47 protein-coding genes and 2 tRNA genes (1 of these 49 cut by a window edge) are annotated in these 53,370 nt (G+C 55.9%); 18 read left to right on the forward strand and 31 right to left on the reverse strand.

Annotation, left to right across the window (positions count from 1 at the left end):
* Positions 1-234, forward strand: the final stretch of a protein-coding gene (locus ACT3UM_RS15460; protein ID WP_022520436.1) for an FKBP-type peptidyl-prolyl cis-trans isomerase. It extends 249 nt beyond the left edge of the window; only the last 234 of its 483 coding nucleotides appear in the window; its start codon lies off the left edge, out of view; it ends in the stop codon at positions 232-234.
* 74 nt (positions 235-308) lie between these two features.
* Here the strand turns inward: ACT3UM_RS15460 and nikR are convergent, their stop codons facing one another.
* A complete protein-coding gene (nikR, locus tag ACT3UM_RS15465; RefSeq protein WP_498900217.1) occupies positions 309-710 on the reverse strand; it encodes a nickel-responsive transcriptional regulator NikR in 402 nt (133 codons plus the stop codon).
* A gap of 98 nt (positions 711-808) precedes the next feature.
* On the opposite strand from nikR, the gene ACT3UM_RS15470 reads away from it, so the two are divergent.
* Genes ACT3UM_RS15470 through ACT3UM_RS15490 form a run of 5 tightly spaced genes read left to right on the forward strand, consistent with a single transcriptional unit; the run spans position 809 to position 5,676 of the window.
* The gene (locus ACT3UM_RS15470; RefSeq protein WP_498900220.1) at positions 809-2,398 is read left to right on the forward strand and encodes an ABC transporter substrate-binding protein; all 1,590 of its coding nucleotides are present in this window, start codon (positions 809-811) and stop codon (positions 2,396-2,398) included.
* Entirely contained in the window at positions 2,389-3,369 is a 981-nt protein-coding gene (locus tag ACT3UM_RS15475) for an ABC transporter permease (RefSeq protein ID WP_498900222.1), read from the forward strand. The genes ACT3UM_RS15470 and ACT3UM_RS15475 overlap by 10 nt, the downstream gene beginning before the upstream one ends.
* Positions 3,366-4,184 (forward strand): ABC transporter permease, encoded by an 819-nt coding sequence (locus tag ACT3UM_RS15480; RefSeq protein WP_498900224.1) that lies wholly within the window; start codon positions 3,366-3,368, stop codon positions 4,182-4,184. Before ACT3UM_RS15475 ends, ACT3UM_RS15480 begins: the two co-directional genes overlap by 4 nt.
* A gap of 15 nt (positions 4,185-4,199) precedes the next feature.
* Positions 4,200-5,045, forward strand: a complete 846-nt coding sequence (locus ACT3UM_RS15485; RefSeq protein ID WP_498900226.1) for an ATP-binding cassette domain-containing protein — start codon at positions 4,200-4,202, stop codon at positions 5,043-5,045.
* Positions 5,038-5,676 carry an ABC transporter ATP-binding protein gene (locus tag ACT3UM_RS15490; protein WP_498900228.1) on the forward strand — a complete coding sequence of 213 codons (639 nt, stop codon included), beginning with the start codon at positions 5,038-5,040 and terminating at the stop codon, positions 5,674-5,676. Before ACT3UM_RS15485 ends, ACT3UM_RS15490 begins: the two co-directional genes overlap by 8 nt.
* A 2-nt stretch (positions 5,677-5,678) precedes the next feature.
* Here ACT3UM_RS15490 and ACT3UM_RS15495 read toward each other — a convergent pair whose 3' ends face one another.
* The 4 genes from ACT3UM_RS15495 to ACT3UM_RS15510 all read right to left on the reverse strand — a co-directional run bounded on the left by ACT3UM_RS15495 (position 5,679) and on the right by ACT3UM_RS15510 (position 10,497).
* Complete coding sequence (locus ACT3UM_RS15495) at positions 5,679-6,869, reverse strand: MFS transporter (protein ID WP_498900230.1); 1,191 nt, start codon at positions 6,867-6,869, stop codon at positions 5,679-5,681.
* A 22-nt stretch (positions 6,870-6,891) separates the two neighbouring features.
* On the reverse strand, positions 6,892-7,419 hold the full coding sequence (locus tag ACT3UM_RS15500; protein WP_498900232.1) for a C40 family peptidase: 528 nt from the start codon (positions 7,417-7,419) through the stop codon (positions 6,892-6,894).
* 202 nt (positions 7,420-7,621) lie between these two features.
* Entirely contained in the window at positions 7,622-10,087 is a 2,466-nt protein-coding gene (locus ACT3UM_RS15505; protein ID WP_498900234.1) for a DUF1266 domain-containing protein, read from the reverse strand.
* Positions 10,088-10,251: 164 nt separating this feature from the next.
* Complete coding sequence (locus ACT3UM_RS15510) at positions 10,252-10,497, reverse strand: GlsB/YeaQ/YmgE family stress response membrane protein (protein ID WP_498900236.1); 246 nt, start codon at positions 10,495-10,497, stop codon at positions 10,252-10,254.
* Between the two features lie 136 nt (positions 10,498-10,633).
* Between ACT3UM_RS15510 and ACT3UM_RS15515 the strand changes: the two genes are divergently transcribed.
* The 5 genes from ACT3UM_RS15515 to ACT3UM_RS15535 all read left to right on the forward strand — a co-directional run bounded on the left by ACT3UM_RS15515 (position 10,634) and on the right by ACT3UM_RS15535 (position 15,981).
* Complete coding sequence (locus ACT3UM_RS15515) at positions 10,634-11,503, forward strand: D-hexose-6-phosphate mutarotase (protein ID WP_498900238.1); 870 nt, start codon at positions 10,634-10,636, stop codon at positions 11,501-11,503.
* 61 nt (positions 11,504-11,564) lie between these two features.
* Positions 11,565-11,756, forward strand: coding sequence for a hypothetical protein (locus ACT3UM_RS15520; RefSeq protein WP_498900240.1), 192 nt, complete (start codon positions 11,565-11,567; stop codon positions 11,754-11,756).
* Between the two features lie 33 nt (positions 11,757-11,789).
* Positions 11,790-13,193, forward strand: coding sequence for a YcjX family GTP-binding protein (locus ACT3UM_RS15525; RefSeq protein ID WP_498900242.1), 1,404 nt, complete (start codon positions 11,790-11,792; stop codon positions 13,191-13,193).
* Positions 13,190-14,227 carry a YcjF family protein gene (locus ACT3UM_RS15530; protein WP_498900244.1) on the forward strand — a complete coding sequence of 346 codons (1,038 nt, stop codon included), beginning with the start codon at positions 13,190-13,192 and terminating at the stop codon, positions 14,225-14,227. The genes ACT3UM_RS15525 and ACT3UM_RS15530 overlap by 4 nt, the downstream gene beginning before the upstream one ends.
* Positions 14,228-14,340: 113 nt before the next feature.
* A complete protein-coding gene (locus ACT3UM_RS15535; protein ID WP_498900246.1) occupies positions 14,341-15,981 on the forward strand; it encodes a BCCT family transporter in 1,641 nt (546 codons plus the stop codon).
* An 84-nt stretch (positions 15,982-16,065) separates the two neighbouring features.
* On the opposite strand, the gene ACT3UM_RS15540 is transcribed toward ACT3UM_RS15535, so the two are convergent.
* The 7 genes from ACT3UM_RS15540 to ACT3UM_RS15570 all read right to left on the reverse strand — a co-directional run bounded on the left by ACT3UM_RS15540 (position 16,066) and on the right by ACT3UM_RS15570 (position 23,787).
* Positions 16,066-17,187: an ABC transporter ATP-binding protein gene (locus tag ACT3UM_RS15540; protein ID WP_498900248.1), complete on the reverse strand. Its 1,122-nt coding sequence runs from the start codon at positions 17,185-17,187 to the stop codon at positions 16,066-16,068.
* Between the two features lie 181 nt (positions 17,188-17,368).
* A complete protein-coding gene (locus tag ACT3UM_RS15545; RefSeq protein WP_498900250.1) occupies positions 17,369-18,247 on the reverse strand; it encodes a carbohydrate ABC transporter permease in 879 nt (292 codons plus the stop codon).
* Complete coding sequence (locus tag ACT3UM_RS15550; protein WP_498900252.1) at positions 18,240-19,166, reverse strand: carbohydrate ABC transporter permease; 927 nt, start codon at positions 19,164-19,166, stop codon at positions 18,240-18,242. The genes ACT3UM_RS15545 and ACT3UM_RS15550 overlap by 8 nt, the downstream gene beginning before the upstream one ends.
* 114 nt (positions 19,167-19,280) lie before the next feature.
* The gene (locus ACT3UM_RS15555; protein WP_498900254.1) at positions 19,281-20,540 is read right to left on the reverse strand and encodes an ABC transporter substrate-binding protein; all 1,260 of its coding nucleotides are present in this window, start codon (positions 20,538-20,540) and stop codon (positions 19,281-19,283) included.
* 111 nt (positions 20,541-20,651) lie between these two features.
* Positions 20,652-22,151 (reverse strand): ATP-binding protein, encoded by a 1,500-nt coding sequence (locus ACT3UM_RS15560; protein ID WP_498900256.1) that lies wholly within the window; start codon positions 22,149-22,151, stop codon positions 20,652-20,654.
* Complete coding sequence (locus tag ACT3UM_RS15565) at positions 22,148-22,873, reverse strand: response regulator (RefSeq protein WP_342411076.1); 726 nt, start codon at positions 22,871-22,873, stop codon at positions 22,148-22,150. Before ACT3UM_RS15565 ends, ACT3UM_RS15560 begins: the two co-directional genes overlap by 4 nt.
* A 116-nt stretch (positions 22,874-22,989) precedes the next feature.
* Positions 22,990-23,787, reverse strand: coding sequence for an HAD family hydrolase (locus ACT3UM_RS15570; RefSeq protein ID WP_498900258.1), 798 nt, complete (start codon positions 23,785-23,787; stop codon positions 22,990-22,992).
* Between the two features lie 161 nt (positions 23,788-23,948).
* Here ACT3UM_RS15570 and ACT3UM_RS15575 point away from each other — a divergent pair, with 161 nt between their 5' ends.
* Positions 23,949-25,889: an exoribonuclease II gene (locus ACT3UM_RS15575; protein WP_498900260.1), complete on the forward strand. Its 1,941-nt coding sequence runs from the start codon at positions 23,949-23,951 to the stop codon at positions 25,887-25,889.
* A 114-nt stretch (positions 25,890-26,003) separates the two neighbouring features.
* Here the strand turns inward: ACT3UM_RS15575 and ACT3UM_RS15580 are convergent, their stop codons facing one another.
* The 3 genes from ACT3UM_RS15580 to ACT3UM_RS15590 form a co-directional block, all read right to left on the reverse strand.
* Positions 26,004-27,629, reverse strand: a complete 1,626-nt coding sequence (locus ACT3UM_RS15580) for a methyl-accepting chemotaxis protein (protein ID WP_498900262.1) — start codon at positions 27,627-27,629, stop codon at positions 26,004-26,006.
* A 183-nt stretch (positions 27,630-27,812) separates the two neighbouring features.
* Positions 27,813-29,024, reverse strand: a complete 1,212-nt coding sequence (locus tag ACT3UM_RS15585; RefSeq protein ID WP_498900264.1) for an extracellular catalytic domain type 1 short-chain-length polyhydroxyalkanoate depolymerase — start codon at positions 29,022-29,024, stop codon at positions 27,813-27,815.
* 53 nt (positions 29,025-29,077) lie between these two features.
* Positions 29,078-29,494: a CopG family transcriptional regulator gene (locus ACT3UM_RS15590; protein ID WP_498900266.1), complete on the reverse strand. Its 417-nt coding sequence runs from the start codon at positions 29,492-29,494 to the stop codon at positions 29,078-29,080.
* Between the two features lie 201 nt (positions 29,495-29,695).
* Between ACT3UM_RS15590 and gpgS the strand changes: the two genes are divergently transcribed.
* Both gpgS and gpgF read left to right on the forward strand, forming a co-directional pair.
* A complete protein-coding gene (gpgS, locus tag ACT3UM_RS15595) occupies positions 29,696-30,814 on the forward strand; it encodes an N-acetylglucosaminyl phosphatidylglycerol synthase (RefSeq protein WP_498900268.1) in 1,119 nt (372 codons plus the stop codon).
* Positions 30,792-31,826 carry a glucosaminyl phosphatidylglycerol flippase gene (gene gpgF / locus ACT3UM_RS15600; RefSeq protein ID WP_498900270.1) on the forward strand — a complete coding sequence of 345 codons (1,035 nt, stop codon included), beginning with the start codon at positions 30,792-30,794 and terminating at the stop codon, positions 31,824-31,826. Before gpgS ends, gpgF begins: the two co-directional genes overlap by 23 nt.
* Positions 31,827-31,878: 52 nt before the next feature.
* On the opposite strand, the gene sucD is transcribed toward gpgF, so the two are convergent.
* From sucD to sdhC, 9 genes are all read right to left on the reverse strand, one after another.
* Positions 31,879-32,751 (reverse strand): succinate--CoA ligase subunit alpha, encoded by an 873-nt coding sequence (gene sucD, locus ACT3UM_RS15605; protein ID WP_009287300.1) that lies wholly within the window; start codon positions 32,749-32,751, stop codon positions 31,879-31,881.
* Complete coding sequence (gene sucC, locus ACT3UM_RS15610; RefSeq protein WP_035577585.1) at positions 32,751-33,917, reverse strand: ADP-forming succinate--CoA ligase subunit beta; 1,167 nt, start codon at positions 33,915-33,917, stop codon at positions 32,751-32,753. Before sucC ends, sucD begins: the two co-directional genes overlap by 1 nt.
* A 175-nt stretch (positions 33,918-34,092) precedes the next feature.
* The gene (gene lpdA / locus ACT3UM_RS15615) at positions 34,093-35,532 is read right to left on the reverse strand and encodes a dihydrolipoyl dehydrogenase (protein ID WP_240716123.1); all 1,440 of its coding nucleotides are present in this window, start codon (positions 35,530-35,532) and stop codon (positions 34,093-34,095) included.
* Between the two features lie 135 nt (positions 35,533-35,667).
* Entirely contained in the window at positions 35,668-37,281 is a 1,614-nt protein-coding gene (gene odhB / locus ACT3UM_RS15620) for a 2-oxoglutarate dehydrogenase complex dihydrolipoyllysine-residue succinyltransferase (protein ID WP_498900273.1), read from the reverse strand.
* 38 nt (positions 37,282-37,319) lie between these two features.
* Complete coding sequence (locus ACT3UM_RS15625; protein WP_498900305.1) at positions 37,320-40,154, reverse strand: 2-oxoglutarate dehydrogenase E1 component; 2,835 nt, start codon at positions 40,152-40,154, stop codon at positions 37,320-37,322.
* A gap of 349 nt (positions 40,155-40,503) precedes the next feature.
* On the reverse strand, positions 40,504-41,214 hold the full coding sequence (locus ACT3UM_RS15630) for a succinate dehydrogenase iron-sulfur subunit (RefSeq protein WP_240716121.1): 711 nt from the start codon (positions 41,212-41,214) through the stop codon (positions 40,504-40,506).
* Between the two features lie 27 nt (positions 41,215-41,241).
* Positions 41,242-43,014, reverse strand: coding sequence for a succinate dehydrogenase flavoprotein subunit (gene sdhA, locus ACT3UM_RS15635; RefSeq protein ID WP_498900276.1), 1,773 nt, complete (start codon positions 43,012-43,014; stop codon positions 41,242-41,244).
* A 3-nt stretch (positions 43,015-43,017) separates the two neighbouring features.
* Positions 43,018-43,365: a succinate dehydrogenase, hydrophobic membrane anchor protein gene (gene sdhD / locus ACT3UM_RS15640; protein WP_071695724.1), complete on the reverse strand. Its 348-nt coding sequence runs from the start codon at positions 43,363-43,365 to the stop codon at positions 43,018-43,020.
* Positions 43,359-43,736, reverse strand: coding sequence for a succinate dehydrogenase, cytochrome b556 subunit (gene sdhC / locus ACT3UM_RS15645; protein ID WP_196518187.1), 378 nt, complete (start codon positions 43,734-43,736; stop codon positions 43,359-43,361). Before sdhC ends, sdhD begins: the two co-directional genes overlap by 7 nt.
* Before the next feature lie 503 nt (positions 43,737-44,239).
* Here sdhC and gltA point away from each other — a divergent pair.
* The gene (gltA, locus tag ACT3UM_RS15650) at positions 44,240-45,526 is read left to right on the forward strand and encodes a citrate synthase (protein WP_035577576.1); all 1,287 of its coding nucleotides are present in this window, start codon (positions 44,240-44,242) and stop codon (positions 45,524-45,526) included.
* A gap of 727 nt (positions 45,527-46,253) precedes the next feature.
* Here gltA and ACT3UM_RS15655 read toward each other — a convergent pair.
* From ACT3UM_RS15655 to gltX, 3 genes are all read right to left on the reverse strand, one after another.
* Positions 46,254-46,329: transfer RNA gene (locus ACT3UM_RS15655), tRNA-Glu, on the reverse strand.
* Positions 46,330-46,391: 62 nt separating this feature from the next.
* A tRNA-Ala gene (locus tag ACT3UM_RS15660) sits at positions 46,392-46,467 on the reverse strand.
* 155 nt (positions 46,468-46,622) lie between these two features.
* Entirely contained in the window at positions 46,623-48,104 is a 1,482-nt protein-coding gene (gene gltX / locus ACT3UM_RS15665; protein ID WP_498900280.1) for a glutamate--tRNA ligase, read from the reverse strand.
* A 307-nt stretch (positions 48,105-48,411) separates the two neighbouring features.
* Between gltX and ACT3UM_RS15670 the strand changes: the two genes are divergently transcribed.
* Positions 48,412-48,936: a helix-turn-helix domain-containing protein gene (locus ACT3UM_RS15670; protein ID WP_035577572.1), complete on the forward strand. Its 525-nt coding sequence runs from the start codon at positions 48,412-48,414 to the stop codon at positions 48,934-48,936.
* A 5-nt stretch (positions 48,937-48,941) separates the two neighbouring features.
* Here the strand turns inward: ACT3UM_RS15670 and ACT3UM_RS15675 are convergent, their stop codons facing one another.
* Positions 48,942-49,532 carry a hypothetical protein gene (locus tag ACT3UM_RS15675; protein ID WP_498900282.1) on the reverse strand — a complete coding sequence of 197 codons (591 nt, stop codon included), beginning with the start codon at positions 49,530-49,532 and terminating at the stop codon, positions 48,942-48,944.
* Between the two features lie 146 nt (positions 49,533-49,678).
* On the opposite strand from ACT3UM_RS15675, the gene ACT3UM_RS15680 reads away from it, so the two are divergent.
* Positions 49,679-50,485 carry a sulfite exporter TauE/SafE family protein gene (locus ACT3UM_RS15680; RefSeq protein ID WP_498900284.1) on the forward strand — a complete coding sequence of 269 codons (807 nt, stop codon included), beginning with the start codon at positions 49,679-49,681 and terminating at the stop codon, positions 50,483-50,485.
* Between the two features lie 118 nt (positions 50,486-50,603).
* Here the strand turns inward: ACT3UM_RS15680 and ACT3UM_RS15685 are convergent, their stop codons facing one another.
* Positions 50,604-50,927, reverse strand: a complete 324-nt coding sequence (locus ACT3UM_RS15685) for a helix-turn-helix domain-containing transcriptional regulator (RefSeq protein ID WP_498900286.1) — start codon at positions 50,925-50,927, stop codon at positions 50,604-50,606.
* Between the two features lies 1 nt (position 50,928).
* Complete coding sequence (locus ACT3UM_RS15690; protein ID WP_498900288.1) at positions 50,929-51,324, reverse strand: type II toxin-antitoxin system RelE/ParE family toxin; 396 nt, start codon at positions 51,322-51,324, stop codon at positions 50,929-50,931.
* A gap of 197 nt (positions 51,325-51,521) precedes the next feature.
* On the opposite strand from ACT3UM_RS15690, the gene ACT3UM_RS15695 reads away from it, so the two are divergent.
* A complete protein-coding gene (locus ACT3UM_RS15695; RefSeq protein WP_498900290.1) occupies positions 51,522-52,886 on the forward strand; it encodes a hypothetical protein in 1,365 nt (454 codons plus the stop codon).
* Between the two features lie 262 nt (positions 52,887-53,148).
* On the opposite strand, the gene ACT3UM_RS15700 is transcribed toward ACT3UM_RS15695, so the two are convergent.
* On the reverse strand, positions 53,149-53,370 hold a 222-nt coding region (locus ACT3UM_RS15700; RefSeq protein WP_498900292.1), incomplete at its 5' end, for a helix-turn-helix domain-containing protein.

Genomic DNA, 53,370 nt, shown 5'->3' on the forward strand with positions numbered 1-53,370 from the left:
TTCCAAGGCGTTGAAAGCATTGAGCCGGGCATGCAGTTCCAAGCCCAGACCCAAGGCGGCCCGCTGATGGTTACCGTCAAGAAAGTCGAAGGCGATACGGTTGTTGTCGATGGCAACCACCCGCTGGCAGGCCAGCAGCTCAACTTTGATGTTGAGATCGCTGAAGTACGCGAAGCCAGCGCTGAAGAAGTTGAGCACGGCCACGTGCACGGCGAAGGCGGCGTTGAGCACTAATTGCTCTCGCGCTTTTGTTCTAAAAGGGTGACCCCGCCGGGTCACCCTTTTTTTATGTCTGACGACAAAACTGCCTATTCATCGGGTATCAGCACTAGCTGACCATGGCGCACGCTTCGTGACGATGTGACTTCGGCGGCAAACTGTTTGAGCGCCCGCCCCTGGCCTTTGAGCAGCGCCACTTCCAGGCAACTGTCGTGGTTAATATGCACATGCAGGGTCGACAGCGTCAGGTCATGATGGTCGTGGGAGTGGCGCGTTAAGCGCTTGGACAGCTCACGGGCGGCATGATCATAGACATAGACCAGTGCGCCCATGCAGGGCGAGTCCGGTGCGGCCTCCTCCCTCACCTGCTTTAAACCACTGCGGGTCAGGTCGCGAATCGCCTCGGAGCGATTCTGATAGCCGCGCTCACGCATTAGCGCATCCACCTCTGCCAGCAGCTCCTCATCAAGCGTAACCGTTACACGCTGCATTCACGTCCCCTCAATTGATTCACTTTTCATGTGTCGCCCATGCCGCTAGTATGATGTTATTGATAAAAGATCATACTAATATCAGCAAGGATAAAGCGATGCCTGGAGTACCTCGGCCTATCTTACTGGGTATTACGCTCGGTTGTTTAGTGGCCGCAAGCGCCGTGCAGGCGAAAGAGCAGTTGGTGCTAGCCGTTGGAGGCGAACCCGAGCAGGGCTTCGACCCGCTACTGGGCTGGGGCCAGTACGGCAATCCGCTGTTTCAGTCGACGCTACTCTCTCGGGGCAGAGACCTTACGCCACAGCCTGAACTGGCTACCCAGTGGTCACTTTCTGAAGATCGTCTAACGTGGACACTCACCCTGCGTGACGATGCCCGCTTTGCCGACGGCACGCCGCTGACCGCTGAAGATGTGGCCTATACCTTCAACGCAGCGGCCAAGGCGGGCGGGCGTGCCGACCTAAGCGCCCTTGATCAAGCCCAAGCCGTGGATGCGCATACCGTCACGCTTCACCTACGCGCCCCACACATCACCTTTGTTGACCAGCTCATGACGCTGGGTATAGTGCCAAACGCCGAGCGTGACAACGGCTATAGCGAACATTACGGTCGCCAACCTCTGGGTTCCGGCCCCTATCAACTGGTCGAGTGGCAGGAAGGCGAACAGTTGATTGTGAAACGTAATCCCTACTTCTACGGCCCTACACCCGTCTTTGAACGGCTGGTGTTTCTGTTTACCGGTGAAGACGCCACCCTCAGCGCCGCCCATGCAGGCCAGTTGGATATCGCCTCGGTTCCGCCAGCGCTGGCGGCCAATGTGCCGGCACACATGCAGCGGGTCATCATGGAGAGCGTCGATAACCGCGGCATACTGTTCCCCATGCAGCCTGCCAATGGCGAGCATGCCGCCTCTGGCGCACCGATTGGCAACGATGTGGCTGCAGATATTGCCATCCGCCAAGCCATCAATCTTGCGGTCGACCGTGAAACCTTGGTGGAGGTAGCGCTGCACGGTTTTGGCCGCCCAGCGTTTGGCCCAGCCGACGGCCTGCCCTGGAGCGACCCAGAAGAGAACGTCGTTGCACCCGACTTAACTCAGGCAAAAGAACTACTTGAAAGCGCTGGTTGGGAACTTGGTGAAGATGGCCTGCGCTACAAAGATGGCCTGCCCGCGCGCTTTAGACTCACCTACCCTGCCAGCGATACCACCCGACAGTTGCTCGCGGAGGTAAGTGCCGAGATGGTACGCCCACTGGGTATTGAAATGCAGCCCACAGGCCGCCACTGGGACGAAATCCAGCGCGAGGCGCTGCACCAGGACGCCATTATGTTCGGGTTTGGCAGCCACAGCCCGCAAGAGGTTTACTACCTCTTCCACAGTCAGTATGCGGGCAACGGTTTCTATAATAGCGGCTTTTATGCCAACCCAGAGGTGGACGCCCACCTTGACGACGCCCAGGCGGCTCACAGCATCGAACAAGCCAACCAGTACTGGCAAGCAGCGCAGTGGGATGGCACGACTGGCTATGGTCTGCGCGGCGACAGTAGCTGGGCCTGGCTGGTCAACCTGGAGCACGTCTATTTTGCCACCACTTGCTTAGACGTTGGCGAGCTGGGCGTGGCGCCCCACGGCCACGGCTGGCCGATTACCGCTAACCTGCTTGAGTGGCGCTGGACGTGCGAGTAATAGCGCGTATCGCGACGCGGCTGTCACGCCTAATCCTGGTGCTGCTGTGTGTGGCAGTGGTTTCGTTTGGGCTGATGATGGCCTCGCCTATCGACCCAACCGATGCCTACCTAGGCCCGCAGATGGCCCAGGTTAGCCCTGAGCAACGCGAATTAATTGCCCAGCGCTGGGGGTTTGATGAGTCGCCTGCTGTCCAGTTTGGCCACTGGCTACGCCAATTAGCGAGCGGTGATTTGGGCTGGAGCCATGTGTATAACCAGCCGGTTAGCGAGGTCATTGGCCAGCGCTTTCAGCGCTCCATTGTGCTGCTGAGCGGCGCTTGGCTACTCTCGGCGCTACTGGGATTTAGCCTTGGCGTTATAGCCGGAGCCAAAGAGGGCTCAACGCTGGATAAAATCATTAGCACCTACGCCTACATTACCGCCTCCACGCCCGCCTTCTGGCTAGCGATACTTGCCGTGCTGCTATTTTCAGTAACGCTAGGCTGGACACCCACTTGCTGCGCTGGCCCAACGGGCACCTTAAACCAAGATGTCACTCTCGCTACGCGCCTTCACCATCTGATACTGCCGATCGCTACCCTGGCACTGCTGGGCATTGCCAATGTCACTCTTCACACCCGCGCTCGCATGCTTGAGCTAATGCGCTCAGAGGTGGCCACTCATGCTTTCGCCCAGGGTGCCAGCCGAATTGATGTGGCCTGGCGACACGGCCTGCGTCATGCCAGCCTACCGGCGATGACGCTGGCGTTTGCTTCACTGGGCGAGCTATTCGGCGGCTCTATCCTGATTGAGCAGGTATTTGCCTACCCGGGTTTAGGTCAGGCCACGGTGGCAGCGGGACTGCGCAGTGACGTTCCCCTGCTGCTAGGCATTGCCCTCTTTACCGCGCTGTTTGTCAGCGTCGGCAATATGATCGCCGATACGCTCTATGGCGTTATCGACCCTCGCATTAAGCAGGCCGGCATATGAGACTCGCTCTAACAAGCCGCGATGCTCAACCGCGCCTGCGTGCCGCTTTCAGTCTGGGCGTCACCGTTCTGCTGGTGACGGGACTGGTCGCCAGCCAGTGGCTGCTGGGAGATTCAGCTCAGCAGATGCAGTTTGACGCCCGCTTGGCGCCGCCCAGCCTTGACCACTGGTTAGGTACCGACGCGCTAGGCCGGGAACTTTGGGCAAGAACCCTGGCCGGGCTAGCACTCAGCTTTTGGGTGGGCTGTCTGGCGGCACTACTGAGCACGCTGATGGCACTGAGCCTGGCGGCACTGGCCACGCTATCAGCGCGGCTGGATGCGCTAATTAGCCTGCTGATTGATACGCTACTCAGTGTGCCCCACCTGATTTTATTGATGTTGATCGCCTTTGCCCTGGGCGGCGGCACCCAGGCGGTGATTATTGCCGTGGCCGTCACCCACTGGCCGAGTTTGGCCCGGGTGCTGCGCGCCGAGCTGTTGCAACTGCGCCAGGCACCCTATGTGCGCATCTCTCGTGCGCTGGGCAAGTCGCGCTGGTTTGTGCTCCATGGCCACTTGCTCCCCCATTTGCTCCCTCACTGTTTGGTCGGCGCGCTGCTGCTGTTCCCTCACGCGATTCTTCACGAAGCCGCGTTAACCTTTCTGGGCTTTGGCCTAAGCCCCAGCCAACCGGCCATTGGCGTACTGCTGGCGGATGCCATGCGTTACCTAAGCGTTGGCTATTGGTGGCTAGGGGTATTTCCAGGCTTGGGGTTGTTAGTGATGGTGCTGGGCTTCGAGCGCCTTGCCACTCACCTGCGTCGAGCGCTATAGCGAGGAACCATAGATATGTTAACCATTGAGCGTTTAACGCTACAGCTGCCTTATTATGCCCATGGGCATGCCTCATGGTGGAAACGTCGCTGGGCCACCTGCCTGGATGAACTCTCGTTGCAGTTCTCGGCAGGCGAAGTACATGCGGTGGTGGGCGCATCCGGTGCTGGCAAAAGCCTGTTGGCCTACGCAGTGATGGGGTTACTGCCAACCCCTGCGCGTTTGAACGGGCAGCTTTGCTATCAAGGAAAGCCGCTTGATGAACAACGCCAACGCCAGCTTCGCGGCCGTGAACTAGCACTGATCCCCCAGTCGCTGAGCGCCCTGGACCCGCTGGTGCGCACCCAGCGCCAAGTGGCCTGGGCGGCCCAGCGCGCAGGTCATGCCCCGGCGAATGCTTGGCACTCTGCTCAGCAAGCCCTAAATCATTACCAGCTAGACGCCCACGCACAGCAGGCCTACGCCCACGAGCTTTCCGGTGGTATGGCCCGACGCGTGTTGACGGCCATGGCCCACGTGAGTCAGGCCCAGCTGGTGATTGCCGATGAGCCTACCGTGGGCCTTGACCCGCACCAGCGCCAGCGAGTGTTGGCGGCGCTGCGGGAGCTGGCCGACCAGGGCAAAAGCGTGATGTTAATTACCCACGACCTACGCCACGCCCTACCGATTGCTGACCGCGTGACCATTATGCGTGACGGCAAGCGGGTTGAAACCGCGCCCGCCCATGCTTTTCAAGGTACCGGCGACTCGCTGGCCCATGACTATTCACAGGCACTATGGTTGGCGCTGCCGGACAATCACTTTTCGACCAGCGCGACAAGCCAGGCACCACCGCTGCAACAGGAGGCAGACGTTGCTTGAAGCGCGCCAACTTGGCTTTCAGTTTGCCAACAGCGCCCCACTGCTGCGGGACGTTTCACTCACGCTGAAAGCTGGTCAGTGGCTAGGGCTAAGCGGCGACTCTGGGGCAGGTAAATCAACGCTGGGTAAACTGCTGGCCGGCTATTTAGCGCCCCAGTCGGGTGCGATCACACTGGATGGCGCGGCGCTACCTAACAGCGGCGTGCAGCCCGTGCAGTGGCTGCCACAATCGCCAGAGCTGGCGGTTAACCCCCGCTGGCGGGTAGGCAACATATTACGTGAAGCCTGGGCACCTTCTGACGCCCAGTGCCAAGCGTTTGGTGTGCAGACAAAATGGCTATCGCGCTTTCCGCAGTCGTTATCGGGGGGAGAGTTACAGCGCATATGCGTGCTGCGAGCGCTCGCGCCAGAAGTACGTTTCCTGGTCGCCGATGAGATCTCCACCATGCTCGACCCGATCACCCAGGTAGAGCTTTGGCAGGCGTTAAAACAGGAGGCCGAGAAACGCCAGCTTGGCGTCCTCGTGATTAGCCACGACAGCGCGCTGCTGGAACGCCTCTGCCCGCAGCGCTTAAACTTAAGCGCGGGTCAATTAATAGACAAAACGATAACTGATGCCAGGGAAGGTTGAAATTAGCTAACTGACTGGCGACGCTCAAAGCGCCATAGACCGAAAGCAATGATCAGCGTGATACTCAGCAGTAGCCACGAGCCAATACTCACCCCTGCCCACCCGGCCCATTGCCAGAACGGCTCCAGCCAGAAGCCACCCAAACTGGCGCCCACATAGTAAAACACCAGATAGAGCGCCGAGGCGCTGCCCCGAGCCCCCTGGGCATAACGCCCTACCCAGCTAGACGCCAACGAATGGGCCAGGAAAAAGCCGAAGGCATTGACGGTTAAGCCGATGATAATCAGCACCAGCGAATCCGCCAAGGTGATCGCCGTGCCCAGCATTAAAATGACGACCCCCAGCATCATGCAGGCCGCAGGCGAAAAGCGCCCAGCCAATCGCCCAGAGATCATCGAACCGAAGGTACCGCCGAGATAGGTCAAAAAAATCAGCCCCAAGCCGCTAGCGGCCAGCAGGTAAGGCGCGGCGGCCAACCGAAAGGTGATATAGCTGTACTGGTTAATAAAAATCAGGAAGTTGATGCCCCCCAAACAGTAGGCGGCGAGCAACACCGGGTTGCGCAAATGACTGACTAAATCGCTTACTGCTTTGCGCAGCTCGAAGCGCTGGGGAGTAAAAGCACGGCTATTGGGCAACAGGCGCCAAAACACCGCACAGCCGACAAGCGTCATAAGGCCTACCGCTAGGAATGCCGCAGTGGGGCCACCTATTTCAGCAGCGCCGCCGCCGACAATACGCCCGCTAATACCACCGAGGGAGTTGGCACCAATATAGAGCCCTACAGCACTTAATAGCGCAGGCTTCTCAAACTCATCGCCCATCCAGGCGATCGCCACTGCTGGCAGTCCTCCCAGCAGAAAGCCCTGCACCAGGCGTAGCAGCAGCAAGCTTTCAAACGTGGGGGCAAATGCCAAGGCAATGGAGCAGCCGCCCGCTAACAGCAGGGTGATGCGCATAATGCCTTCACGACCAATCGCATCAGAGAGTGGACCGAAGACCAGCAGCGCAATGGCTAAGGAGAGGGTCGACACCGACATCAGCAGGCTGACACCTAAGGTTGAGACCTGATAAGTCTCCTTTAACCCTGGCAGCAGCGGCTGCGGTGCATAGAGATTAATAAAAACAAGAAATGAGCCGAGGCAAAGCGCCAAGGTGGCGCGCCACCAGGCGCGCGATTTGGCTTCAATCATGCCATTCCTAGATTAATGAAGGCTACTGGAAAACACTGCCGCCCAATTGGGCTAGATGCGTTGGATCCAGCGCCCGCCGAGACTGCCAGTAGTAACGCTGCCAGTAACTGTTATCCAAGCTGGAAATAATCACCCCTTTCGAGGTCGAAGCGTGGAGAAAATAGCCATTGCCCACGTAGATGCCCACATGGTTATAGCGACCCGGCGGCTGGAAGAACACCAGATCGCCCGCCTGCAGCTCTTGGCGGTCGATCGGGCGTCCCTCGTGTACTTGACCACGGGTGGAGCGCGGAAGCTCTAAATTGAAGGTGTCACGATAAATATTGCGCACCAGGGCCGAACAGTCAATGCCTCTCTCTGAGGTGCCGCCAATCCGGTATGGCGTTCCTGCCCAGCGCTGATGTTGTGCCAACAGCGCCTTGCGAATCACTGTTGGCGGCGGTACTTGCAAACTGCGCAGATGCGCATCGATAGGATCAACCGGGGACATTTGCGGATTCGCCCCCATTCCAGGCAACGCCATCGAGAAATAATTCTCTGGTGCCTGCATATTGCTCTGTCGCGCCGAACCTGCGCAACCAGCGACCAATGCAACTAAACAACAAACACTTACAACACGGACAGCGGTCACAGCGGGGCGTGGCAACGCAACCATGCGATTAACCTCGTGACATCGATAAGAAGGCGGTATGACAAAACTAATTTTTCTAATAAGCATGACTATAAGCTAGTTCTCATAGGTTTGGCGAGTATCAATGTAACGTGCGTTGATCACCCGGCAGTGTATCAATATGCAGTGGCGCGAAATGGCGCGGTTTATTGCCCGGAAAATCCAAGCTTACCCAGGGGCCAGCCAAAATCGGCGCACCACATACCCAAGCTACCAGCGCCTGACGAAAACCGGCTAAAAAGCTCTCCCGCTCAGGGGTTTCGCCCATAAAAAACGAGAACCCTGCATACATCCCCATGGCATACTCCTGCCACCCGGCATAGTGATCCGCCGCCAATTGATAAGCGCGGTCCAACACCTTGGCAAAGGCCGTGCTGTCCAGCCAGCCTAGCTGCCGGGCCGCAATGGCCAAATCGACCAGTTGGGCAATATCCCAGGCCGCCATATCCACCTCATTACAGCCATCTTCGTTGTCGCGCACACGGCGCAAGCGCAGCAGATGGTGGCGCTCATCCTCAGCACATTCGCCGGACTCAAGGATGGCGATCTCTGCACTTAAGCGCTCAGTATTAAGGGTATAGGGCGCATAGTTAATCTGATACTCCTGGCGATCCCCCGCTTCAAGCATGTAGGTCAAAAACTCCTGCATATCTTCGCCGTTGCTCAAATGGTAGTGGCTCTCCACCCATTCGCGGATCTCGGCGCACTCACGGGCACTCTCGGGCTGGGGTTCACTCCACACGGCACTGTTCAGCGGGCCCACCAACGACATAGCGGTAAAGTGGCTCAAAGTGGGGCGATTACCCGGCTCGCGCCAAGCGTCGTGGTGCCAATCCAGCCAATGAAACAGGCTGCCTGGATCTTCAATGTGCCAAATAATTTCGTTCACCAGCGAGGCATGCTCCGGCTCTGGCAGGCAGCTCTCCCAGGCAAACCATGCATCTAACAGACGTTTAGCATTGGGATAAAAACGACACAGGCAGCTACGCAGTGCGCTGGCATACTCCATTAATGGGGCACGATCCAATAAGCCGCTGTCGAGGGACATATGCAGATAGAAGGCGAATTTTTCGGCCATATGGATAGTCGCCGCATGGCGGCTCACGCCCTTAATCGCGTTGCGCTGCTTCAGCTCTTCCGGCGTCGGCTGACCGAACCAGCTTTGCGACGGCGGCAAAACGCCGTGCACCGCGTCGGCCGCCAACTGATTAAGGTGGTGCGCCTGGGCGGGTAGCCAGTAGCGGGCGAGCGCATGAGCGCCTTCATCGGCATGCAGGCCCAGAGACTCCTGCAAATACAGCGCTGCATCGGCACGCTGCTCTTCCGGCAGCGCCGCGGAGGGGTCTATCTGGCGCAGCATGGCATCCGGCTCGCGAACGCTGGCCAGCGCCAACAGCCAGTGATGGGGCGTATTGCGCCATTGCCGAATGCGCGCCTGAGACGCGCTGAGCGTGGGCTCGTCCAACAGCTCCCGCGGAGGACGCTTCCAGGGGCTATGGCTACTATGCAGCAGTAACCGATGCCGCTCGCTGGGTGTTTTACCCCGCCGGTCGATGCCGTCAAACAGGCTCTGCCCGCGCCCGTAGGCGTTAAGGACGGCGTACCAATCGTGATAGCGGCGACTGATCAAATCAGCGGCGTGTCCCGCTAAATCATCGGCCTCTTCCTGGCTAAGCCAACCACAGCAAGCACCGGCCCAGGCGAGTTCCACAATCCGCAGCCAATCCCAGGCTGCCCACTCCAGGGGCTCGCCCTGGGTGACGAACTTATTTAGCACCGGCGCATAGGGCGACTCTTCTACCACACTCCGCTGCCACTCCATACGCTGGGCGTTATCCATACTCAATAGCTCACGGGCTTCGATATCCCAGCGCTGACGCTCGCCTTGCGCGCCTAACCACAGCATCACCCCGATTAGCCCATCTCGATCACGGACATCCCATGCGTGAGCCAGCCACTCGGTGGCTTCAGGCCAGTCAGTTTGGCTGGCAGGATAGGCAATAATCGGCCGGAATAGCGCGCATAGTCGCCAGCTCTGCGCTTCAGGCTGTTGAGGCCATAGCGGGGCGGGAGCCGGTAGTTCAGCCAGGACGTTTTCAAGTGCATCCCAGGTAATGCCCTCACCATCGGTTTCAAGATCGGCCAGCGCCTGACAGGCGTCAATAAAACGATCATCGGCACCGACTTCCCAACCCCGGGCGCCTAACGCACGGCGTAGATCCGCCAGCCAGGCGCGCAGATCGCTATAATCACGGGTGATGCGACGGGTTAGATGGTGCGCCCAATGGCGGGCTTGATCAGCGTCTAACCAGCCCGCGGCCCCCGCCAGTGCGGCCCATTCTAGGGCGCCTAGCAAACGGTCAGCACTGCCTGCAGGCGCCCCCAGCCCATGGAACAGCTGCTCGGCAAGCTCCCCTCGGCTGGTAATGCCCAGTTGTAGCAGGCGCTGTTCCGCCGCCCCTGCATCGACCGCCAACGGATGAGGAGTAAACGCCCAATCACACAGCACTAGCTGTTGGGCCCACCAGGCATTTAACGCGTCGATCAAGAAGCACCTCGAAAAAGCACAATGTCACCAGCAAAAAGCCAGCGTAAAGCTGCCTAGTGTAACGGAAAGTGGCGCTAACACCGATAGCCCAGGGCAACGGTAGGCACAAAACGACACCGCCCGGCACAAGGCCGGGCGGTGTTATACAGGTAGCAACGCAACAACTACGATTGTTTGACTTTGCTAATCACCCAAAGGAGCACCACGGCACCCACGGTTGCAGTGACTAGCGAACCAATGATATTACCTGAAGCAAGGCCCAAAAGGCCAAACAACATACGACCAATGAAAGCACCGACGATACCAACACCGATATTACCCAGGATGCCAAAACCGCCGCCGCGCATGATATTGCCAGCAATCCAACCAGCTAAACCACCAATGATCAATGCCCCAATAAGAGATCCCATATAGTCTCCTTACTATTTAATGACGGGTTTCACTTACGTATTTTACCTTCGAGTCACGCTTGTTCTACCATAGCACATGGCGTTACTTTTCGGTGCTTCTAGGTATCGATGTTTGGTTACTCTTCAAGGAAAATTCATGATCCCCAGCTCGCTCAATCAACTGATTAAAAGCACTCAAGGCCAGCAAACGGCTCAGTGGGAAGGCCGCGACGTAGTGCTATTCAATATGCCTTGGGGCGAGTTGGTGATTAGCCTCCAGGGCGCGCAAGTGCTGCACTTCTGCCCTGAGGGGGATACCGATTGGTTATGGCTGACGCCTACGCCCCAGTCGCTGCCAGGCGCTATTCGTGGGGGTATTCCACTCTGCTGGCCATGGTTTGCCGACGAGCGCTATGCCGACGAGAGCCCCAATCGCGATGGCCCCTTTCATGGCTTAGCCCGCCACGCTGAGTGGCGTCTAGACGCTGTTGATGAGCACGCCGAGGGAATTGAACTTCACCTCTCCCCCGCGCAGCCCCTGCATACACTGCTCACCGCGCGCTTGGTGGTGCAAGCCAACGCCCAGCGCTTAAACGTTGAGCTGATTAGCGAAAACATCGGCGAAACGCCGATCAAAACCAGCGGCGCACTGCACACCTACTTAGCCGTTGCTGACACCCATCAGTGCCGCCTGGAAGGCCTCTCCGGCGCACGTTACCTCGACAAACTGCGTAACTTTGCCGAGAGTGAACAGCAGGGTACGCTAGCCGTTCAGGGTGCCGTTGACCGCATTTACCACACCAATGAAGCCGTACTACTCAGCGATGGCGAGCGCATCCTGCGCATCGGCAAGCAGTCCAGCGACTCAACGGTAGTCTGGCATCCCAATAACGACCTGCCCAGCGACACCCCCGCCGACGTAGCACGACATTTTATCTGCGTTGAAGCCGCCAATACGCGCCTAGACCCAGTCTGGCTAGTGCCTGGCGCCCAGCACCTGTTAGGCACCACCCTCAGCCGTAGTTAATCTTCGGTTCATTAATGCTTTGCTATCATGTGCTCAATGGCATTAGAGCTAGGGAGATCCAATGGATCCGCAACAATGGCTAGAGGCAGCCACGCTCGCCTTTAACTTAATCGGTATGGTGGTGTGCTTAGTGGGCCTAACCTTGGCGCAGAAGATGACCCGGCGCTGGCCAGGCTACACCCTGGCGGGGGTTGGCTTTTTGATTGCCACCCTGCCGATGCTTTCGCAGCTACTATTAGTGTTTAGCCAATAAAGACTAGGCAAGAGCCACAAAGGGATCGAAAGGATGCGTCAGCCGTTAAGTCGCGAACTAAGCAATTTGTTGGAGCGCGGAAGGGATCGCCAGCTGCGCTTAGCGGTAACGGGCCTCTCCCAAGCAGGCAAAACCGCGTTTTTGACCTCACTGGTCAACCAGCTGCGCCATGCTGGCGTAGAGGCGCAGCTCGATTTACTGCCCGCCGCCCGGGAAGGCCGCCTGCTCGGCGCCCAGCGGCTTAACCAGCCCGACCTGGGCGTGCCGCGGTTCCCCTACGACCCCGGCATGGCCGCCCTGCGTGATACCCCGCCGCGCTGGCCCGAACCCACCCGCGGCATCAGCGAGCTACGCTTACAGTTACGCTACCGCCCTGCCCGCAGCGGATGGCTGACACCGGAAATAGCCCACCTCACTCTCGACCTGTTCGATTATCCCGGCGAGTGGCTGCTCGACCTGCCGCTACTGCAGCACGACTTCTACAGCTGGAGCCAAGCGCAGGCGCTGTACGCAGGCGAACAGCGCCGTGGCCTGTTTAGCGAGTGGCTAGCGGCGGTGGAGAAGCTCGACCCGGCAGGCGAAGCCGATGAGGCTCAACTGGCTGCCCTGGCAGAAGAGTATGCACAAGGCCTACGTCGCGCCAAGCAGGCGGGTTTTTCCGACCTGCAGCCTGGGCGCTTTTTGCTGCCGGGCGAGCTGGAAGGCGCCCCGGTACTACAGTTTTTCCCACTGCCACAGCTTAATGCGTCTCAACCCAATACTTCTAGGGAGGCGTTGGAAGCACTGCCCGCCAACAGCCTTTACGCTACCCTGGCAGCACGCTTTCGCTACTATCAGCAGCAGGTGGTCAAGCCCTTTTATCGCGATCACTTCCGTCGCTTTGACCGCCAGATTGTACTGGTGGATGTACTGGGCGCGCTCAATGCCGGGCCCGAGCGCTTTGAAGATCTTTCCCGTGCGCTGCGCCAATTAATGCACAGCTTCGACTATGGCCAACGCAGCCTGCTCACGCGCTTGTTTGCACCTAAAATTGACCGCCTGGCGATTGCCGCCACCAAAGCCGATCACGTCACCCCCGATCAACACGGCCACTTGGTGCAGCTGTTAGAGGCCCTGCTGGCAGAGCCTCTCAAAGACCTACGCTTTGCCAACGTGCCGGTTAAAGCGCTCTCGCTGGCAGCGATTCGGGCCACGGAAGCCCGTGAGGTAACCCATGAGGGTAAGCGCTCACCTGCTCTGCGAGGCACCACATTGGAAGGGGAAGAGGTGCTGGTTTACCCCGGCGATGTTCCCGCCCGGCTGCCCGCTGCCGATTTCTGGCAGCAGCAGGGCTTCGACTTCCCCGGCTTTCGCCCGATGCCAACCAGCTCAGAAGCGCTGGATCATATTCGTATGGACGCCGCCATCGACTGGCTGATTGGAGATAAACTGACATGACAACCCCACAGCCACGCCGTCACTTTACCCTGGACGACAAGCCCGCAGAGGTCGCTGCTGCTGAAACACCGCTTCGCCAGCGCGAAGCCTTTGCAGGCGCCAGCGAGCACCATCCGCTAGCGCCTCTTCCAGAAGACAAAGCCCTGCCCGCCGCCAGTTTGGGTGCGCCGCGCAAACGCCGCTGGGGACTAATATTCGCCCTGGTAGGCGGCGCCGGTTTGGGTACCGCGGAGCTGGTCACCGGCATACCCGATGCGTTGGCCCAATCCCAGTGGTTGACCATGGCCTGGCAGGCCTTCGGGATCAGTTTGATCGGGCTAGGGGGGATCTCCCTGCTCAAAGAGTTGGGCCGTTTGCGCCGTCTAAAGCGCCACGACAAACTGCGCGGCGATCTGGCCGAGCTGCCGCTACGCTCGCCCAAGCAGGCCCGGGCCATGGCCGAGCAGTTGAGGCGCCAACTTAAGCTCGCCGACGATGATCCGCACTGGCTAGCTTTTCAACGCGCTAGCCAGCCTCACCATAGCGGCGAGGAGATTCAGACGCTGCTGCGTTATCACTTGCTAGCACCGCGTGACTGCGAAGCCCAGCGCCTGATTACCCGCATGTCCGGCGAAACCGCGATTATGGTCGCGATCAGCCCGCTAACCCTGGTGGATATGGCGCTGGTGGCCTGGCGCAGCTTGGCGATGGTCGATCGGCTCTGCCGCCTTTACGGGCTGGAGCTGGGCTACGCCAGCCGCCTGCGGCTATTTCGCAATGTGCTGCACAATATGGCGTTTGCCGGGGCCAGCGAACTGGCCACCGACGCCAGCATGGATATGCTCTCGCTGGATTTAGCCGGGCGACTCTCTGCACGCGCAGGCCAGGGCCTGGCCACCGGTCTGCTTAGCGCACGCCTGGGGCTCCGCGCCCAGCGCCTATGCCGCCCGGTGCCTTTCACTGCCGATGAACAGCCCAAGATCGCCGACCTGCGCCAAGACCTATGGCGGCAAATCAAGCGTCTCGACAAGGATAAGGCTCCACAGAGCCGCTAATGAAGTAGACGCGACGCCGCCAAGTCTGTTTTCGGTCACAATTTGCGATTCAACGCTGTTTGTCCTCATGATGGGAGTTTGGCATAACATCCTCCAGTGCGGAGAAACTGTTTATGAACACCCCCAATGATTCTGACTCGCCCCCGATAGCCAGCGATATGCAGACCGACTATGTCGTCGGCCAGGATAATATTAAGGGGCAGCTTGGCCCCTTCGGTTTTGATATCCACAACCGCGTCTTCGTGGTCTCTGCGGTTGCCTCGGCAATTTTTATCGTCCTCACCCTGGTGTTTCCTGAACGCGCGAGCAGCGTTTTCCAGTCTATCGTTGCCTTCTCTACAGGAACGCTGGATTGGTATTTCATGATCCTGGTGGATTTCTTCATTTTGTTCTGCTTAGCCCTGGTGGTACTTCCTCACGGCTCGGTCAGATTGGGCGGCCCCGACGCTAGGCCAGAGCACAGCTACCTCTCCTGGTTTGCGCTGCTGTTCACTGCAGGCATTGGCATTGGCCTACTGTTCTTCGGCGTGCTAGAACCGGTTTATCACGCCAATGTTTCGCTACCGCTGGGCGTTGAATCTCCCTTCGGTGCCGATGGCGAGCTGAATCCTGATGCTATTGCTGACGCCAGTGCACTAGGCCTTGCGGGCACCTATCTCCACTGGGGTATCCATGGCTGGGCGGTTTATGTCGTCATGGCGCTAGGACTGGGTATTTTTACCTATAACAAAGGCCTGCCCTTCTCGATCCGCTCGGCATTTTTTCCTATTCTCGGTGACCGTGTCTGGGGCTGGTGGGGACATGCGATCGACATCCTTGCCGTATTTTCGACTCTATTTGGACTGGCGACATCGCTAGGGCTTGGGGCGCAGCAGGCCAATGCGGGGATGAACTTTGTTTTCGGTCTGGAGGTAAGCACCACCACCCAGGTCATCGTAATCGTACTGGTCACGGCGGTGGCGCTCATATCGGTGTGGCGCGGGCTCGAGGGGGGCGTTAAGAAGCTCTCCGAGATTAATATGGTGTTGGCCGTACTGTTCTTCTTTTTCGTGCTGTTCGCTGGCCCCACGCTGCTGGCGTTAAGCGGATTCTGGGCGGGTCTAACAACCTATGTGACAGACTTTCTACCGTTATCGGCGCCCTTTGGCCGTGACGATGACTCCTTTCGTCAAGCCTGGACCATTTTCTACTGGGCTTGGTGGATCAGTTGGGCACCTTTCGTCGGCATGTTCATCGCTCGGGTGTCGAAGGGCCGTACCGTGCGTGAGTTCGTCCTCTGCGTACTGCTGGTTCCCAGCCTGTTTATCTTTATCTGGATGGGCGTCTTTGGTTCAACCGCGCTTGAACAGCTCTACGCCAACCCTGCTGGCAGCCTGGTTAAAGAGTATGTGATCGACAACTACAGACCCGAGCTTTCGCTATTTGGCATGCTGAATGAACTGCCGTTGACAGGATTGATGTCGACGCTGGGAATCGTTCTGGCGCTGATTTTCTTTGTCACCTCCTCTGATTCCGGCTCACTAGTGATCGACACCATCACCGCCGGTGGCAAAATCGACGCTCCGCGGCCTCAGCGGATGTTCTGGGCAATTGTGGAGGGCCTGATCGCCATTGTGCTGCTAATCGGCGGTGGCCTAACAGCGCTTCAAGCGGGGGTCACCGCCACGGCGATACCCTTCTCTATTGTGCTACTGGTGATGTGCTACTCGATCATCAAGGCGCTCAATGGCGAGCTGCGGCTTCTACGTAAATAACACCAACATATAAGCCATGGTAAAAAGAGGCCCCTGCTAAATCAGCAGGGGGCCTCTTATTTCAACAAGCTCATACGCGGGCGCTTAAGCAATACGCTGCTCGGTCTCTGCATCAAATAGAATCGCTCTGCCCATATCAACACGTAGCGATAAGCGCTCCCCTGCAACCACTGCGCATTTAGGCCCAACACGGGCGGTAACTTCCTGTTCGCCCAGGGGTAAACGCAGCAAGATATCCGCCCCGGTAGGTTCTACCACCGCCACACTGGCGCTCAGCAGCGTTCCTTCGGCTTGGGACGTTAACCGCTCATCCTCTTCGCTGAAGTGCTCCGGACGCAGGCCAAGAATCACCGGCTGATTCAACCGCTCGGCCATATCTGGTGCGATACGCGCTTCCGGCCAGGGCAGCACCAGCTCATCCTCACCTGGCGTGACAATACGCAGTTGATACCCACCGTTATCGTCCTCCAGCGTGGCGCGAATGAAGTTCATCGACGGTGAGCCCATAAAGCCAGCCACAAACATATCCACTGGGTTGTTGTAGACCTCATCCGGCGAGCCCAGCTGTAAAATATGGCCATCGCGCATCACTGCAATGCAGTCTGCCAGGGTCATCGCCTCGACCTGATCATGGGTGACGTAAACGATGGTGGTGCCCAGGCGCTGGTGGAGCTTTTTGATCTCGGTGCGCATATCCACGCGCAGCTTGGCATCCAGGTTGGAGAGCGGCTCGTCAAACAGATAGACTTTGGGCTCTCGAGCTAACGCTCGCCCCATCGCCACCCGCTGGCGCTGCCCGCCGGAGAGCTGGGCGGGCTTGCGCTCCAGCAGGTGAGTAATCTGCAGCAGATCCGCTACCCGCTCCACAGCGGCCTCTCGCTCGGGTTTGGGCACTTTGCGCATCTCCAGCCCGAAGCTGATGTTCTGGCGCACGGTCATACTGGGGTAAAGCGCGTAGGACTGAAATACCATGGCGATGTCGCGATCTGCGGGGGTGCGCCAGGTCACGTCTTCACCATCGATATAAATATTGCCGGAGGTCACCGGCTCTAGCCCGGCAATGGCATTCATCAGCGTGGACTTGCCGCAGCCCGAGGGGCCAACCAGAATCAGGAACTCGCCGGAATCGATCGAGATGCTGACGTCTTTGAGCACCCGCTCGCTGCCAAACTCTTTGCGCACGTTGTGGATTTCTAACGCTGCCATAATGAAAATCCTATTCTAAAGCGACTGACAAAATCCATTCATCTGGGTTGGTCAGAAGCAGCCCTCCGCGGGGGCGCTGTGAACCCATCCCTGGGCGCTACTTTCGCCATCCCTGGCGAAAGACCCCCGCTACGGGCTGCTTCTGACCTTCTAGAAATGGTTGCCACTCACCTAGTTGTTATTAGCCTTTAACGGAACCGGCTGTCAGCCCGCGCACGAAGTATTTTCCCGCCAGCACATACACCAACAGGGTAGGCAGCGCGGCAATCATCGCCGCCGCCATATCCACGTTGTACTCGCGAACGCCGGTGGAGGTATTCACCAGGTTGTTTAGCGCCACGGTAACGGGCTGGGTGTTGTGGGCTGAAAACGCCACGCCAAACAGGAAGTCATTCCAGATTTGGGTGAACTGCCAGATCACCGAAACCACGATAATCGGTGCCGAAACCGGCAGCAGAATGCGCCAGAAAATGCGGAAAAAGCCTGCGCCATCCAACTTCGCCGCCGATACCAACTCGTTAGGGATACCCACGTAGAAGTTGCGGAAAAACAGCGTGGTAAAGGCGATACCAAACACCACATGCACCAGAATCAGCCCGGCGCGGGAACTGGAGATACCCAGCCAGCCGAGGGTTTGCGCCATGGGGAGCAGCACCACCTGGAAGGGAATAAAGCAGCCAAACAGCATTAGCGCGAAAACTAATTCAGAGCCTTTGAAGCGCCATTTGGTCAGCGCGTAGCCGTTAAGGGCACCGATCGTGGTTGAGATCAGCACCGCTGGAATCACAATCGCAAAGGAGTTCCAGAAGTAGCCGCCAACGCCATCGCAGCGCATGCCGGTACAGGCTTCACCCCAGGCTTTTGTCCACGGTGCCAAGGTGGGATTTTGCGGAAATGAGAGCAGCGACCCGGCGCTGATTTCACTCAGCGGCTTCACCGAAGTCATCAGCATGACTACCAGCGGTAGAATATAGAACAGCGCGGCGAGTATCAGCACGCCATAGAGCAGGCCACGGCCCAGCCGCGCAGCGGGCGTCTGACGACGAATCACATTAGCCATGCTTGCGGCTCCTTAATTCGGAGTAGAGGTAAGGAATCAAAATCGCCAGCACGCCGCCCAGCATCAACATGGCACTGGCAGAACCCAAGCCAATCTGCGCACGGGTGAAGGCGTGAGCGTACATAAAGGTGGCGGGTAAATCGGTAGCATAGCCAGGCCCGCCCCCGGTGAGCGCGACGACCAGGTCAAAGCTCTTAATGGCAATATGGGCCAAAATCATTACGGCGCTGAACATCACCGGGCGTAGGCAGGGCATCACCACGCGCAGATAAATCCGCGGCAGGCTGGCGCCATCCAGCTGTGCGGCTTTAATAATGCTGTCGTCGATGCCTCGCAGTCCGGCTAAAAATAGCGCCATCACAAACCCGGACGCCTGCCATACGGCGGCAATCACCAGGGTGTAAATGGCCATATCCGGGTCGACAATCCAGTCAAAGCGAAACGACTCAAAGCCCCAGCCTTGAACCATCGCTTGAATGCCCAGTTGCGGATTAAGCAGCCACTTCCACACCACCCCAGTGACGATAAACGACAGCGCCATGGGGTAGAGGTAGATGGTGCGCAGCGCGCCCTCCTGGCGAATTTTCTGATCGAGCAGAATCGCCAGCAGCGCGCCAATCACTAGGCAAATCGCCACGAACAGCACGCCAAAAATCATCAGGTTGGTGGAGGCAACCCACCAGCGCTCATTGGCCATTAAGCGTGCATATTGGCCAAAGCCGACAAAGTCATAGCTGGGCAGCATGCGTGAACTGGTGAGCGATAATACGAATGTCCATAGCATAAAGCCGTAAACAAAGAACAGCGAAATCGCCACTGACGGCGCCAGCACTAGGCGCGGCAGCCACGCCTGCAAACCGCCGGATGGCGTCGACTGCTTAGCGCCAGTCCCTAAGCGTGTCGCAGAGGTGTTTTTCATGGGGAGGGAAGCTCTCATGCAGAAGTGTCCTTGCCAAGCAGCACAGTGTTCTTGCTAAGCAGAATAGACGCCGCCGTTGCGACGGCGCCTGGAGAACGCAAGGTCTAGAAAACCTTAGAAAGAGGCCGCTTGGGCAGCGCTCACCATGCGTTCTGCCGCTTCTTCAGCAGGCATATCGGCATCGTTGAAGTAGTTAGTCACCACGTCAAAAATGGCGCCCTGAATATCCGCACGCACGGCCATACCGTGGGCCATACTGGGCACTAGGCCACCCTCTTCAGCGGTGCGCTGGAAATCGGCCAGGGACTGCTGGGCACAACTATCGAATTTGCTCATATCCAGGTCAGGCCGCGCCGGAATAGAGCCTTTTGCAAGGTTAAACGCTTCTTGGAAAGTAGGCTCAAGCACCAGGCGGGCTAACGCTTGCTGCGCTTCGCGCTCCTCGTCGTCGCTGACCCGGAACATGGCCAGACTATCGATATTGAAGGTGAACGCATCTTCGGTGCCCGGTGCTGCGGCACACAGGTAATCTTCCCCGGCGGTCAGTCCGGCCGCGGTGAACTCCCCTTTCGCCCAATCGCCCATGAGCTGAAACCCGGCCACTCCCTCAATCACCATGGCGGTAGCGACATTCCAGTCGCGCCCGGGCATACCTTCATCCATCAGCTCGCGGGTACGCTTGAAGTCTTCAAGTGCGTCGATCATTTGTTCGCCGCCCAGCGCTTCAGGGTCTAGCTCTACCAATGCCTGCTGATAAAACTCGCTGCCCTGGCCGCCTAATAGCACGCTTTCAAATACCGTCGCGTCCTGCCAGGATTGGCCGCCGTGAGCCAGCGGTACGAATCCCGCTTCGCGGATGGCCTCACCGGCTTCAAATAGCTCATCCAGCGTAGTTGGCATTTCAACCCCTGCCGCTTCCAGTACGTCCGGATTGGCCCACAACCAGTTTACCCGATGCACATTGACGGGAACTGCCACGTATTGGCCGTCGTGGCGCATGATTTCGGCCACGACTTCAGGGAGGAGTTCGTCCCAACCTTCCGCATCAGCCACGTCATTCAGGTCACCGAGCAACCCCAGATCACCCCACTCCTGAATCTCGGGGCCTTTGATTTGCGCCGCGGAGGGTGGGTTGCCCGACATGGCACGGGATTTAAGCACCGTCATGGCGGTTTCACCACCGCCACCTGCCACGGCAAAGTCCTGCCAGCCGTAGCCTTCAGCTTCCATTAACTCTTTAAGCACGTTGGCAGCGCGAGCTTCACCACCGGAAGTCCACCAGTGCAGTACTTCAACTTCATTAGCTTGAGCGGTGGTCGCTAGCGTGGCACCTGCCAGAGCAAGCGCGAGGGTCGTCTTCTTTAACGTCGACATGGAGTAACTCCTTATATTGTTATTGTCCTCTCGGACGTTCGACATCCAAGAGGTTACGCCAAGGTGAGCGTCAACGGGAGTTACCGAGTACTGCATAGTATTGGGGTTTTATTACAAACCTGTAATAGTTTCCTGGCGGGATAGCGAGAGAGTCACCACCAGCCCTCCATCAACATGGTTGGCGAGCGTGATATCGCCGCCATGGGCACGGGCAATATGCCGGGCAATGCCCAACCCGAGGCCACTACCACCCGTGTGTCGACTGCGTGAGGGCTCCAGGCGCACAAAGGGCGAAAACACCCGCCCCAATTGCTCTTCGGGTATACCTGGGCCGTGGTCACGAATACGCATGGTGACCACGTTACCGTGATCTATTAGCTGCACATCGGCCTGCTTGCCATAGAACACCGCGTTCTCAAGCAGGTTTGCCAGGCAGCGTTTAAGCGCCAGCGGTTTGGCAATCAGTGTTGCGATGGGGTGAGTGCTTTTAATCTCGATAGTGACCTTACCGCCTTGAAGGCTAAGCTCTTCGGCCAACTCTTCGATCAAGTGCGTTAGATCAACGGACGTCGGCTCTTCGTGCAGATCCAGGCCTTTCACCGAGGCCAAGGCACCTTTAACCAAACTATCCAACTCATCCAGTGAGGCGCAAAAACGCTCGCGCTGATAGTCGTCATCAAGCATCTCGGCGCGCAGGCGCATCCGGGTTAACGGCGTTTTTAAGTCATGGGAAATCGCCGAAAATAGCCGCTCGCGCTCCTCAATCTGCTCGCGGATGCGGCGCTGCATACGATTAAACGCCGCGGCGGTGGCGGCGACCTCTTTGGGGCCGCTCTCTTTGAGTGGCGGCATATCCAAGTCATCGCCCAACTGATTCGCTGCCCGTGAAAGCCGCGCCAATGGCCGGGTCACGCTGGTAATACCCAATAGCGAGAGCGCCAGCACGCTCAACAGCACCAGCAGCCCGACCAGTAAACGCTCTTCAGAGAGCCAGCGATAGCCGCTGAAAATATCCGGTACGCCCAGCAGCGTGGCCACATACAGCCAGGTGCCTGGAGCAAGCTCCAGTTGAACCACTAGAATCGGTGGGGAGAGTGGCTCCATCAGCAGGCTGTGCTGCCCCCAGCGGGGCGGTAGATCGTAAAGCAGTACTTCGTTATTGAGCACTCTCAGGTTTTCTGGGCGGGAGAACTCGACAATCACGTCGTCAATATTGAGCTGCTGGGTGAGCACCGAGCGCACATTGTTCACCACCACCTGCTTTTCCGGCCCCGAGCCGATATCGTCGATGGCCAGCCTGCGTTCGTTGACGCTAACAAAAAAGCGCGTGCCGCCCATATTTCGCAGCTGATCGAGCACGATGTGGCGGTAGTCGACGGGCAGTGAGCGAAAAAACTTCATGGTGGAGGCGATGCTAAACGCCATATTGGTGGACAGCTCATCAAGCTGTGCCAAGTGGCTGGAGCGCACCTGGGAAGTCCAGATGGCGTAGCTGGCCCCTTGGGCGACCAGCACTCCGGCGATCATAATGATCACAAAGCGCCCGCGCAGAGACGCTGGCAGCCAGCGAGATAAGCGTCGCCGGATATGCGCCCACCCCGCCCGGCTCACGTTAATGCATCGACCTGGGCGGTTAACACATAGCCTGCCCCGCGCACCGTGCGAATCAGCTGCGAGTGCTGGGCATCTTCACCCAGCCGTTGGCGCAGGCGGCAAACATGGACATCAATTGAGCGGTCAAGCGGCGGCGCGTCCCGCCCCCGGGTAAGCGCGTATAGATCATCCCGAGTGAGTACCTTCGCCGGATGCTCTAAAAACACCTGCAATAGCTGAAAATCAGCGCCTGAAAGCGCGGCGCGTTCGCCCTGCAGGTCAATCAGCTCGCGGGTCATCCGGTCGAGTTGCCAATTACCAAAACTGACCCAGCGCGCCTGCCCGGCGGGTAACTCTGGCGGAGCACAGCGGGTGCGCCGCAGTACCGCTTTGATGCGCGCCAGCAATTCGCGGGGATTAAACGGCTTGCCCAAGTAGTCATCAGCACCCAGCTCCAGACCCAGAATGCGGTCGGTCTCATCGGCGCTGGCGGTAAGCATTATGATCGGCACATCGCTGTGCTTTCGAACATCGCGGCAGATGGTAAAGCCGTCGTCACCGGGGAGCATTAAATCGACAATCAGCAAGTCAGGGGCGTGTTCAGCACGCAGCGAATGCAGCGCTTGGGCGCCGTCCGCTGTGAATACCCGATAGCCGTGGCGGCCCAGGTAGTCAGCGAGCAGTTCACAAATTTCCGGGTCATCGTCGACCACAATCAAAGTAGCAGGGGTTGTCGTCATCGCAGCGGGTTCAGCCCTACACTGTTGTCGTTATTGGGTCTTGATGATGGTCGAGGGGCTAGGCAGTAGCAATAGCGCTACGACCAAGGTTGCATTAGCCGTTAGTGCATTGGCGCTTAAAGCCTAAAGCGCTTTTTCAGCCATACGGCAACGGCAGCCTCACCATGGTGGCCAATGCGCTCGGCCCCGGTGACACGATCAAATAACGCAGGGTGAGCATTGGCCATTACCTGGGCTTCCCCTGCTAAATCGAGCATTTCGGTATCGTTAAGATTATCGCCAAATGCTAGGCAATCTGCAGGCGTTAAGCCCAACCGTTCCAGCAGTGATGACAGCGCAACGCCTTTATTAACTCCACCGGCCATGATTTCCAACGAATCAATCGTGGAGTAGGTAATATGCAGCGCTTCACCGTGAGCCTCATGAGCCTGGGCCTCCAGCTGTTTTAGCGCCTCGGGATCACCTAGATAGAGCACTTTGCCCACGCCGTTAGTATCCATTTGCGCGGGCGGCACGACTTCGTAACCAAACCCTGTGGAGGCGTGAAGGGATAATAAGTGCGGGGCCTCTGAGTCAATATGCCAGCCGCTTTCGCGATAAAGGTTAAGCCGTACCTGGGGCGGACGCGGCAAGTCGATCAGCGTCTTAGCATGTTCAGGATCAAGGTGATTAGCCTTCAACAAGGCATCATTGGGATCATGTACATAAGCACCGTTGGTGCTGATAAGGTGCGCAGGAATAGCCAACTGATCACGAAACACCTTCATATCGTGATAATGCCGCCCGGATGCGAGCGCGACATGATGCCCCTGCTCCACTAATTCCCTTAGCACCTCTACGGTGCTTTCATGCAGGGTGTGGTCGCTTCCTAATAGGGTGCCATCCAGGTCAGAAACAATCAGGCGGGGTGTCATAGCGCGCTCCATAAGTATGGGTATTTAGCTTAACCGATTCATCCGAGCGTATGTAAGCCTTTGACTCGCCGTTACCTGCGACGACTTCACACAGTGATAATTGGCGCGGCCCTTGTGAATCCGTATAGTGGCACCCTAACTCTCGCCAACTGATTGAGCTCATGCTTCAGAATAACTCCATGCTTGCCCAGCTCAAGCAACAGATTCGTCAAACCACCCCTCGTGCTGAAGGGGTGATCAAAGCCACCGACAAAGGTTTCGGGTTTCTCGAAACCGACGACGGTGAATCCTATTTCGTGCCGCCGCCCGCCATGAAGCAGGTGATTCACGGTGATCGCGTGGAAGGCGTGATTCACGAGAACGGTGACAAAAAGTCCATTGAGCCGGAAAAGCTGATTGAAGCGGGTCTTGATCGGTTTGTCGCCCGGGTGCAGAAGCGCGAAGGTCGCCTATCTGTTGTCCCCGACCACCCGTCGATTAAAAATATTATCAAGGCGCGGATAAAGAACAGCCTTGATGAAGAGAGCATTGCTGATGGCGATTGGATCGTCGCTCGGCTGGTACGTCATCCGCTAAAAGCCGACGACCGCGCCTTCTTTGCCCAGATTGATGAGTTGGTCGCCAAAACCGATGACCCGGCAGTGCCGTGGCGCGTTACGCTAGCTCGCCATGCGCTGGAACAAGAGTGCCCCGACGCGGGCACCGACTGGCCGCTGATGGATGAAGGCCTGACCCGCGAAGACCTGACCGCTACGCCCTTCTTCACCATTGATGGTGAAAAGACCCGCGATATGGACGATGCGCTGCACATCGCCTCCCGCGCCGAAGGCGGCTGGCAGTTGAGCGTAGCGATTGCCGACCCCACCGCTTACGTGGCAGAGGGCCATGCGGCAGACTTAGAAGCCCGTACCCGCGCTTTTACCGTTTATCTGCCCGGCCAGAACGTCACCATGCTGCCGGAGCAGTTGGCAGATGACCTCTGCTCGCTGTGGGAAGGTCAGGATCGCCCCGCGCTGGCCTGTACGCTGGATATCAATGCCGACGGCAGCATGGGCGATTACCGCTTTTTTGCGGCCAATGTTAAGTCTCACGCCAAGCTCGTTTACGACAACGTTTCAGATTGGATCGAAGGCCAAGGCGATTGGGCGCCCGCTGATGATATCGCTGAGCAACTCACCGCACTGCGTGACTTGACCGAGGCACGTACCGCTTGGCGTAACGAACACGCGCTGGTGTTTAAAGACCGCCCGGACTACGTGTTTGATCTCGACCCCGCCGGTAATGTACTGGCAGTGCGCACCGAAGAGCGCCGCATTGCCAACCGCATGATCGAAGAGTCGATGATTGTCGCCAACGCCTGCTGCGCGGACTTCCTGGCCCAACACATCGGCCACGGTATCTTTAACGTGCACCGCGCCTTTGAGCCGGAGAAAGCCGAAGCTGCCCAGGAGTTTTTGGCAGGTCAGGAGATCGTCGTCGAGCGCGAAGCGCTCACCGAGCTTGCCCGCTACACCGAACTGAAGCGTGCGCTGGAAAGCCGCGATGACGCCTGGCTGGATGCGCGCTTGCGCCGTTTCCAGGGCTTCACCATGATGTCCGCACAGCCCGGCCCGCACTTTGGTTTAGGCTTGGCTGCCTATGCCACCTGGACCTCGCCGATTCGTAAGTATGGCGATATGGTCAACCACCGCCTCATCAAGCGCGTGCTGAAAGGCGAACAGGCACCCGCCGAAGCTACCCAGCAGCTCACCGAGCAGCTGACGGAGCGTCGCCGCCTGAACCGTATGGCCGAACGGGATGTAAAAGATTGGCTCTATGTGCGTTACCTGACGCCCTCCGCGCAGAACCAGGACACCTTTGAGGCCGAAATCATGGCCATCAACCGTGGTGGTATGCGCGTTCGCCTGCTGGAAAATGGCGCGACGGCGTTCGTGCCCGCACCCTTGATGCACAGTGACCGCAGTAAAGTGGTCATTGACGACAAAGAGGGGCGTATTCAAATCGAGGGTGAAGAGCGTTATAAGCTTGGCGATCCTATTCGCGTCATCTTGACTGAAGCCCGCGAAGAGACCCGCTCGCTGGTAGCTAAACCCGCTGCATAAACTAGTCGCAATAACCGACAACGGCGCCTTAGGGCGCCGTTGTTGTTTCTATAGTTCAGGCCGTTATTTGGTCAGCCCTATCGTTCACATCAATGTAAATACATAGCTTCTGATTTAAAACTCTGCTTGTCTTGCAGCCGAGGATAAGGCCATTGAAGGCTTATAATCTGATGCCTTTTGCACGACAGCTTCATCTATCTGAAAGGCAGCTACCAGCTCGCGAAGACGCCCAGCCTGATCTTCCAAGGAAAAGGCTGCATTAGTCGATTGCTGAACCAGGGTGCTGTTTTGCTGAGTAGTAGAATCCATTTCAGTAATAGCCGTATTGATCTGCTCGATACCACTACTTTGCTCCCGAGTGGCAGAAGAGACCTCGACCATCAGCATAGCAAGGCGCTGGATCACCGCTTCCGTCTCACCAATAGTCGCAGCGCCTCGCTCCGCTTGGTCAGAACATAGCTTTATTTTGCTACGCGTATCGTCCAGCATAGTGCGAATCTCACCTGCTGAAGCGGCACTGCGGCTTGCTAACGCACGCACTTCTGTTGCCACCACCGCAAACCCACGGCCTTTATCACCAGCACGCGCCGCTTCAACGGAGGCGTTTAAGGCCAGGATATTGGTTTGAAATGCAATGGTATCGATGGCCTCAACGATCTTATCCATGCTAAGCGATGCGGCGGTCACTTCACGCATTAACTCCACGCTACGGGAGACTTCTTGACCGCCACTTTGCATCTGTTGTGAAGCATTATGGGCCAGCGTATCAGCCTCTTTGGTTGAATCGCTATTCTGACGAACCGTTGCCGTCATCTCCTCCATACTAGAAGCCGTTTCCTGCAAGGCAGCTGCCTGCTGCTCAGTGCGAGCGGCGAGCTCCTGCCCACCTTGGGCAATCTCATTGGCTCCGTTCAAGACATTCTCACTGGAGTCACGTAGTGATGCGACCAGAGTAGTGAGCGCTTTACTCATTTCGGCCATGGAGGTTAATAACTGAGCCGTTTCATCACGCCCTGTGGCTACGATATCGTGTCGCAGATCTCCTTCCGCTACGCGCTGGGCAACCTCAACGGCCCGCCGCAAAGGCAGAACGATGCTACGCGTAATGGCAATTGCCAGCGCCAGCGCCATCAACAACGCCACCCCCGCAAAAATACAAAGCTGCCAAATAGCCAAACGATACTCAGCATTTATCGCCTCATTAGCCGTCTTGACCCCTTCAGCAGCCACTAGGCTAATTTCATCAGCCAACTCCTCAAGCTGGTAGATACTCTCTTTATGCTCACCGAAAGCCAGATTGGCTTGAGAGGTTTCGGTAATACTGCCTAACTCAATTTGGCGATAGACTGACAGAAAACCCTCTTCATACCCCTGGAGGGCGCTTCCTGCCTGTTGGTACAAAGCATCGAGGCTATCTTTATCGGCAATTTGGCTACCCGCCTGGAAAGCGGCCTGTATTTCTTCGATGGTCGCCGCCCAACTTTGCTGATAAGCCGCTACACGATCACGACTGTCAATATTGATGAAGATATCTTTTTCAAAGCGCCGCGCTTGCAATGCCAGACGCTGAATTTCAGCGGCATTGCTTGCTAGAGCTACGTCCGTGTCCAGGGTTTTTTGGGCAGTATCTTTGGTGAAGGTGATGCCCATAATTCCCGCTATTAAAGTGCCCAAAAGAAATAGCGAGACCAAGCCAAAAGCCAGTGCGAGCCGTGTACCGATCTTGAACCGTGAAAGCATTGCCAAATCCTAACAAGTGAAAGAGCTAGGATTTTAGGCAACAAGAATGAAAACTGTAACTCAACCTTTGCAAACTATTGTCAACTTTTATACATATTCAAAGATTATCTACTATACCAGCGCGTCTCACCTGCGCTAACTTACTGACAGACTAGACATAACCTGAGCGGATATCGGCCAGCTCTATGACACTATCTGCCGATGCTGACAGAAGAAACGCAGCATTTCCTTGGTGGCATTGGGGCCTTTCGGGTCGGTATAGCTTCCTTTCGTGCTGCCGCCCGACCAAGCGTGACCCGCCCCGTGTACCTGCCACTGCTCCAGATGAGTTTCGCCTTTCGCATTATGGTGCGTGGTACAGGTATAGCCGTGGCCATTGGCTACCTTCCCCTTCTCCACTGTCGCCCCTGCTTGATACGACGTGCTGTACTGGGCGGCTACGCGATCCGCATTGCTGGGGTGTACGGTGGTATCACGATCACCATGAAAGATAATCGCTGGCACATCCGACGCCCATCCGGCTCCTTTAGCTTGGTTACCGCCACCGAGCGACCCTGTGCCACCCTGCATTGCTCCCAGAGCATCGGGAAGACTCTGGGCCACGCCATGGGGCAGTCCGGAGTGCACGCCCACCGCCGCAAACAGATCCGGGTAGGTCATCGCCAGGGTGGTTGCCATGGCGGCACCTGCCGAAAGGCCTGCAACATAGACCCGGGACACATCAAGGCCATGGGTATCAATGATCTGGCGAGTCATGCCCGCAATAATCGCGGGTTCACCGCCCTCGCGCTGCTGATCTTCGGCTTTGAACCAGTTCCAGCACCTAGAGTGGTTGGCGGTCATAGGCTGGGCCGGATAGAGCACACAGCACTGCTGCTCTTCGGCCAACCGGTTCATCTCGGTTCCGGCAGCGAAATCATCAGGGTTCTGCGTGCAGCCATGCAGCATCACCACCAGCGGCAGTGCCTGACCGGTATAGCCGCTAGGGATATACAGTTTGTAATCACGTGCTCCCACATGGTTGGTAAACCGACCAGCAGTGAATGCCCCGGGCTGTGCTTCCTCACTGTCACTAGGTGCTTGCTCGGGTTGCGCCATCCCACCGCGAAACTTCATCCACTTATCCCGCCATGCAGCAGGCACCTTAATATCGTTGGGCGTGAATGCTCCGGCTGGCGAATCAGCAGGCTCTGGCTTGGATACAGTGGCTTCTTCGCCGATAACCTCGCAGGCTCCGTCGAAGGTATTGCCACCTCGATAAGCGTTATCCGGTGTTGCATCACGCCCAGCTTCGGGCACGCTGCGCTGGAGAAGGGCCATGGCCTCGTGAAGTTTCCCTGCACGGGTGAGTCGCGTTGCTTCTTCCATTCGTTTCGTCACAGTGGCGTCAATCATGATCAAAGTCCCTATTTAGTGATGCAGTGGTTGCCTGTTGAGTGGCAGGCGCTTCAGTGGATTCGATCCGCCAGAGCGGCCTTAACCGCTTTGCTGGCATTAAGTGCCCCCAATACGACCACCGACTCGATGGTGGCAAGGGCAAGCTCCGGCGTTACATCGTCGGCAATGCTGGCCATACCCAGCACCTGAATCTGCAACATCTCCCCTGCTGACTGCAGGGCCTCCAAATCTGCGCGACTATAGTGCTCAAGCCCTAGCACAAACGATTTGCGGGTGACGGTCTCTCTCACTACATCAGCATGGTTTGCCAACTGATTGCGGATAGCCGTTCGAATCAGATCGGTTCGGTTGGAGTAAAACCCTTCCTGAACCAACAGGTCAATCTGCCCCAGATCAACGACCCCCAGATTGATCGTAATCTTCTCGCTAGCGTCGCCGCTCTTGCGGCGCAGTTCGTGCACGCTCATGTGTGAAGCCTCGTTGTGCTCGTCATTGAACATTTCATTGGCACTATAGCACCCAAACAGACTCCACATACCATCCATATGGATGGTATTTATAATAATTTAGTCTCATAAATAGTCCAGCGCACCGGTTCAAGTGTCGTCGAACTGACTTATTTCTCCTTTATGGTGAAACGATGACACTCTTTGTGGTTGGAGGTTAGCTTGCACATTGCCGATGTGACGATGTTCCATGCCCCGGCCAGCGGCGGCGTGCGTACTTATTTACAGGCCAAACACCGCGTTTTTGCACGTGTTCCACAGCTTCGTACCAGCCTGCTGGTGCCGGGGGCAGAGCGCGATAGCCTGGGCGATCACCATACTTTACCTGCGCTACACCTGCCTTTAGGCCAGGGCTATCGTTTTCCATTACGCTCCTCCCCCTGGCGGGATGCCCTGGTTGATCTTAAGCCTGACCTCATCGAGGCTGGCGACCCGTACGTAACGGCTTGGGCTGCACTCTCAGCGGGTCAACGACTTGGCGTGCCGGTGGTAGGCTTCTATCACTCTGATCTTCCCCGTTTGATGGGTGATCGCTTAGGGCGCTACGTTGAGAAGCGCTTAACTCACTATGTAGCGAACCTTTATAGTCGGTTTGATAGCGTGTTGGCGCCCTGTAACGCGATGGCAGATCGGCTGCGCGACTGGGGTGTCGATAATGTTCGCGTTCAACCGCTGGGTGTCGATTTAGCGCAATTTAATCCCCAGCAGCGTGACCCGACGCTCAGACAGACCATGGGCATACCCAGCGATAAAAAGCTGCTGATCTTTGTGGGACGTAACTCCCGCGAGAAAAATATTGATGTACTGCTTTCAACGATGCGTCAGCTAGGCAGCGATTACCATTTGTTGCTGATGGGCCCCGGCATGCCGCATCACGTACCCAGCAATGTCACCATTGTCGATCGCTGCTGTGGCGCCCACGAGGTCGCGAAGGCGCTGGCCAGTAGCGATGCTCTGTTACATGCGGGCACCCGCGAAACCTTCGGCTTAATTGCTCAGGAAGCGATGGCAAGCGGTATTCCAGTCATAGCGGCGAACGCAGGGGCGCTGGCAGAAAATGTGCCGTTGGGGGCGGGTATTTTATGCAAACCGCTTGATCCAACTGCCATGGCTGAGGCGTGTGCGGCGCTATTTAGTAATGATGTGGCCTCCAGCGGGCGCTATGCGCGCCGTCATGTGGAGCGCCATTTCAACTGGGATGGCGTCATGCACTCACTGCTTGAGCACTATCAGCAGCTTTGCCACGGCAGCCAACCGTATGCACACAACCAACACCTCTAATCGTCGCCAGCTACTAAAGTGGCGGCCTATTCACGGCGTGATGATTGCCTTGGCGCTGATTGCGCCGCTGGTGCTCACCGCCTGGCTGGGTGGGGCCGAGGCGCTTCAGCGCGTCAAACACTTCCCGCTTGGGTTGCTGCTATTGATGCTGGTGATGGCCTTTCTGTGCTGGAACCTAAATGCAGCAAGGCTGCGTTTGATGCTGGGCGGCCGTGCAGGCAAGCTAGGACAAGGCGGCGCTCTGGGCATTGAACTGGCGTCTAAATTTGCCCTGTGCGCCACCCCAGGCGGCAGCGGCGGCCCAGTCACCCTACTGGTGCTGCTTGCCCAGCGCAGCTTCCCGCCCGCCAAAGGCGCGGCGGTATTCTTGATTGACCAAGGCTGCGACTTACTGTTCTTCCTGGCGATGCTGAGCAGCTTGGTGCTATTTTCGCTGCTCAGCGACACTCAATGGCCACATCAATCGTTGGTACAGTGGGCGCTGGCCGGCTTAGCCTTTATGGCGACGTTGGTGATTGTGGTAATGCGCTATTTACCCAGCCTATTGCGCTCACCCAGTGTGAACATGCCATGGCCAAGCCGTTATCGGCGGCGCTGGCTGGCACGGCGTTTATTGCGCTGTCGGCATGCGCTAAAGGTGACGCTTGAACTGCCGCGCTCTACGCTGCTCGCGATGATGCTGCTGACCACCGCGCATTGGCTGATGCGCTATAGCTTGCTCTATTTGGCAGTGCTAGGGGTGGGCGGTCATGCAGATTGGATGTGGACGTTTCTAACCCAAATGCTGGCCATGGCTGCCAGTCAGTTCAGCTTTCTGCCCGGGGGCGCGGGTGCTGCGGAGATGGGCGTGGGTGGCCTGTTGCTGCCGTTAATGGAGCGCGATCAGGCCGCTGCGGCTGTATTAGTATGGCGCTTAGTTAGCTACCACCTATATTTGGCGGCAGGTGCCCCGCTGTTTGTGCTGTATAGCTATCGCATGCTGCGCCGATCACCGGCACGGCAGCACAAATGAATAAGGGCGCCCCGAGGGGCGCCCTTATAGCGTGCAGCTAAACGTCAGTGGCTTACCAGCCAGTGACTTCTTTCAGCGCATCGCCGATTTCCGCCAAAGAGCGCACGGTTTTCACACCGGCGTCTTCTAGAGCAGCAAACTTCTCGTCAGCGGTGCCTTTACCGCCAGAGATAATCGCGCCCGCGTGGCCCATACGCTTGCCAGGAGGTGCAGTTACACCGGCAATGTAGGAAACCACGGGCTTGGAAACGTTGGCTTTGATGTAAGCTGCCGCTTCTTCTTCAGCCGTGCCACCGATTTCACCGATCATAACGATAGCTTCGGTTTTCGGATCCTTCTCGAACATCTCAAGGATGTCGATGAAGTTAGAGCCCGGAATCGGGTCGCCGCCGATGCCTACACAAGTAGACTGACCAAAACCGTGATCAGTGGTCTGCTTGACGGCTTCATAGGTCAAGGTACCAGAACGAGATACGATGCCTACGCGGCCCGGCTGGTGAATGTGACCCGGCATGATGCCGATTTTGCATTCGCCTGGGGTGATAACACCGGGGCAGTTCGGGCCGATCAGGCGTACGCCTAGCTCGTCACACTTCACTTTGGCTTCGAGCATGTCTAGCGTAGCGATGCCTTCAGTGATGCACACAATCAGCTTGATACCGGCATTGGCCGCTTCAAGGATTGAGTCTTTACAGAACGGCGCCGGTACGTAGATAACGCTGGCTTCCGCGCCGGTTTTCGCTACCGCTTCTTTCACGGTGTTGAAAACGGGCAGACCGAGGTGCTCCTGGCCGCCTTTACCCGGTGTAACACCACCGACCATTTGCGTACCGTAGGCAATCGCCTGCTCGGAGTGGAACGTGCCTTGGCCACCGGTAAAGCCCTGGCAGATGACCTTGGTGTTCTTATCGATCAGGATGCTCATTACTTGCCCTCCGCCGCTTTAACGACCTGCTGAGCCGCGTCGGTCAGACTGGTAGCCGCGATGATGTTCAAACCGCTAGATGCTAGTTTTTCAGCACCCAGTTCGGCGTTGTTACCTTCCAGACGTACGACAACCGGTACATTGACGCCCACTTGCTCAACGGCACCGATAATGCCTTCAGCAATCATGTCGCAACGTACGATACCGCCGAAAATGTTAACCAGTACGGCTTTAACATTGTCATCCGACAGGATGATTTTGAACGCTTCTGCCACGCGTTCCTTGGTGGCGCCACCGCCAACGTCCAAGAAGTTAGCGGGCTTGCCGCCGCTCAGGTTAACGATGTCCATGGTGCCCATGGCCAAACCTGCGCCGTTAACCATGCAGCCGATGTTGCCATCAAGCGCTACGTAGTTAAGTTCCCATTTCGCCGCATCGGCTTCGCGCTGATCTTCTTGCGAAGGATCACGCATCGCCTGCAGGTCAGGGTGACGGTAAAGCGCATTGCTATCCAGACCCAGCTTGGCGTCGAGGCAGTGAAGATTGCCTTCGTCGGTAATAACCAGCGGGTTAATTTCTAACAGCGCTAGGTCTTTGTCATGGAACAACTGGGAAAGACCTAAGAAAATCTTGGTGAACTGCTTGATCTGGTCGCCTTTCAGGCCCAGCGCAAAGGCTAGTTCACGCGCTTGGTACGGCTGTGCGCCGACCAACGGATCGATTTCGGCTTTGAGAATCTTTTCCGGTGTCTCTTCTGCAACCGTCTCGATCTCTACACCACCTTCGGTAGAGGCCATAAAGACCACACGACGGGTAGTGCGGTCGACAACGGCACCGAGATAAAGCTCGTCGGCGATGTCGGTGCAAGTTTCAACTAGAATCTTGGCAACCGGCTGACCTTTTTCGTCAGTCTGGAAGGTAACCAAGTTCTTGCCCAGCCACTTTTCAGCAAAGGCTTTAGCTTCAGCCGGGTCTTTGATCAGCTTAACGCCACCCGCTTTACCACGGCCACCGGCGTGCACCTGGGCTTTAACCACCCACATGTCACCACCGATTTTTTTACAAGCCTCTTCCGCTTCTTCGGGCGTGTCGACTGCAAAGCCTTTAGACACTGGTAGACCATAATCGGCAAACAGCTGTTTACCTTGATACTCGTGAAGATTCATCGATTCATGCCATTGGTTGCATGTGACTCGAACGATGACCCGTTTTCTTTTGAGCCGTCTTACAAGAACAGCCTTAAAAGAACGGGTCATCCCCGTTCTTTCGATCTTTGTGGATTAAGACAAAGCCGAAAGTTTGCGCCACCCTTAAAAGGTGGCGCTTCGTTGTTTAACTAAATTACTTACGCTTCTTGCGATTGGCCATATGAATCGCATGACCATCAACCGCAAGCGCTGCTTCGTGAACAGCTTCCGACATGGTCGGGTGCGCGTAGCAGGTCAAGGCCAGGTCTTCGGCACTGGAGCCAAATTCCATGGCAATCACGCCTTGAGCGATCATCTCGCCCGCGTGTTGACCCACGATGTGCATACCGAGAATACGGTCTGTTTCCGCATCGGCGATAATTTTGGCACTGCCTTCGGTGGCGTTGTTAGCCATCGCGCGGCCGCTTGCCGCGAACGGGAAGGTACCGGTTTTGACTTCGATGCCTTTCGCTTTAGCGTCTTGCTCAGTCATACCCACCCACGCCACTTCCGGGTAGGTGTAGATAACGCTAGGAATGGTGTCGTAGTTCATCTCGGCTTTATGGCCAGCGATAATATCCGCCACCATAATGCCCTCTTCAGAGGCTTTGTGCGCCAGCATCGGGCCGCGTACACAGTCACCGATGGCGAAAACGCCCGGGACGTTGGTACGGCACTGGTCGTCAACAAAGATGAAACCACGCTCATCCAGCTCAACGCTTACGCCGTCGGCAATCACGCCTTTGGTATACGGGCGACGGCCAACACAAACGATGAGTTTATCAAACGTCATCTCTTGTTCGCCGTTGGCATCGCTGTACTTAACGACGACTTCTTCGCCTTTGACTTCAGAACCGGTCACGCGAGCGCCGAGTTTGATATCAAGGCCCTGCTTTTTGAGCAGCTTCTGAGTCTCTTTGGCGACAGTGGCGTCTACCATCGGCAGGAAGGAGTCCATGGCTTCAAGTACGGTGACTTCTGAGCCCAGACGGTTCCATACGCTGCCCAACTCAAGGCCGATGATGCCGGCACCAATCACACCTAAACGCTTAGGCGTTTCAGTGAATTCGAGTGCGCCGGTAGAGTCGACAATCAAGCCTTCGGTCAACGGGGTCGGCGGAATTTCCACCGGTACTGAGCCCGCGGCGATAACGATGTTGTCGGCATCATAAGTAGTGGTATTGCCGTCATTATCGGTCACTTCGACCTGCTTGCCGGAAACCACTTTACCGGTACCTTCGATGGCGGTAACGCCGTTGGCCTTGAACAAGCCAGAGATGCCGCCGGTCAAGTTCTTAACGATCTTGTCCTTGCGCGCCATCATCTTTGTAACGTCCATGGAAACGTCGCCAGCCTGAATGCCCATATCGTCGAAATCGTGTTTGGCTTCAACGAACTTGTGGGAGGCTTCAAGCAACGCTTTAGACGGGATGCAGCCCACGTTCAAGCAGGTGCCACCGTGAACAACATTGCCTTCTTTACCGATCCATTTTTCAATACAGGCCGCTTTTAGGCCCATCTGTGCAGCACGAATGGCGGCAACATAACCACCAGGGCCGGCACCGATAACGATCACATCAAACTTATCAGCCATGTTGGCTCCTTTAGCTTGCTGGCCTCCCCCCGCTATTGACTAAAGCCGGGTAGGAGGCTGTGTGCGATTGCAGATAAATCCTGGTTAAGCAGTAGCGTACTCAATCATTATTGCAATAACGAGAACGCTTATGCTTTAGACATCCAGCAGCAGACGAGCCGGGTCTTCCAGCAATTCTTTTAAGGTGACCAAGAACTGAACGGCGTCTTTGCCGTCGATCATACGGTGGTCATAGGAGAGCGCCAGATACATCATCGGGCGGATCTCGACCTTGCCGTTGACTGCCATCGGACGATCCTGGATTTTGTGCATGCCCAGAATGGCGGTTTGCGGCGGATTGATGATCGGGGTCGACATCAACGAACCAAAGGTGCCGCCATTGGTGATGGTGAAGGTACCGCCGATCATGTCATCCATGCCCAGCTTGCCGTCACGACCACGCTTACCGAAATCAACAATCGTGCGTTCAACGTCAGCAATTTTCATGCTGTCGGTGTCGCGCAGTACCGGCACGACCAGACCACGGTCGGTGGAAACGGCTACGCCGATATCCTGGTAACCGTGATAGACAATGTCGGTGCCGTCGATCGAGGCGTTCACATCCGGATAACGCTTGAGCGCTTCTGAAGCTGCTTTGACAAAGAAGCCCATAAAGCCCAGCTTGATATCGTGAGCTTTTAGGAACGTCTCTTTGTACTGCGCACGCAGGGCCATGATCTCGGTCATGTCCACTTCGTTGTACGTGGTCAGCATCGCCGCGGTTTGTTGCGCCTGTACCAGGCGCTTGGCGATGGTCTGACGCAGGCGGCTCATCGGCACGCGCTTCTCGATGCGCTCGCCTTCGGCAGCCGGTGCAGCGGCAGCTTTCGCCGGTGCAGCTGATTTCGCTGCTTTCTTGGCGGAACCGTCTTTGACCGCTTTCTGAACGTCTTCTTTCAAGATGCGGCCACCTTTGCCGGTGCCCTCAATCTTGGCAACGTCCAGGTCGTGCTCGGCAACCATTTTACGTGCGGCCGGGGCGAGGATTTTGTCACCGACTTTCTCATCGGCGCCATCGTCATCGCTGCCGCCTGATTTAGCGGATGCGGAATCGCCACCGCTACTGTCTCCAGCACTATCGCCACCAGAGCTATCGCCACCAGCACCTTCGGTGAACACGGCCAGAATCGCTTCGGATTCTACCTGGCTACCCTCTTCGGCTTTAATTTCAGCCAGGGCGCCATCGGCCGGAGCAACCACTTCCAGCACGACTTTGTCGGTTTCAATATCTGCCAGCACTTCATCACGCTTAACCGCTTCGCCGACTTTTTTGTGCCACGTCGCTACGGTGCCTTCCTGAATCGACTCAGGGAAGCTGGGGGCTTTGACATCGTGCTGCTTGCCGCCACCGCTGGCTTTTGGCTCTTCTTTCTTATCATCAGACGTTTTGTCGTCAGATTTTTGCTCGGATTTTTCAGCACTGTCATCGTCAGAAGATTTCTCTTCTTTTTTGCCGCTGTCGCCAGAGGCACTGCCTTCACCGATTTTGCCTAATATCTGCTCAGACTGAACGGTATCGCCCTCTTCGGCCATCACGTCGGTCAGTGTGCCCGCTTCCGGTGCGACAACTTCGAGTACTACTTTGTCGGTTTCGATTTCAACAATCAGCTCGTCACGCTCAACGCTGTCACCCGGCTTCTTATGCCACGCCGCCACTGTGCCTTCGGCAACGGATTCCGGAAAGGTTGGCGCTTTGATCTCAGTAGCCATGTCGTTTCCCTTATGTGTTCTCTAAATCCGGTGGCCGCTTATAAATTAAAAGCGTCTTCCACCAGCTGGCGCTGCTGTTCAGTGTGGACGGACATATAGCCAGCTGCAGGAGCAGCAGAGGCAGGACGTCCGGCAAATTTCAACTCGCGTCCGAGGCCGTCTTTCAGCATATCGGCCACTGCACGCATATTGTGCTGACTGGAGTACCAAGCGCCCTGATTAAGTGGTTCTTCCTGGCACCACACAATGTCTTCTATGTTGGTGTAGTTTTGCAGCGCTTCCAGAAGCTCTTCTTTCGGGAAGGGGTAGAGCTGCTCAACACGTAAGATTGCTGTGTCATGACGCTCATTCTCAGCGCGCCACGCAGCCAAATCGTAGTAGACCTTGCCAGCACATAGCACCACGCGGGTGACCTTCTCTGGCGCAAGATCCGCCTGGTCAGCAAGTACCATGTGGAACTTACCGTGGGCGAGATCTTCAAGGCTCGACGTCGCTTCTTTATGGCGCAGCAGCGATTTAGGTGTCATGACCACCAGCGGCTTACGCAGCGGACGAATCACCTGACGACGCAGTAGATGATAAATCTGCGCGGGGGTGGTCGGTACACAGACCTGCATATTGTGCTCGGCACACATTTGCAGGAAGCGCTCCAGACGTGCCGAAGAGTGCTCAGGCCCCTGGCCTTCATAGCCGTGTGGTAACAGCATGGTTAAACCACACACCCGGCCCCACTTCGTCTCACCTGAAGAGATGAACTGGTCAACGACCACCTGGGCACCGTTAAAGAAGTCACCAAACTGGGCTTCCCAGATCACCAGATCATTCGGCGCAGTGGTTGAGTAACCGTACTCAAACGCCAGCACTGCCTCTTCCGAAAGGATAGAGTCGTGAATGGTGAAACGCGGCTGCCCATCGGCCATGTTCTGCAGCGGAACGTAGGTAGTACCGTCTTTCTGGTTATGCACCACCGCATGGCGGTGAGAGAACGTACCGCGACCCACGTCTTGCCCGGTAATACGAATCGGGTGACCTTGTTCCAGCAGCGTGGCGTAAGCCAGGGTTTCAGCGAAGCCCCAGTTAAGCGCCAAACCACCGGCCTGCATTTTACGGCGGTCTTCATAAATCTTGGCCACCTGGCGCTGTACGTCAACGCCATCAGGCACCTCGCACATACGAGCAGCCAACTGCTGCAGACGCTTCATATCAAACGTAGTGTCGGCATTGCCAGACCATTCGTGGCCCAGGTAAGGCGCCCAGTCAACGAACAACGAAGCGTTGGGCTCTTGCACCAAGGCATTGGCAACGTGGTTGCCTGCCACTAGATCATCGCGATAGGTTTCGATCATCGCTTTGGCGTCTTCTTCAGAGAGCACGCCCTGCTCAACCAAACGCTTGGCATACAGCGTACGCGCAGAAGGATGATCTTTGATCTTGGAATACATCATCGGCTGCGTGCCTGACGGCTCGTCAGCTTCGTTGTGGCCACGGCGACGGTAACAAACCAGATCGATCACCACGTCCTTTTTGAACTGCTGGCGATAGTCGAGAGCAACTTGAGTCGCGTGCAGCACTGCGTCTGGGTCATCGCCATTGACATGAAAAATTGGCGCTTGAACCATCTTGGCAATATCAGTGCAGTATTCGGTAGAGCGCGCATCCAGCGGATGCGAGGTGGTGAAGCCCACTTGGTTGTTAATCACAATGTGGACGGTGCCACCGGTTTTATAAGCACGGGTCTGGGACATCTGGAATGTCTCCATCACCACGCCTTGACCGGCAAACGCAGCATCGCCGTGGACGTTGATCGGCAGCACTTTGCTGCCCTCTTCGTCGTTACGACGATCCTGGCGGGCACGCACCGAGCCCTCTACGACTGGCGCGACAATTTCCAGGTGCGACGGGTTGAACGACATCGCCAAATGGACTTCGCCGCCCGGGGACATGACGTTCGAACTGAAACCCTGGTGATATTTCACATCACCTGAGCCGCGCTCGATGACTTTCTTGCCGTCGAACTCATCGATCAAGTCAGTTGGGTTTTTACCCAAAATATTGACCAGCAGATTGAGTCGTCCACGGTGTGCCATGCCGATGACCACTTCCTTGGTGCCATAGCCGCCAGCACGCTGGATAAGCTCATCCATCATTGGCACAAACGATTCGCCGCCTTCAAGACCAAAACGCTTGGTACCTGGATACTTGGAGGCCAGGTAATTCTCCAAACCTTCGGCGGCCGTCAAACGCTCCAGCACGTGCTTTCGCACGTCGGCGCTGAAATCAGGCGCACTGCGTACCGACTCAAAACGCCGCTGTAACCAGCGTTTCTCTTCCGTATCGACGATATGCATGATCTCGCAGCCGATGGAGCGGCAGTAAGTGCGCTCCAACGCATCCACGATGTCACGCAGTGGTGCTTTGTCGATGCCTAAAAAGAAAGAACCGGTTTGGAACTCGGTGTCCAGGTCAGCTTTTGAGAGCTGATGAAAAGACAGATCGAGATCGGGGACGGGGGTGGGATTACGCAGTCCTAGCGGGTCGATATTGGCCTTTTGATGGCCACGGAAGCGGTAAGCGTTAATCAGCTGCAGGACTTTCACCTGCTTTTTATTCTCACCGCTATCGGCAGCGGCAACTACACGGCCCGGACGACTTTCGCGCCCCAGCTGGTAGAACTGATCACGGACTGGGCTTAGTGGAACATCGTGGGAGGCACTGCCCTCGGGACGCGGCAACTCATCAAAATAGCTGCGCCATTCGTCAGGGACAGACTCAGGATCGGCGAGGTACTGCTCGTAAAGCGCTTCCACGTAGTGAACATTGCCGCCACTAACGTGAGAGGAACGCCACATCAACTCCATTATGCCTTGTTGCATCTCTCGGTCACCCTGCACTGATGGGGTGGTATCGGTATCGTCGCAAAGGTGCGGCGACATCGCTATTGCCCTGCCGGCGGGGCGGGACATTTGCCGGCGGCGCCGGCCAACGGCCGGAAACCCTGTTCATCTAGCTATTCGTCGTCTAACGATCATACGGTGTTTCGTCTTCAGTTCATGCTCGAAAGCCGGTACCCAAGGCACCGGCTTTCAAACTTGTCTGATCAGCGGTGCGACGTGACGCCGCACCGCGTGACAAACCCTATGATAACAAGCGAAGCGCCATGATTTAAGTGGCATTGTTAACCTACTTAAGTGGCACACGCTTTTTTACTCAAATGTCATAGACTTAGGTAGCATCTGCGAGAAGCATTTCGCGAATTTTACCGATCGCACGAGTGGGATTCAGCCCTTTTGGGCAAACCGCCACACAGTTCATGATGCCACGGCAACGAAATACCGAGAACGGATCTTCCAAATCACTCAAGCGCTCACGGGTTGCCGTATCACGGGAATCGGCCAAAAAGCGGTAAGACTGCAGCAGACCCGCTGGGCCTACGAACTTCTCGGGATTCCACCAGAACGACGGGCACGACGTTGAACAGCATGCGCATAGAATACACTCATACAAGCCATCTAGCTTGTCGCGCTCTTCCGGCGACTGTAGGCGCTCAATGGCCGGTGCCGGGGTGTCGTTCTGCAGGTACGGCTGAATACGCTCGTACTGCTTATAGAACAACCCCATATCGACAACCATATCGCGAATAACCGGCAAGCCCGGCAGCGGACGCAGCGTCAGCTTGTTGTTTTTAACAACGTCTGACAGCGGCGTAATACACGCCAAGCCGTTTTTACCGTTCATGTTCATGCCGTCAGAACCGCACACGCCTTCGCGGCAGCTGCGACGAAACGCCAAACCGCTGTCTTGCTCCTTCATCATATGAAGGACATCCAGCACCATCACATCGCGGCCTTTGGTATCGACCTGAAACTCCTGCATGTAAGGTGCGGAGTCGGTTTCCGGATTGTAGCGGTATACGGATACCTGAAGATTGGACATAGTGACTCCCTCTCGTCTATGCGGCGTTTAGTAGGTACGAACCTTAGGCTCGAACGTATCAACAGTTTTCGGCTTGAAGTTAACGTCGCGTTTTTTCAGCTCTTTCGTCGCCGGGAAGAACAGCGAGTGCTTCAGCCAGTTGACGTCATCACGGTCTGGATAGTCGTAGCGCGAGTGGGCGCCGCGGCTCTCTTTACGCTCAAGGGCAGCGATCGCCGTCGCTTCTGCCACTTCCATCAAGTTATCAAGCTCTAACGCTTCTACACGTGCGGTGTTGAAGGCGTTGGACTTATCAGGCAGGTAGGCGTTGGCGATGCGCTCACGCAGCAGCGCTAACTTGTCGACGCCTTCCAGCATGTTTTTCTCTTCGCGGAATACACCGAAGGAGGTCTGCATGATTTCCTGAAGCTCAGCTTTCAGCTCAGGAATGCTTTCGCCACCTTCAGACTCGTTCCAGCGCGTGATCCGCTTCATGGCCGACTCAATGTCCGACTCGGAAGCGTCCAGGTACTCAATGCCTTCGTTCAGAGCGCCTTCGATAAACATACCCGCGGCGCGACCAAACACTACCAGATCGAGCAGTGAATTACCGCCCAAGCGGTTGGCACCGTGAACAGATACGCACGCCGCTTCACCGCAGGCAAACAGACCGTTAACGATATGATCGTTACCGCTTTCGTCCATAGTAATCGCCTGGCCATGAATGTTGGTCGGAATACCGCCCATCATGTAGTGGCAGGTGGGTACGACCGGGATCGGATCTTTTGCCGGATCGACGTGAGCAAAGGTCTTGGACAGCTCAACGATACCCGGCAGACGCTTGCCGAGAACTTCTTCACCCAGGTGATCAAGCTTCAGGAAGACGTGATCGCCCTTCTCACCACAGCCGCGGCCTTCGAGGATCTCCATGACCATCGAACGAGCGACGACGTCACGGCCCGCCAAATCTTTGGCGTTCGGCGCATAACGCTCCATAAAGCGCTCGCCGTCTTTATTGATCAGGTAACCACCTTCACCACGGCAACCTTCTGTGACCAGCGTGCCCGCACCGTAAATACCGGTCGGGTGGAACTGCCACATCTCCATGTCTTGCATCGGGAAGCCCGCACGCAGCGCCATGCCGATGCCGTCGCCGGTATTGATCAAAGCGTTAGTCGTGGAGGCGTAAATACGGCCTGCACCACCGGTGGCGAGTACCGTGGCCTTGGATTTAACGTGCACCACTTCGCCTGTCTCGATGCACATGGCGATACAACCCACCACGTCACCGCTGGCATTTTTAACCAGATCCACCGCGTACCACTCGTTGAGGAACACGGTATTATTCTTCAGGTTGTTCTGATAAAGCGTGTGCAGCAGCGCGTGACCGGTACGGTCAGCTGCGGCACAGGTACGTGCTGCCTGACCGCCTTCACCGAAGTTCTTCGACTGGCCGCCAAACGGGCGCTGATAGATGCGGCCGTTATCCAAACGCGAGAATGGCAGGCCCATGTGCTCAAGCTCAAATACCGCTTTCGGGCCTTCAGAACACATATACTCTGCCGCGTCCTGGTCAGCGATATAATCGCCGCCTTTAACGGTGTCGTACATGTGCCAGCGCCAGTCATCATTCGGGTCGTCGGACGCGATCGCACAGGTAATGCCACCCTGAGCAGAAACGGTGTGAGAGCGGGTCGGGAACACTTTTGATAACACGGCCGTCTTTTTACCGGACTTTGCCAGCTCAAGCGCGGCTCGCAGGCCAGAGCCACCGCCGCCAATGATAATGGCGTCAAACGTCAGGCTACGCAGATTAGACATGTATCAAGCTCCCCACAGAATTTGAATGCCCCACACCAAGTACACGAAAATGCCCAGGATGATGACAGCTTGGACACCCACGCGCAGGCGAGTGGACTTGAGATAGTCGGTGGTGACGGTCCACAGACCGATCCAGGCATGTGCGGCTATGGCAACAAAGGCCAACAGCGAGAAAATCCGCATCCACGTCTGGCTGAATAGACCGCTCCACGCGTAATAATCAAGGTTCGGATTAAACAGCAGGAAGGCAACGATAAAGACCGTATAGAGGGCCAAAATAACAGCAGAAACGCGCTGCATCAGCCAGTCAGAAAGCCCACTACGGCCAAAACTTGTAATGTTAGTTACCATACCCAAACTCCTGCCAGAATAATCAGAACGGCGCTGACCACCACGGTGATCTGCGCTTTTTTAACGCCACCCTCAAGGGTTACCCCAATGTCGGCATCCATCAGCAGGTGCTTGATACCTGCTACAAAGTGAAATGCCAGTGCAGACAACAGCCCCCAAGCAATCAGCTTAGCCAAAAAATTATTGGCCAGCGCATCGCTAACGGCGTCGAAACCCGCAGGAGATGACAAGGATTTACCCAGCGCCCAAAAAGCGAAGATCAGGCCAACGAACAGGATGACACCCGTGATGCGGTGTGTGATCGACGTCAGCGCCGGCAGTGGAAAATGTATCGTAGTAAGGTCTAGGTTTACGGGTCGTTTGCTATTCACGGCTTTGTACACACTCTCTTGGCCCGCTCTGCGACAGGTCGGGCATGGCCCGAGCGGGCGGTGGTTGCTGGAAGGGGCTCGGCCGTTGCCAAGTCGGGCACGACCACCTACCTGCCGGTCGCGCGACGTGGATTATAAGAACCTTCGCCCTCGCTTACAAACCGAACTCAGCCCTAACTCGACTATGGTGCAAGAAAATTGTCTTCATCCTGAGTCGATTTTGCGCTGCAGCATGGTTATAGTGGCAAGAGACTAGCAGTTTGATAAGCCTGTTAACATATTATGTTAGAATACAGGCAAAAATCTCTGGCGTTTTGCTACACTGCACGCACTTTCATCATATACAAAAATTACCCACAACAACAATGTTTGTACAACATTCGGCTAGCGCATAGGCTAATTGACAAAATGTCGCACGCTTCTATAGTGGGCAAGCCTTTTCGCCGGCGCGGTATGCGCAGCAATGACTTTACGTCCCAACCCGAATTCGAAAGGAGGCCAGCATGGCTGACAGGAAAGCGACATTGACGGTAGACGGTCTGGATAAACCGATCGAGCTACCCATGTATTCCGGCACACTTGGCCCCGACGTCATCGACGTACGCGGCTTAGGTGCTGAAGGCCTGTTTACCTACGACCCCGGCTTTATGGCCACCTCTTCTTGCCAGTCTGCCATCACCTATATTGATGGTGGCAAGGGCGTACTGCTTCACCGCGGTTACCCCATTGACCAACTGGCCAAAGAGTCCAATTTCGTGGAGGTGTGCTACACCCTGCTGTTTGGCGAGCTACCCAACGACGAACAGTACGCAGAATTTGAATCGCGCATTCGTAACCACACCATGGTTCACGATCAAATCAATAACTTCTTTAAAGGGTTCCGCCGCGATGCGCACCCGATGTCCATCTTGTGTGGCGTAGTAGGCGGCCTAGCGGCCTTCTACCATGACCATATGGACATCACTAAAGAAGAAGATCGCGAGATCAGCGCGATTCGCCTGATTGCCAAAATGCCGACTCTGGCGGCCATGTCGCACAAGTATAATGTCGGCCAGCCGTTCAACTACCCGCGCAACGACCTGAGCTATGCAGAGAACTTCCTCTACATGATGTTCAGCAACCCATGCGAAGAGTACAAAATCAACCCGGTATACGCGAAAGCCATGGACCGCATCTTTATGCTGCATGCGGATCACGAGCAGAACGCCTCCACCTCGACAGTACGCCTGGCAGGCTCCACGGGCGCCAACCCGTTCGCCTGTATCAGCGCAGGTATCGCGGCACTTTGGGGCCCCGCTCACGGCGGCGCTAACGAAGCCGTGCTGGCCATGCTTGATGAAATCGGCGAAGACTCCGAAGAGAACATCCAGCGCTTTGTCGATAAAGCCAAGGATAAGGACGACCCGTTCAAGCTGATGGGCTTTGGTCACCGCGTTTATCGTAACTTCGACCCGCGCGCCAAGGTAATGAAAGAGACCTGCGACGAAGTCCTAGCCGAACTCGGCATGGCTGACGATCCGCAGCTCAAAATTGCCAAGCGTCTTGAGCAGATCGCCCTTGAAGACGAATACTTCATTGAGCGTAAGCTGTACCCGAACGTTGATTTCTACTCGGGCATCATCCTGAAAGCGATGGGTATCCCCACCAATATGTTCACCGTGATTTTCGCGGTATCGCGCACCATTGGCTGGATATCTCATTGGCACGAAATGCTCAGCGAAAGCTACAAAATTGGTCGTCCGCGCCAGCTCTATATTGGCCACGATCAGCGTGACTACCCGAAAAAATAAATCCCCCCCCGCTTGATAGCACGACCAAAGGCCACCCTCGGGTGGCTTTTTGCGTATGGGCTGATTAATGCCCTGTTTTAGGCTAGGCCACCAAGGCAGCAACATGTCGCTAACGATTCCTTCTATTCCCTTGATCAAGATCGTCGCCTAGCCGCCACTCTTAGTAGGCCACATAGAGAAGGCAGGAATAACTTACTGAGCAGCTCAGCGGGATAGGCTGGGGGCAATAGAGCTTGATAGGCTAGCTAAGGCGTGCCAGCTAAGGAAGCTCGCTCAAAAGCATTTTACTTAGCCCTATTGAATCATTTACTGAACCATGACACCGCCATAAGAATGCCTAAATAGCCGCTTATATCGCTTGACTTTTTTGCTACTGGGTATTGCTCAAGGTTTTCCACACTATCTGTGGATAACCCTGTTCACAACCACTTCAAAACGTCCCAGAATCGCCATGAACAGTGGGCCATCCTTAAATTGGTCATTTTTTGACCTAACATAAGCTATTGTTTTTAAAGGGTTTAAGTTCTGTTCAAGTTTTTTTACGTCAACAACAAGGGGTTGTGCACAACCCTAAAACCAGAAGCGCAAAAGTGGACAAGTCAAGCACAAAATCGTCCAAAAATTGTCGATTTGTAGCTCTCCTGTGAACGACAGACATACAAAATGCCAGCAGATGAGAGAACTCATTGCCAGGGGAAATAAACGATTAGGAAGGGTAGTAAAGTAGTGGCGTCCCATAGGGGGTTCGAACCCCTGTTACCGCCGTGAAAGGGCGGTGTCCTAGACCACTAGACGAATGGGACGTAAATCGAGCCGCTTCGCAAAACCATTACTGAAAACCTGTTACTAAAAAGCTATCACTAATTGGTGGAGCCTAGCGGGATCGAACCGCTGACCTCAACACTGCCAGTGTTGCGCTCTCCCAGCTGAGCTAAGGCCCCACATGTCGCGAAGACGGAGCGTATAATACTGATTACGCAGACCTTCGTCAATAGGAAAAGGCCTGCTAAATCTCTAAAACCCCAGCCGTTTTAAAACCCCGTAGGTTTACGCCCTACGAGGCTTAAAATACACGCAAGGATTCGCTCAATCGCGGTTACGCGATTTCACGAAACTCTTTCTCAAAACGCTTAGCCTGCTTCTTGGACACACCGCCCAATACGTCTATCGCGCTGCGCAACCGCGCTCGCGTTACATCAGAGCCAAGAATCGCCATGGCGTCCATAACGGAGGTGCTAGACGTACTGCCAGTAATAGCAATAAACACCGGAGCCAGGAACGCCTTCATTTTTATATCAAAGTGCTCAGCAAGCAGTTTAACTTCGCTCAACAGCGCGTCTTTATTCCAAGCTGAGACACCCTCAAAGCGCCAGACAAGGAACTGAAGCAGCTTCACAAGCTCCTCGTCCTCCATCTTCACACTTTCAAATGACGCTTGCGTCAGCGCCGGCAGGCCCGAGAAGAAGTGCCCTGCCAATGGCATAAACTGGGAAAGCGTCTCTACCCTCGGCCGCACCTGCGGCAGAATCTGCTTAACGTAGGCTTCATTGAAAGCCCATTCACGCAGCGCGCTCAACAGTGCGTCGTCGTCGAGGTCTTCGCGGATATACACCCCGTTCAACCAAGTGAGCTTCTCCAGGTCGAATACGGGGCCACCTAAAGAGACACGCTGAACATCAAATTCCGTCATCATCTCCCTCAGGCTAAATTTCTCGCGCTCGTCGGGCATCGACCAGCCCATCCGCCCCAAATAGTTGGTAACGGCCTGGGGTAAAAAGCCCATCCGGCGATAATAATTGATAGAGGTCGGGTTCTTGCGCTTGGAGAGTTTGGATTTATCCGGGTTGCGCAGCAGCGGCATGTGACAAAGTTGCGGCATTTGCCAACCAAAATACTCATACAGCAGTTGGTGCTTTGGTGCGGAGTTAATCCACTCCTCGCCTCGCAATACGTGGGTAATCGCCATGAGGTGGTCATCGACCACATTGGCTAAATGGTAAGTAGGCATGCCATCTGATTTAAGTAGAATTTGTGCATCTACCTGTGCCCACTCCACCTCAATAGTGCCGCGCAGCATATCGTTGATTACGCACACGCCCTCGGCAGGCACGTTCATACGCACCACATGCGGCCAACCCTCTTGCTCACGACGCGCTTGCTCTTGGCTATCCAGTGCTAAATCTGCAGGCTTTAATGCCAAATGCAGGCCCGCCGCTTTGCGGGATTCGCGTAACTCATCCAACTCTTCACTGGTGCGGTAGCACTTAAACGCATGCCCGGCATCCAAAAGCTGTTGGGCGTGCTGGGCATAAATATCGCCACGCTCGCTCTGCCGATAAGGGCCATAGGGGCCACCTACATCCGGGCCTTCATCCCACTCAAGCCCCAGCCAACGCAGCGAATCGAGAATCATCTGTTCCGACTCAGGCGTAGAACGCACCCGATCAGTGTCTTCAATACGCAGAATAAATTGGCCACCATGCTGACGCGCAAAACAGAGGTTAAAAAGCGCAATGTAGGCCGTACCAACGTGGGGGTCTCCAGTGGGAGAAGGTGCAATGCGAGTACGTACGGTCATGAAAACGTCCTATTGGCAAAAATGCATGGCAATATTATACGCACCTTAGGCGCAACCAACAGCGTTGCTCAGGGAACAACTTGCGCAAGAAAGCGTCAGAGAAATTAACTCCACGTTATTTGTCCACTAATGCGCGCTAAAGCACAATCGCTTAGTATGGCTCTGCAGCAACACCTTGGGCGCATACCCCAAGTTTGAGACAGACCAATAACGTATGTTCATAGCGCCACTATTTTTGTTTGTTGAAAGACATACCATAGTGGAAAACAGCCAACGAGCTTGTTTAGCTCATCATTAGGAAGACGAAATGGAATCGCTAGGCTCACGTATCAAGCAACTGCGGCTTAGGGCCAAGCTCAACAAAGCTGCCCTCGCACGCAAAGTTGGCGTGTCAGATGTCACCATTTCTTATTGGGAATCCGGGGCGATCAAACAGATCGGTCACGAACGCTTAGTTGCGCTCGCAGACGCCCTCGACTGCTCCCTGGCAACACTATTAGAAGGTGATAGCGCGCCCGAGCTATTAACGTTGACCCATACTGGCCCCCTCCCCTGGGAACAGGTACAGGCAACCACCATTAAAGTGCCCAGTCATCTGCCGTTGCATATCGACTGGAAAGCCCCGTGCGTGATGGCAACTCCCGGCCAAGGTACAGATTTTTCGCCAGTTAATGCTGGTGACTTACTGCTGCTCGGGCCGACCCATGTGTTTCACAAAGCGGGCCACTATGTAGTGCAACGCGACGATCGTTTCGTCATTGAGCACTTCGCCAAAGCCCCAAGCGACACATCGATTCATGCAGTACTGTTAGCCCATTGGCATCCTGCCTAAAGCGTCTACCTCCCCGGACTCTCTAGCACTTCCACCTGGTCACGCGTTTGCCTTGGCTCACTCCCCACCAAGAAGCGCCGTGAGTAGGTGGCCACTTGGCCCAGCCCATGGCGGGATTGATTTACCAGCTCTCCCGCCAGGTGCTGGCCCTCGTGGCCAATACGCGTCTGAACGGCTTCCGGCTGTACGCTGCCTTCGGAAACCTCAACCTGCACTATATAGCCACCGTCGGGTAAGCCACTGCCTGGACCAAATGGCCCCGCTGCAAACACGCCATTTTGTATGCGTGTCCGCTCCCGCCAACGCACGCTGCTAATCTCGCGCTCGACGATAATCTGCACCAGTGTTTCGTCAGGTAAGTTGCTCTCGCCTTCCACCATTAAACGCCGATCGCTGCGCAGTGATACATGCGCAAATATCTCGACCACCAGCGGCGCTACCTCTTCCTCCGCTTCTGTCTCGGCAGCTGTCGGTTCAGGGGCTGACGTTTGTGCTGCGGTTGAGGACGGTTCACTTGGTTCATCTGTTCCGCCACACCCTGCCAGTAGCGCAACAGACACTATTAACACGCCAACACTGCTCATTACATTGCGCATACACACTCCGAAATATTACTTGTTCTGCAGCTTACCACTGCATAGCCGCTACCACAGTGGAATACTCATTTTTGGCCCCGCGCAAGTCCTCGCTTCCGGTACAATATGCTTATCATGCTAACAAGACACTTTGAGGAGCAGCGGCTTTGGAGATCATTTGGTGGTTGGCCTATATAGCACTGGGCGGTTTCGTGGGTCTGATGGCGGGCTTATTGGGGATTGGTGGTGGGGGCATTATGGTGCCTATCCTAACGTCCCTTTTTGTACTGCAAGGCGTGCCTCACGAGCACCTTGCCCACTTGGCTTTAGGCACCGCCATGGCGGCCATCATTCCCGCCTCTACCGCTAGCTTGCTCTCCCACCATCGGCACGGGGCCGTTCGCTGGGACATCGTGCGCTTTATTACCCCAGGCATATTAGTCGGCACCTTTTTGGCGACCTTTATCGCTGCCCAGATTCCCACCCGCGGCCTGGCCATCTTTTTCGCCTGCTTTATGCTGCTAATGTCGCTGCAGATGCTGGCGAATATCAAGCCCAAACCCAACCGCGGCTTACCTGGCCCTCTTGGTGTCAGCGGCGTCGGCCTTGCCATCGGCGGTATTTCTGCGCTCGTTGCCATTGGCGGTGGTTCACTGACAGTCCCCTTCCTCACTTGGTGTAATGTCAAACTCCCCCGCGCGATTGGCACCTCAGCAGCCGTAGGGCTACCCATCGCTGTTGCCGGGGCGCTAGGCTACGTCATCAACGGCTGGTCTACCCAAGGGCTGCCCAGTGCAGCGCTCGGCTACGTTTACCTGCCAGCGCTACTGTTAATGGCGCCCTTCAGCATACTCACTGCCCCCATCGGGGCAAAATTAGCGCATAAGCTACCCGTTAAACTCCTCAAACGGGTATTCGCTTTTATGCTGATGGGGTTAGCACTACAGATGGTCTATGCGGTGTTTACGGCGTGAGGGGGCTAGGTGTGAAGAAAAGAGAGTAAACAAGCGAGCAGAAAGAGAACAGACCCGTCATGGAGTCGACAATTGACTGCCCCGCCCTAGTCATAACATCAGGTGTTAAGCCAATCGCTTAGGCGGCACTAATTGCATGAACTTCAAGGTTCACCTTTAGCGCTTTGCGCACCGCGCCAATAATAGCAGATAGGTTATCCATGCCCGGATTCCCGGAAGGAGTCAGCATCCGGTGCAAACTTTTGCTGGGTTTTCCGGTCTGCTCAGCAAGCGCTTCAAAACCCACAGTGGCGTTAACCAGGTCACGAAGCATAAGGCGGGCGGTATCTGGCTCACCATTAAGAAATAACGTAACCGCTTCATCTAGCATCGCCTTTGCGAATGCGGGTTCCCGCTCAACGCGAGCCGCAATCGTCGCTTTAAAATCACGGGTAAGTGCCATATCACTTTTCTCCCTTTTTTACCTGACGCTTACGTTGTTTATTACTATCGCGCAGCGCTTTAGCGTTGTTAATATCAGCCTGCTGGCGTTTTTTAGTACCACCACCAAATAAAATAATCAGTTGATCACCTTCACGGGCCAAATAAATACGGTACCCAGGGCCCCAATCGATACGATATTCACCGATGCCATCGAACCACTTTATGCTCGATGCATTGCCCATCGAGATACGGTATTCAGCCGTGGCGACCTTCGCTGCTGCTTGGGCATCCAGCTGGTCAAACCACTGTTGATAAGGGCTAGATCCGTCGTCGTGTAGATATTCGCGAAGCTCAATCTTCACGACAGCTATAGTAACGTATTGGTTACTACATACCAAGCTATTGGTGTAGATCATTCACTACCATTCAGGCGGGTATTCGCTTTTATGCTGATGGGGTTGGCACCACAGATGGTCTATGCGGTGTTTACGGCTTGAGCTATTTCTTCGTGCGCGCGCCTATGGACGGCCTTCACGTTTAAAGCTTACGATTGACATTCAAAGTAAATTTCGCTCTTGTGGATTGATTAACCAAAAACAATCCTGGAGTCCACATGAACGAAACTCGTCCCGATTACACATCACAAGGTAAATATGCCCGTTTAATCCCCACGCTGGCCGACAGCAAAAAAGAGGAACGAGCAACCTCGATACTGTTGGCAGCGCTCATGTCGGTATACGAGTTTCGTAAAGCGATGCTTCAATCGATCAACTTGCGTGTTGGAGCGCGTACAAAGCTCGAAGCCTGGACTGAAGTCGTTTTCAAAGACGAAACCCTGGTCAAAAAAAAGGGGCCCGACGACAGGCCTGATGGCCTCATTGTCCTAGATACGGGACGTAAAAAATGGCATGCATTGATCGAAGCAAAAGTAGGCAGTGAGATCGTCGGAGAAGAGCAGCTACTAAAATACATCAAGCAAGCCAAAGAACACGGCATTGATGCTGTTATCACCATCACCAACCAGTTTGTAGCGTTACCAACCCACCATCCCGTCTCCATTCCTAAGAAGAACTTGCGCTCGGTTGAGATTTTTCACTGGTCATGGACATACATCGTTACGATGGCTCAGCTGCTCTTAACTCAGGACAAAATAGAAAGCCAGGATCAGAGGTTCATTCTGCATGAAGTGATGAAGTATTTAGAAGATCCAAGTAGTGGGAAGACCGGTTTTACCAGCATGAACGCCGAGTGGAAGACGGTGGTACAAAGCGCCTTTAACAACTCCAAACTTAACAAAAACTCTGATGAGGTGTTAAAGACAGTCAGTAGTTGGCACCAGGAACAGCGTGAGCTTTGCCTTCAAATGTGGCCGTTGGTCGGAGAAAAGGTCGAAGTTAAGCTTTCTAGAACTCACCGCAACGATCCTAAGCAGCGCCTTACTGATGATTGTGACAAACTAGCTTCAGAGCAGCTTCTCTCCAGCACCATTGCCATTCCTAACGCTGCTGCTGACCTGCTGGTCACCGTCGACATTACGCGTAAATCGATCACATGCAGCATGCGGCTTGAAGCACCTAGAGATAAGAAAAGCAGCTCAGCAAAAATCAATTGGCTTACCCGCCAATTACCTACTAGCGAAAAGGGGCCAGCAATTAGAGTAAAGGCTATCCGCAAAGGACAAGCCATGGATACCGATAAGCCTCTTGAAGATGTACGCCAAAACCCAATTATTTTAGATGCAGAAAACACAGACTCACTGCCTGTTTACTTTGAAGTATTTACATCACTAGACTTAGGCGGAAAATTCTCAGGCAACCGCGTTTTCATTGAGCATCTTGAAAAAATTGTTCCAGACTTCTATCGCTATGCAGGCCAATACCTGAAAGCCTGGGTAGCCCCAGCGCCACGTGTTAAGCACGTTGAAGAAGACCCTGAAGAAGAAACAGAAGCGCAGGTAACAAAGCCTGATGATGAGTAGCCAGCTTTCCCCGAGACAGCCCCTGCTGTTTTGAAGCCGAGATCCTCAACCACAAATCGGTGGATGTGGCCTTGCGGGTCAAGCTCACAGAACGGATGCTGGCCAAGGTGGATATGGGCATTGGCCCGTCACGTGGTGCGGGATCGCGAACACATCATGGATTCGGTGCTTACCCACCTGGACTCACGTTAAACGCACAAGAAAATACGCCACACCTTCAAAGGCAGAGCGCTGTTCATGTCATCCAGAGGAAACGAGACCGTTAGGTAAGGTCGCTTAGCTCTACGTCCAGCGCGGCCGCAATGCGGGTCAGCACGCTCAACGAGCCACTCTTTTTACCTGACTCTATTTCGGACAGGTAACCCTGGCTAATCCCTGCTTTTTTCGCCAGTTCACCCGCGCGCAGGCCACGGTGTTCGCGATACACTTTAACCGGTGTGACACCGTCTAAAAGCGCATCAACTACCGTCAGAGGAAAGGACTC

The organism is Halomonas sp. AOP13-D3-9, from assembly GCF_052379125.1.
Taxonomy (GTDB): domain Bacteria; phylum Pseudomonadota; class Gammaproteobacteria; order Pseudomonadales; family Halomonadaceae; genus Vreelandella.

Bases quoted from the DNA above. Each gene is read 5' to 3' on its own strand.
- ACT3UM_RS15570 (WP_498900258.1), bottom strand. From the start codon at position 23,787: ATGACACCCCGCCTGATTGTTTCTGACCTGGATGGCACCCTATTAGGA.
- ACT3UM_RS15555 (WP_498900254.1), bottom strand. From the start codon at position 20,540: ATGTCGACGTTAAAGAAGACGACCCTCGCGCTTGCTCTGGCAGGTGCC.
- ACT3UM_RS15470 (WP_498900220.1), top strand. From the start codon at position 809: ATGCCTGGAGTACCTCGGCCTATCTTACTGGGTATTACGCTCGGTTGT.
- ACT3UM_RS15500 (WP_498900232.1), bottom strand. From the start codon at position 7,419: ATGCAGGCACCAGAGAATTATTTCTCGATGGCGTTGCCTGGAATGGGG.
- ACT3UM_RS15565 (WP_342411076.1), bottom strand. From the start codon at position 22,873: ATGACGACAACCCCTGCTACTTTGATTGTGGTCGACGATGACCCGGAA.
- ACT3UM_RS15525 (WP_498900242.1), top strand. From the start codon at position 11,790: ATGCGTCAGCCGTTAAGTCGCGAACTAAGCAATTTGTTGGAGCGCGGA.
- ACT3UM_RS15575 (WP_498900260.1), top strand. From the start codon at position 23,949: ATGCTTCAGAATAACTCCATGCTTGCCCAGCTCAAGCAACAGATTCGT.
- sdhD (WP_071695724.1), bottom strand. From the start codon at position 43,365: ATGGTAACTAACATTACAAGTTTTGGCCGTAGTGGGCTTTCTGACTGG.
- gltX (WP_498900280.1), bottom strand. From the start codon at position 48,104: ATGACCGTACGTACTCGCATTGCACCTTCTCCCACTGGAGACCCCCAC.
- ACT3UM_RS15480 (WP_498900224.1), top strand. From the start codon at position 3,366: ATGAGACTCGCTCTAACAAGCCGCGATGCTCAACCGCGCCTGCGTGCC.
- ACT3UM_RS15670 (WP_035577572.1), top strand. From the start codon at position 48,412: ATGGAATCGCTAGGCTCACGTATCAAGCAACTGCGGCTTAGGGCCAAG.
- sucC (WP_035577585.1), bottom strand. From the start codon at position 33,917: ATGAATCTTCACGAGTATCAAGGTAAACAGCTGTTTGCCGATTATGGT.
- ACT3UM_RS15685 (WP_498900286.1), bottom strand. From the start codon at position 50,927: ATGGCACTTACCCGTGATTTTAAAGCGACGATTGCGGCTCGCGTTGAG.
- odhB (WP_498900273.1), bottom strand. From the start codon at position 37,281: ATGGCTACTGAGATCAAAGCGCCAACCTTTCCGGAATCCGTTGCCGAA.
- nikR (WP_498900217.1), bottom strand. From the start codon at position 710: ATGCAGCGTGTAACGGTTACGCTTGATGAGGAGCTGCTGGCAGAGGTG.
- ACT3UM_RS15675 (WP_498900282.1), bottom strand. From the start codon at position 49,532: ATGCGCAATGTAATGAGCAGTGTTGGCGTGTTAATAGTGTCTGTTGCG.
- lpdA (WP_240716123.1), bottom strand. From the start codon at position 35,532: ATGGCTGATAAGTTTGATGTGATCGTTATCGGTGCCGGCCCTGGTGGT.
- ACT3UM_RS15625 (WP_498900305.1), bottom strand. From the start codon at position 40,154: ATGCAACAAGGCATAATGGAGTTGATGTGGCGTTCCTCTCACGTTAGT.
- ACT3UM_RS15545 (WP_498900250.1), bottom strand. From the start codon at position 18,247: ATGGCTAATGTGATTCGTCGTCAGACGCCCGCTGCGCGGCTGGGCCGT.
- ACT3UM_RS15515 (WP_498900238.1), top strand. From the start codon at position 10,634: ATGATCCCCAGCTCGCTCAATCAACTGATTAAAAGCACTCAAGGCCAG.
- ACT3UM_RS15530 (WP_498900244.1), top strand. From the start codon at position 13,190: ATGACAACCCCACAGCCACGCCGTCACTTTACCCTGGACGACAAGCCC.
- ACT3UM_RS15690 (WP_498900288.1), bottom strand. From the start codon at position 51,324: ATGATCTACACCAATAGCTTGGTATGTAGTAACCAATACGTTACTATA.
- ACT3UM_RS15495 (WP_498900230.1), bottom strand. From the start codon at position 6,869: ATGATTGAAGCCAAATCGCGCGCCTGGTGGCGCGCCACCTTGGCGCTT.
- sucD (WP_009287300.1), bottom strand. From the start codon at position 32,751: ATGAGCATCCTGATCGATAAGAACACCAAGGTCATCTGCCAGGGCTTT.
- sdhA (WP_498900276.1), bottom strand. From the start codon at position 43,014: ATGTCTAATCTGCGTAGCCTGACGTTTGACGCCATTATCATTGGCGGC.
- ACT3UM_RS15485 (WP_498900226.1), top strand. From the start codon at position 4,200: ATGTTAACCATTGAGCGTTTAACGCTACAGCTGCCTTATTATGCCCAT.
- ACT3UM_RS15520 (WP_498900240.1), top strand. From the start codon at position 11,565: ATGGATCCGCAACAATGGCTAGAGGCAGCCACGCTCGCCTTTAACTTA.
- ACT3UM_RS15630 (WP_240716121.1), bottom strand. From the start codon at position 41,214: ATGTCCAATCTTCAGGTATCCGTATACCGCTACAATCCGGAAACCGAC.
- gltA (WP_035577576.1), top strand. From the start codon at position 44,240: ATGGCTGACAGGAAAGCGACATTGACGGTAGACGGTCTGGATAAACCG.
- ACT3UM_RS15585 (WP_498900264.1), bottom strand. From the start codon at position 29,024: ATGATTGACGCCACTGTGACGAAACGAATGGAAGAAGCAACGCGACTC.
- ACT3UM_RS15540 (WP_498900248.1), bottom strand. From the start codon at position 17,187: ATGGCAGCGTTAGAAATCCACAACGTGCGCAAAGAGTTTGGCAGCGAG.
- ACT3UM_RS15590 (WP_498900266.1), bottom strand. From the start codon at position 29,494: ATGAGCGTGCACGAACTGCGCCGCAAGAGCGGCGACGCTAGCGAGAAG.
- ACT3UM_RS15550 (WP_498900252.1), bottom strand. From the start codon at position 19,166: ATGAAAAACACCTCTGCGACACGCTTAGGGACTGGCGCTAAGCAGTCG.
- ACT3UM_RS15535 (WP_498900246.1), top strand. From the start codon at position 14,341: ATGAACACCCCCAATGATTCTGACTCGCCCCCGATAGCCAGCGATATG.
- ACT3UM_RS15695 (WP_498900290.1), top strand. From the start codon at position 51,522: ATGAACGAAACTCGTCCCGATTACACATCACAAGGTAAATATGCCCGT.
- ACT3UM_RS15510 (WP_498900236.1), bottom strand. From the start codon at position 10,497: ATGGGATCTCTTATTGGGGCATTGATCATTGGTGGTTTAGCTGGTTGG.
- gpgF (WP_498900270.1), top strand. From the start codon at position 30,792: ATGCACACAACCAACACCTCTAATCGTCGCCAGCTACTAAAGTGGCGG.
- ACT3UM_RS15580 (WP_498900262.1), bottom strand. From the start codon at position 27,629: ATGCTTTCACGGTTCAAGATCGGTACACGGCTCGCACTGGCTTTTGGC.